This window comes from Pseudomonas putida (genome assembly GCF_001941965.1).
Taxonomy (GTDB): domain Bacteria; phylum Pseudomonadota; class Gammaproteobacteria; order Pseudomonadales; family Pseudomonadaceae; genus Aquipseudomonas; species Aquipseudomonas putida_L.
On sequence record NZ_MKZO01000014.1, the window covers coordinates 57,672 to 114,154 of the forward strand.

The 56,483-nt window shown below is 65.7% G+C and carries 49 protein-coding genes, 1 pseudogene and 2 riboswitches (2 of these 52 cut by a window edge); of the genes and pseudogenes, 27 read left to right on the forward strand and 23 right to left on the reverse strand.

All coding sequences use genetic code 11. From position 1 onward, the window contains the following. The 5 genes in view from PSEMO_RS10210 to PSEMO_RS10230 are tightly spaced (at most 46 nt apart) and all read left to right on the forward strand, a layout consistent with a single transcriptional unit that may run on beyond the window. Window positions 1-1,122, forward strand: partial view of a lipopolysaccharide biosynthesis protein gene (locus PSEMO_RS10210; protein ID WP_075802949.1) — the 3' portion only. Its footprint begins 186 nt before the window's first position; 1,122 of the gene's 1,308 nt are visible here — the last part of the coding sequence; its start codon lies off the left edge, out of view; the stop codon is at window positions 1,120-1,122. Further along, complete coding sequence (locus PSEMO_RS10215; RefSeq protein WP_075802950.1) at window positions 1,119-3,044, forward strand: hypothetical protein; 1,926 nt, start codon at window positions 1,119-1,121, stop codon at window positions 3,042-3,044. Before PSEMO_RS10210 ends, PSEMO_RS10215 begins: the two co-directional genes overlap by 4 nt. 46 nt (window positions 3,045-3,090) lie before the next feature. Continuing rightward, window positions 3,091-3,777 carry an N-acetyltransferase gene (locus PSEMO_RS10220; RefSeq protein ID WP_075802951.1) on the forward strand — a complete coding sequence of 229 codons (687 nt, stop codon included), beginning with the start codon at window positions 3,091-3,093 and terminating at the stop codon, window positions 3,775-3,777. Further along, a complete protein-coding gene (locus PSEMO_RS10225) occupies window positions 3,777-4,931 on the forward strand; it encodes a GNAT family N-acetyltransferase (RefSeq protein WP_075802952.1) in 1,155 nt (384 codons plus the stop codon). Before PSEMO_RS10220 ends, PSEMO_RS10225 begins: the two co-directional genes overlap by 1 nt. Next, a complete protein-coding gene (locus tag PSEMO_RS10230) occupies window positions 4,913-5,722 on the forward strand; it encodes a carbohydrate deacetylase (RefSeq protein ID WP_075802953.1) in 810 nt (269 codons plus the stop codon). Before PSEMO_RS10225 ends, PSEMO_RS10230 begins: the two co-directional genes overlap by 19 nt. Before the next feature lie 144 nt (window positions 5,723-5,866). Here the strand turns inward: PSEMO_RS10230 and PSEMO_RS10235 are convergent, their stop codons facing one another. Beyond that, window positions 5,867-6,058 carry a hypothetical protein gene (locus PSEMO_RS10235; protein ID WP_075802954.1) on the reverse strand — a complete coding sequence of 64 codons (192 nt, stop codon included), beginning with the start codon at window positions 6,056-6,058 and terminating at the stop codon, window positions 5,867-5,869. A gap of 125 nt (window positions 6,059-6,183) precedes the next feature. Here PSEMO_RS10235 and PSEMO_RS10240 point away from each other — a divergent pair, with 125 nt between their 5' ends. After that, complete coding sequence (locus PSEMO_RS10240; RefSeq protein WP_075802955.1) at window positions 6,184-10,248, forward strand: dermonecrotic toxin domain-containing protein; 4,065 nt, start codon at window positions 6,184-6,186, stop codon at window positions 10,246-10,248. A 6-nt stretch (window positions 10,249-10,254) separates the two neighbouring features. Here PSEMO_RS10240 and PSEMO_RS10245 read toward each other — a convergent pair whose 3' ends face one another. Further along, window positions 10,255-12,507, reverse strand: coding sequence for a putative bifunctional diguanylate cyclase/phosphodiesterase (locus PSEMO_RS10245; protein ID WP_075802956.1), 2,253 nt, complete (start codon window positions 12,505-12,507; stop codon window positions 10,255-10,257). Between the two features lie 137 nt (window positions 12,508-12,644). On the opposite strand from PSEMO_RS10245, the gene PSEMO_RS10250 reads away from it, so the two are divergent. The 5 genes from PSEMO_RS10250 (at window position 12,645) to PSEMO_RS10270 (ending at window position 17,037) form a co-directional block, all read left to right on the forward strand. Continuing rightward, window positions 12,645-14,267 (forward strand): NADP-dependent glyceraldehyde-3-phosphate dehydrogenase, encoded by a 1,623-nt coding sequence (locus PSEMO_RS10250; protein WP_075802957.1) that lies wholly within the window; start codon window positions 12,645-12,647, stop codon window positions 14,265-14,267. A 126-nt stretch (window positions 14,268-14,393) separates the two neighbouring features. After that, window positions 14,394-14,855, forward strand: coding sequence for a VOC family protein (locus PSEMO_RS10255; protein ID WP_075802958.1), 462 nt, complete (start codon window positions 14,394-14,396; stop codon window positions 14,853-14,855). Window positions 14,856-15,016: 161 nt separating this feature from the next. Further along, window positions 15,017-16,207 carry a hypothetical protein gene (locus tag PSEMO_RS10260; RefSeq protein WP_075802959.1) on the forward strand — a complete coding sequence of 397 codons (1,191 nt, stop codon included), beginning with the start codon at window positions 15,017-15,019 and terminating at the stop codon, window positions 16,205-16,207. Window positions 16,208-16,312: 105 nt separating this feature from the next. Continuing rightward, complete coding sequence (locus tag PSEMO_RS10265; RefSeq protein WP_075802960.1) at window positions 16,313-16,651, forward strand: hypothetical protein; 339 nt, start codon at window positions 16,313-16,315, stop codon at window positions 16,649-16,651. A gap of 98 nt (window positions 16,652-16,749) precedes the next feature. After that, a complete protein-coding gene (locus PSEMO_RS10270; RefSeq protein WP_075802961.1) occupies window positions 16,750-17,037 on the forward strand; it encodes a hypothetical protein in 288 nt (95 codons plus the stop codon). A 3-nt stretch (window positions 17,038-17,040) separates the two neighbouring features. Here PSEMO_RS10270 and PSEMO_RS10275 read toward each other — a convergent pair whose 3' ends face one another. From PSEMO_RS10275 to PSEMO_RS10290, 4 genes are all read right to left on the reverse strand, one after another. After that, window positions 17,041-17,301, reverse strand: coding sequence for a DUF1652 domain-containing protein (locus PSEMO_RS10275; protein ID WP_075802962.1), 261 nt, complete (start codon window positions 17,299-17,301; stop codon window positions 17,041-17,043). A 209-nt stretch (window positions 17,302-17,510) separates the two neighbouring features. Next, window positions 17,511-18,374, reverse strand: coding sequence for a pirin family protein (locus PSEMO_RS10280; RefSeq protein ID WP_075802963.1), 864 nt, complete (start codon window positions 18,372-18,374; stop codon window positions 17,511-17,513). Between the two features lie 95 nt (window positions 18,375-18,469). Further along, a complete protein-coding gene (locus PSEMO_RS10285; RefSeq protein WP_075802964.1) occupies window positions 18,470-19,372 on the reverse strand; it encodes an alpha/beta fold hydrolase in 903 nt (300 codons plus the stop codon). Between the two features lie 18 nt (window positions 19,373-19,390). Further along, a complete protein-coding gene (locus PSEMO_RS10290; RefSeq protein WP_075802965.1) occupies window positions 19,391-20,023 on the reverse strand; it encodes a LysE family translocator in 633 nt (210 codons plus the stop codon). Window positions 20,024-20,317: 294 nt separating this feature from the next. Between PSEMO_RS10290 and PSEMO_RS10295 the strand changes: the two genes are divergently transcribed. From PSEMO_RS10295 to PSEMO_RS10305, 3 genes are read left to right on the forward strand one after another with little or no spacing between them, the layout of a single operon-like run. Continuing rightward, on the forward strand, window positions 20,318-20,797 hold the full coding sequence (locus PSEMO_RS10295) for a GNAT family N-acetyltransferase (RefSeq protein ID WP_075802966.1): 480 nt from the start codon (window positions 20,318-20,320) through the stop codon (window positions 20,795-20,797). Between the two features lie 24 nt (window positions 20,798-20,821). Continuing rightward, window positions 20,822-22,549, forward strand: coding sequence for a hypothetical protein (locus PSEMO_RS10300; RefSeq protein ID WP_075802967.1), 1,728 nt, complete (start codon window positions 20,822-20,824; stop codon window positions 22,547-22,549). Continuing rightward, on the forward strand, window positions 22,546-23,829 hold the full coding sequence (locus PSEMO_RS10305) for a hypothetical protein (protein WP_075802968.1): 1,284 nt from the start codon (window positions 22,546-22,548) through the stop codon (window positions 23,827-23,829). Before PSEMO_RS10300 ends, PSEMO_RS10305 begins: the two co-directional genes overlap by 4 nt. Window positions 23,830-23,926: 97 nt before the next feature. Here the strand turns inward: PSEMO_RS10305 and PSEMO_RS10310 are convergent, their stop codons facing one another. Continuing rightward, window positions 23,927-24,889, reverse strand: a complete 963-nt coding sequence (locus PSEMO_RS10310; RefSeq protein ID WP_075802969.1) for a bile acid:sodium symporter family protein — start codon at window positions 24,887-24,889, stop codon at window positions 23,927-23,929. A gap of 83 nt (window positions 24,890-24,972) precedes the next feature. Here PSEMO_RS10310 and PSEMO_RS10315 point away from each other — a divergent pair, with 83 nt between their 5' ends. Both PSEMO_RS10315 and PSEMO_RS10320 read left to right on the forward strand, forming a co-directional pair. Next, window positions 24,973-25,773 (forward strand): AraC family transcriptional regulator, encoded by an 801-nt coding sequence (locus PSEMO_RS10315; RefSeq protein ID WP_075802970.1) that lies wholly within the window; start codon window positions 24,973-24,975, stop codon window positions 25,771-25,773. 61 nt (window positions 25,774-25,834) lie between these two features. Then, window positions 25,835-26,305 (forward strand): FAD/FMN-containing dehydrogenase, encoded by a 471-nt coding sequence (locus PSEMO_RS10320; protein ID WP_075802971.1) that lies wholly within the window; start codon window positions 25,835-25,837, stop codon window positions 26,303-26,305. Here the strand turns inward: PSEMO_RS10320 and PSEMO_RS10325 are convergent, their stop codons facing one another. From PSEMO_RS10325 to PSEMO_RS10335, 3 genes are all read right to left on the reverse strand, one after another. Continuing rightward, on the reverse strand, window positions 26,306-27,508 hold the full coding sequence (locus tag PSEMO_RS10325; protein ID WP_075802972.1) for an MFS transporter: 1,203 nt from the start codon (window positions 27,506-27,508) through the stop codon (window positions 26,306-26,308). A gap of 84 nt (window positions 27,509-27,592) precedes the next feature. Beyond that, window positions 27,593-28,039 (reverse strand): SRPBCC family protein, encoded by a 447-nt coding sequence (locus PSEMO_RS10330; RefSeq protein WP_075802973.1) that lies wholly within the window; start codon window positions 28,037-28,039, stop codon window positions 27,593-27,595. A gap of 90 nt (window positions 28,040-28,129) precedes the next feature. After that, window positions 28,130-28,447, reverse strand: coding sequence for a DUF2388 domain-containing protein (locus PSEMO_RS10335; RefSeq protein WP_075802974.1), 318 nt, complete (start codon window positions 28,445-28,447; stop codon window positions 28,130-28,132). A 129-nt stretch (window positions 28,448-28,576) separates the two neighbouring features. Between PSEMO_RS10335 and ampC the strand changes: the two genes are divergently transcribed. Then, complete coding sequence (gene ampC / locus PSEMO_RS10340; protein ID WP_075802975.1) at window positions 28,577-29,713, forward strand: class C beta-lactamase; 1,137 nt, start codon at window positions 28,577-28,579, stop codon at window positions 29,711-29,713. Between the two features lie 116 nt (window positions 29,714-29,829). Here the strand turns inward: ampC and PSEMO_RS10345 are convergent, their stop codons facing one another. Further along, window positions 29,830-30,423, reverse strand: a complete 594-nt coding sequence (locus PSEMO_RS10345) for a 2-hydroxychromene-2-carboxylate isomerase (protein WP_075802976.1) — start codon at window positions 30,421-30,423, stop codon at window positions 29,830-29,832. A gap of 25 nt (window positions 30,424-30,448) precedes the next feature. Then, window positions 30,449-31,180 carry an SDR family oxidoreductase gene (locus PSEMO_RS10350; protein ID WP_075802977.1) on the reverse strand — a complete coding sequence of 244 codons (732 nt, stop codon included), beginning with the start codon at window positions 31,178-31,180 and terminating at the stop codon, window positions 30,449-30,451. Window positions 31,181-31,272: 92 nt separating this feature from the next. On the opposite strand from PSEMO_RS10350, the gene PSEMO_RS10355 reads away from it, so the two are divergent. Then, the gene (locus PSEMO_RS10355; protein ID WP_075802978.1) at window positions 31,273-31,830 is read left to right on the forward strand and encodes a TetR/AcrR family transcriptional regulator; all 558 of its coding nucleotides are present in this window, start codon (window positions 31,273-31,275) and stop codon (window positions 31,828-31,830) included. Window positions 31,831-31,834: 4 nt separating this feature from the next. On the opposite strand, the gene PSEMO_RS10360 is transcribed toward PSEMO_RS10355, so the two are convergent. Continuing rightward, entirely contained in the window at window positions 31,835-32,464 is a 630-nt protein-coding gene (locus PSEMO_RS10360) for a LysE family translocator (RefSeq protein ID WP_075802979.1), read from the reverse strand. A 237-nt stretch (window positions 32,465-32,701) separates the two neighbouring features. Between PSEMO_RS10360 and PSEMO_RS10365 the strand changes: the two genes are divergently transcribed. From PSEMO_RS10365 to PSEMO_RS10375, 3 genes are all read left to right on the forward strand, one after another. After that, entirely contained in the window at window positions 32,702-33,193 is a 492-nt protein-coding gene (locus PSEMO_RS10365) for an eCIS core domain-containing protein (protein ID WP_081430230.1), read from the forward strand. A gap of 286 nt (window positions 33,194-33,479) precedes the next feature. Beyond that, window positions 33,480-34,094, forward strand: coding sequence for a response regulator transcription factor (locus tag PSEMO_RS10370; protein ID WP_075802980.1), 615 nt, complete (start codon window positions 33,480-33,482; stop codon window positions 34,092-34,094). Between the two features lie 7 nt (window positions 34,095-34,101). Then, window positions 34,102-37,347, forward strand: coding sequence for a transporter substrate-binding domain-containing protein (locus PSEMO_RS10375; RefSeq protein WP_075802981.1), 3,246 nt, complete (start codon window positions 34,102-34,104; stop codon window positions 37,345-37,347). A 127-nt stretch (window positions 37,348-37,474) separates the two neighbouring features. On the opposite strand, the gene PSEMO_RS10380 is transcribed toward PSEMO_RS10375, so the two are convergent. Continuing rightward, window positions 37,475-38,215 (reverse strand): PDC sensor domain-containing protein, encoded by a 741-nt coding sequence (locus tag PSEMO_RS10380; protein ID WP_075802982.1) that lies wholly within the window; start codon window positions 38,213-38,215, stop codon window positions 37,475-37,477. A gap of 54 nt (window positions 38,216-38,269) precedes the next feature. Further along, window positions 38,270-39,019, reverse strand: coding sequence for a FadR/GntR family transcriptional regulator (locus PSEMO_RS10385; RefSeq protein ID WP_075802983.1), 750 nt, complete (start codon window positions 39,017-39,019; stop codon window positions 38,270-38,272). Window positions 39,020-39,246: 227 nt separating this feature from the next. On the opposite strand from PSEMO_RS10385, the gene PSEMO_RS10390 reads away from it, so the two are divergent. From PSEMO_RS10390 to PSEMO_RS10410, 5 genes are all read left to right on the forward strand, one after another. Then, window positions 39,247-40,671 (forward strand): gamma-aminobutyraldehyde dehydrogenase, encoded by a 1,425-nt coding sequence (locus tag PSEMO_RS10390; protein ID WP_075802984.1) that lies wholly within the window; start codon window positions 39,247-39,249, stop codon window positions 40,669-40,671. A gap of 82 nt (window positions 40,672-40,753) precedes the next feature. Further along, window positions 40,754-41,359 (forward strand): dimethylamine monooxygenase subunit DmmA family protein, encoded by a 606-nt coding sequence (locus PSEMO_RS10395; RefSeq protein ID WP_075802985.1) that lies wholly within the window; start codon window positions 40,754-40,756, stop codon window positions 41,357-41,359. After that, window positions 41,356-42,324 carry a PDR/VanB family oxidoreductase gene (locus PSEMO_RS10400; protein WP_075802986.1) on the forward strand — a complete coding sequence of 323 codons (969 nt, stop codon included), beginning with the start codon at window positions 41,356-41,358 and terminating at the stop codon, window positions 42,322-42,324. The genes PSEMO_RS10395 and PSEMO_RS10400 overlap by 4 nt, the downstream gene beginning before the upstream one ends. 16 nt (window positions 42,325-42,340) lie before the next feature. Then, window positions 42,341-43,390: a heme-dependent oxidative N-demethylase family protein gene (locus tag PSEMO_RS10405; RefSeq protein WP_075802987.1), complete on the forward strand. Its 1,050-nt coding sequence runs from the start codon at window positions 42,341-42,343 to the stop codon at window positions 43,388-43,390. 61 nt (window positions 43,391-43,451) lie between these two features. After that, on the forward strand, window positions 43,452-44,648 hold the full coding sequence (locus PSEMO_RS10410) for an MFS transporter (protein ID WP_075802988.1): 1,197 nt from the start codon (window positions 43,452-43,454) through the stop codon (window positions 44,646-44,648). A 126-nt stretch (window positions 44,649-44,774) separates the two neighbouring features. On the opposite strand, the gene PSEMO_RS34210 is transcribed toward PSEMO_RS10410, so the two are convergent. The 4 genes and pseudogenes from PSEMO_RS34210 to PSEMO_RS10425 form a co-directional block, all read right to left on the reverse strand. Next, entirely contained in the window at window positions 44,775-45,269 is a 495-nt protein-coding gene (locus PSEMO_RS34210; protein WP_256721081.1) for a methyl-accepting chemotaxis protein, read from the reverse strand. 42 nt (window positions 45,270-45,311) lie between these two features. Beyond that, a pseudogene (locus tag PSEMO_RS34215) lies at window positions 45,312-46,094 on the reverse strand (PAS domain-containing protein); the annotation flags it as partial. A 91-nt stretch (window positions 46,095-46,185) separates the two neighbouring features. Next, a complete protein-coding gene (locus tag PSEMO_RS10420; protein WP_075802990.1) occupies window positions 46,186-47,205 on the reverse strand; it encodes a LacI family DNA-binding transcriptional regulator in 1,020 nt (339 codons plus the stop codon). A 217-nt stretch (window positions 47,206-47,422) separates the two neighbouring features. Beyond that, the gene (locus tag PSEMO_RS10425; RefSeq protein WP_075802991.1) at window positions 47,423-48,751 is read right to left on the reverse strand and encodes a sigma-54 dependent transcriptional regulator; all 1,329 of its coding nucleotides are present in this window, start codon (window positions 48,749-48,751) and stop codon (window positions 47,423-47,425) included. A gap of 324 nt (window positions 48,752-49,075) precedes the next feature. Here PSEMO_RS10425 and PSEMO_RS10430 point away from each other — a divergent pair, with 324 nt between their 5' ends. Next, a complete protein-coding gene (locus PSEMO_RS10430) occupies window positions 49,076-49,342 on the forward strand; it encodes a hypothetical protein (RefSeq protein WP_075802992.1) in 267 nt (88 codons plus the stop codon). Between the two features lie 144 nt (window positions 49,343-49,486). On the opposite strand, the gene PSEMO_RS10435 is transcribed toward PSEMO_RS10430, so the two are convergent. From PSEMO_RS10435 to cobW, 4 genes are read right to left on the reverse strand one after another with little or no spacing between them, the layout of a single operon-like run. Continuing rightward, window positions 49,487-50,149 (reverse strand): vWA domain-containing protein, encoded by a 663-nt coding sequence (locus PSEMO_RS10435; RefSeq protein ID WP_372239110.1) that lies wholly within the window; start codon window positions 50,147-50,149, stop codon window positions 49,487-49,489. Then, on the reverse strand, window positions 50,146-51,144 hold the full coding sequence (locus tag PSEMO_RS10440) for an ATP-binding protein (protein ID WP_075802994.1): 999 nt from the start codon (window positions 51,142-51,144) through the stop codon (window positions 50,146-50,148). Before PSEMO_RS10440 ends, PSEMO_RS10435 begins: the two co-directional genes overlap by 4 nt. A gap of 1 nt (window position 51,145) precedes the next feature. Then, on the reverse strand, window positions 51,146-54,907 hold the full coding sequence (gene cobN / locus PSEMO_RS10445; RefSeq protein WP_075802995.1) for a cobaltochelatase subunit CobN: 3,762 nt from the start codon (window positions 54,905-54,907) through the stop codon (window positions 51,146-51,148). A 3-nt stretch (window positions 54,908-54,910) separates the two neighbouring features. Further along, on the reverse strand, window positions 54,911-55,981 hold the full coding sequence (gene cobW / locus PSEMO_RS10450; protein WP_075802996.1) for a cobalamin biosynthesis protein CobW: 1,071 nt from the start codon (window positions 55,979-55,981) through the stop codon (window positions 54,911-54,913). Between the two features lie 95 nt (window positions 55,982-56,076). Then, a riboswitch (cobalamin riboswitch) is annotated at window positions 56,077-56,273 on the reverse strand. 56 nt (window positions 56,274-56,329) lie between these two features. Then, a riboswitch (cobalamin riboswitch) is annotated at window positions 56,330-56,483 on the forward strand (it continues 63 nt past the right edge of the window).

The window sequence follows — 56,483 nt, forward strand, 5'->3', positions numbered from 1 at the left end:
AGCGCCATCGGCTACCAGGCGGCGCAGCAGCGCAATCTCGGCCTGCTGCTGACCCAGGTGCTGGTCTACGGCTGCCTGCTGGCGGGGTTGCTGACCCTCATCTGCCTGGCCGTGCTGCGCGGCTTCGGTATTGAACTGGAAGTTACCGAGCAACTCGGCCTGCTGGCCTGGCTGCTGTTGCTGGCGGTGCCCCTCAGCGTGCTGAAAAGCGGCCTGCTGACCCTGCACAACGCTACCGGCGGCGTGGGTGCCTTCAATGCCCTGCGCCTGAGCGAATCCCTGGCGCCGTTGCTATTGTTCCTCGCGTTCTACTGGCTGTGGCCCGACGCGGCGCTGTCGGCGGCCCTGGCCAGCTGGCTGCTGGGTCTCGGCCTGGTGGTGGTGCTCGGCCTGCTGTGGCTGCGCCGTGGCCGGCAACTGCACCTGTGCTGGGACCGCAGCGGCCAGCGCGAGCTGCTGGCCTACAGTGCCAAGAGCCATCCGGACCTGTTGTTCCAGCAAGTGATCCTGCGCTCGGACTACCTGTTCATCAGCGCCCTGCTCGGCAGCGCCGCCCTCGGTCACTACGCCATGGCCAGCGCCGCCGCCGAACTGCTGCTGATCGTCCCCGAGGCGGTGACCACGCCCTTGATGAAACGCCTGCTGCAACAGGACGCCGGCATGGAGCGCCTGACCCCGTTGGCCCTGCGCCTGACCGCCACGGTGATGCTCGGCGCCTGCCTCGGTATGGCGCTGATCGGCGAATGGCTGATCGTCACCCTGTTCGGCGCCGCCTACCAGCCGGCCTATCCGGCGCTGCTGGCCCTGCTGCCGGGGCTGTTCGGCCTGTGCTACGCGAGCATCCTGCGCCTTGACCTGCTGGGCAAGAACCGCCCCGGCAGCGTGTCGCTGATGATGGGTGCTGGCGCGGCGCTCAACCTGGTCCTCAATGTGCTGCTGATCCCCCGCTACGGCATCGTCGGTGCCGCGCTGGCTTCGTCCATCGCCTACCTGGCGGTGACCCTGGCCATGCTGGTGCTGTATTGCCGGCTCAGTGGCGTGGCCTGGTGGCGGGTACTGATCGTGCTGCCCGCCGACCTGCTGCCGCTGTGGCGCATGCGGCCCGGGAGGGTTGCCGGATGAAGACCGTCGTCGCGCTGTTCGCGGGTCTGCTGTTCAGCAGCCTGGCCAGTGCCGGGCAACTGCGCTGGCCGGATATTCGCGACGGTGCGCTGTATTTGACGCCAGGACGCAGCGACACCCTGCACCTGGACTGGGTCGGCGCCTGGCAGGCCAGCGCCAATCCCGAGCAGGTGTTCCTCCTCGATGGCCAGGGGCGCCTGGCGGCGCGCCGCGATATCGCCGCCAGCGAGGTGCGCGGGCAGCAGCAATGGCCGTTGCGCGCCGGGCTTGGCAGCTATCGCCTGGAGATTCCCGGCTACAGCTTCCGGCGCTTCCGGCCGGCCTTCAGCGACAGCACCCGGGTGCAGTTCGCCCCGGCGAAAGTGCATTTCAGCCTTCAGGTGGAGGCCGGGACGGCGTTCTACTTCCGCATCGGCCCCGGCGAGCAAGCCGTGCTGGCAGGCAAATACCATGGCGGCGTCAGTGGCCTGCGCGCGGTGCGGCTCGCGGATGGGCAGAGCCTGGACCTGCTGCTGAACCCGCAAGCGGCCTACTGGCAGTTCCAGCAGGTCAGCCTGCCGGTCAGCCAGAAAGCGCAGACCTGGCGGCTGGAGCTGCAAGGCAGCGGCAAGGCGGCGTTCTGGCTCGACGGCACAGCCAACCTGTTCGCACGCCGCATCGAAGACCTGCAACCCTTGCAGGAGCAGCCCGGCAACGTCGATCTGCGCCTGGGCGGCAAGCACCTGGGCCCGACTGCGAAACTGGGGCTGAACCTGCCCTACCTGCTGCCGCCACCCGCCAGCTACGAAGTGCTGGATGCCTTGAAGCCTCGCGCCGCCGGGTTCTACAGCTTCGTCGACGTACTGGCGCGGCAGCCCGGTTACGAAACCGGTTTCCGTCGCCTGTATCGCCAGCGCTTCGGCATCGAGGACGACATCACCCTGCTCGCCGCCAGCGGCCGCCGCGCCGACCTCAGCGATGACAGCACCAGCCGTCGCGGCCTGGACGCCTGGCTGGCAGCCAGTGTCGCCCTGGGTGGCAGCGGCCGGCACTACCTGGCCTTTGCCGACGAGCCCAACCTCAATTACACCCGCTACGAGGACTTCCGCGCCTTCTTCGCCCAGCGCCTGCAACAGGTCGAGGACTACGCCGGGGCTCGCGAGGCCGGGGTGCGCATCGCCCTGCCGGCCAGCTCGCGGCTGTTCAACGGCCCCACCACCGAACGCAGCGACGAGCGTCGTGGCGCCGACTGGGCCCGGCGCTTGCTGGAGGAATTCGGCCCGCGGGTCGATGCCCTGGCCTGGCACGAATGGATGGTCCGCGACCTGCTGGCGACCCGGGCCTATCGCGACCAGGTACGCCAGGCCGCCGGGCTGGTCGGCCTGGACGAGCGCGGCCGGCCACGCAAGGCCCTGCTGCTGGACCAGACCAACCTGTCCAGCGGCTCCAGCCTGAGCCTCTACGAACAGGACGGTCACCTTGGCGCACTGTGGTGGGCCTCGGTGGCGATCAACGCCAGCGCCGACGGCCTGCTGGACATGCTCAACTGGTTCCAGGCGGCCGACGAGCCGGAGTACCCCAAGGGCATGCTGCGGGTCCTCGGGCCGCGCACCTTCGAACTCAAGCCGGTGGGCCTGGCCCAGCAGTTCCTCCAGCAGCACTGGCTGGACGAGGTGCTGCAACTGCACAACGACGCCTTCGAGGTGGACGCCCTGGCCATGGCCCGCGGGCCCCGGCGCAGCCTGCTCGGGGTGAACAAGAGCGAGCGCCTGCAACGCGTGCGCTTCGACAGCGGCGCCCGGCAATGCCCGGCGCAAAGCGTATTGACCTTCTTCGGACCCGATCATCAGCCACGCCAGGCCGACCTGGCCTGCCATGACGGATACATCGGATTCGAATTGCCGGGGCAGACGATCTTTGCCCTGGGCTGGAACGCGTCGTGAACCGCGCGACGTCGATCACCTGTCTTGCCCGCTCCTGGAGGCAATCATGCGTGTACTGAACCAGCTGCATACCCACATCAGGCACAAAGGACTGCGCTCGGCCCTGAACACCGCCTTCCGGCACTATGTGTTCTATCACTGGGAACTGCTCTGGATGGAGCGCGACCTGGTCAGCCCCGTTCCACCGCACAACCTCAAGTCCAGCCCGCCGACCCACAGCGAGCTGATCACCCTGCACAACGTGCATGCCTTCGCCCGCTACTTCGACGACCGCCTGGAGACCATGCGCGAGCTGGTCGCCGAAGGGCATACCGGGATCATCCACCGCGACCCGGAAGGCCATGTGGTGGCCTTTATCTGGGGCTGCCCGAAGGACTACCACGACCATCATTTCTATGGCTGCTGGTTCCCGGTCAAGCCCGGGGAGTTCTTCGAGTTCGGCGGCGAGCTGACCCGCGCCTACTGGGGCACCACCCTGTCGGTGGACCTGCAGCTGGACCTGTGGAAGGCCATGAGCAAGCAAGGCTGCGACAAGGTGGTGGATGTCTGCGAAAGCCACAACATCCCGGCCCTGAAACTGCACATGCGCATGGGCTACCACGAGCAGCACCGGGTGACCCACGTGTACTGCCTGTTCGGGCGCTGGAAGTTCTTCCGGCAAAGCCGCTACGAGGGCTCGCGCCTGGCCGGGCTGCACAAGCCGGCGGCGCCTGCCGCCATGGGAGCGGCCTGATGGGCCTGCGCCTGAGCTGGTTGGGCTCGCTGGCAGAGCCCGGCTTTCCCGAAGCGGACTATGAAACCCTGCGCCAGCGCCTGCCCCAGGCCACGCCGTTCAATGGCCTGGCCTGGTTGCGCGCAGCCGAGGCGGCGGTGCGCCCAGGGCAGAGCGTGCAGGTGCTGCTCGGGCATGACGGCGGGCGCCTGTGCCTGTGCCTGCCCCTGCTGCGCATGCCGTTGCGCGAGGGTTTGCCGGGGTTCGTGGTGCTGCGCCATCTGGGCTGGCCGCTGAGCGATCGGGTCGGGCTGATGGTCGATCTCGACGAGCAGGATGCGCCGCAGGTACTCCGGGCGATTCGCAAGCACCTGCCCCACGCGCTGCTGCAGCTCAACGAGCTGACCGCCGGCGAGCCCTGGTTGCGGCACTGGAGTTGGCACTGTTCGACCTACGAATGCCGACGCGTATGCAACGTGCCGGTACACGGGATCAGCGCCGCGGACAGGCAGGAGGTCAGCGGCGACCCGCGCTACAAGCTGCGCCGCGCGCGCAAGCGGATCACCGCCTGTGGTGCCCGGGTGCATCGGGTACGGGTGGATGCCGGGAATATCGAAGACTGGCTGCAGCGTATCGCGGCGGTCGAGGACGCCAGCTGGAAGGGCGATGACGGGGTCGGCATCTTCAGCTCGCCGTCATCACGGGCATGGATGTTCCAGGCCCTGACCGCCCTCGCCGGCGAAGACCGCGTGCGCCTGGTCGTGCTGGAACTCGATGGCGGGTGTATCAGCTATCGCCTCGGCCTGCTGGAACGCGGCCGCCTGTATGACTACAACCTGGCCTTCCTGCCCGCCCATGCCGAACTGGGCAGTGGCCGGGTGCTGTTGCAGGAATGGATCGACTGGGGGCTGGACGAGGGCTGGCAATGGATCGACGCCTCGCGGGTCAGCCTGGAGAACTCCAGTCACCAGTTGCACGAACGCATGACCGGGCAGATCGAGCATCTGCGCCATGGTTTCTACAGCTGGCGCCCGTCCGGCCTGTGCCTGGGCGTGGCCTTGCGCCTGTGGCGGCGCTGCCAGCCCTGGTTGCGCCCGGGCAAGCCGCGTGCTGCCAGCAAGCCTTCCCCTCGCCCTTCCGTTGCAGGAGCTGCGCAATGTCCCTCCAGGTCATAGTCAATGCCGACGATTTCGGTCTCAACGAGGCCACCAATGCCGTGATCCTGCGGGCCTTCCAGAGCGGCATGATCAGTTCGGCCACGGCCATGGCCAACATGCCGGCGTTCCGCAACGCCTGTGCCCTGGCCAGGCAACAGCCAATGCTGCGCGGGCGGGTCGGGCTGCATTTCAATATCAGTCACGGGCGCCCCTTGAGTGATGCGATTCTCGAGGAACCGCTGTTCTGCAATGGCGCCGGGGAATTCGAGTTCAGCCTGTCGCGCAAGAGCCTGTGGCTGAAGAAGCGCACCCGGCAGGCGGTGGAGCGGGAGCTGGCGGCGCAATGGCAGCATTGCTTGAGCCTGGGCTTGCTGCCCAGCCATCTGGACTCGCACCAGCATGTACACAACGTCTGGCCGATTGGCGAGATCGTCGCCCGCTTCGCGGCACGGGAGGGGGTGCCGGTGCGGCTGGCGCGCAATATCGGCGGCAATATCGGCGCGGGGAAACGGGCGTTCAAAAACCTGTTGAACCGAAGGCTGCGGCAGTTGGCCGGGGCCAGTGCGGACCATGTCTGCACCCCGGTGGACCTGCGCGATGGGCTGGTCCCGCGAAGCGGGTTGCTGGAGGTGGTGGTGCATCCGAGTGCGCTAGGGTATGCGGATTTCGGCGATGCCTATCTGCACAGCGGGGAGTCATTGCTGGATTTGCTCGAGGATCGGCTGCCGGGGGTGAAGCGGGTTGGGTATGGGGTGTTGGCGCGGGGAACCGCCCGGGCGCCGCGTCTCAACACGACGCGCTCGGTGTAGTGGCCGCCTCAAGCATCCCTGACCGATGCAAAACCCTGTGGGAGCTGGCTTGCCAGCGATGAGGCCATCCGGAACAAAGCTGTTGTCAGTTCCGGCCAAATCGCTGGCAAGCCAGCTCCCACGGGGTTTTGCGTCGTTCTTGCTTCACTCCTCGCCAACCTTCGGAAACCGCCGACAACTCTTGCGCTCCATCATCTGCTTGTCCGTCGGCCGTTCATCGACGAAGCGCGCCTGGCCATCGCTGTGGATTTCCAGGAAGCCCCAGCGCAGGTCCTTCTCCGTCTGCCCCGGTTTGGGCGGTTCGAACCACCAGACCTCGCGGCTGATCAGTGCCATGCAAATCCCCTCGGTTGAACACTCTCGTCTCCTGACACTATAGCCAGCGCCCCGCATAACTATGTGCCACCCCACGCCAGGCGGGACGCGGTGTGCTGGCGCTCCTTCAACACGGAGTGCCACCCATGACCGAGAACACCGCCCCCAGCTTCCACGACCTGCACGTCAAGGAGCGCCTGCCACGCTGGCTCGAACACCTGAACCCCGAGCAACTGGCCCGCCTGAAACACCTCGAGGACTATTCCAACTGCACCTGGGCCAACAACGCCTCCCCAGAGCTTCGCGCAGCCCTGGCCCAGGCCCAGCAACGCAACCGCCAGATCACCTTCGCCCTGGCCCGGGCCACCGCCGACCTGCGCAGCATCCCGGAATTCAGCGCGCCGCTGCTGCTGCACCACTTGGGCCTGGACAGCCTGCAACTGCACGACCTGAAGTTCGTGCGCTTCACCCGCGACTGGAACTGGAAAGCCCTGGCCACCGACCTCAACCACAAGGTCGAGCCCCTGCTCCAGGCCGCCCTGCAAAACTTCGAGAAAGACGCGGAAATGCAGCCGGAAAGCGCGGCCATCAGTGGCGAGTTCAAGGTCGGCTCGTTCAACGGCTACGCCCGCTACAGCTTCGATGCCCTGCCCTTCAGCGCCGCCGATTTCGCCGCGCGCTGCCACGAACTGGACCTCGGCCAGCGCTACCAGCAGCACCTGGAAAACGTGCTCAACCGCGAAGAGGTGCGCAACCTCGGCATCCGCGCCCGGCGCGAGGCGCTGCAACTGGAACTGATCGTGGCGCGCATGCGCGGCATGCAGGGCGATCATGCCCAGGTCCAGCGCCTGCTCGACGGCGCCAGCGATGCGCCGCGCTGCCAGCATTTCAGCCTGTTCGGCGTGGATGTCCTCGACGCCCTGCTGATCCGCCCGGCCCAGGGTGAAAGCCTGTTCCTGTACATGCCCGGCATGCCCCAGGCCCTGCTCCATTACCCGAGCCTGGCCGCCTGCCAGGGCGCGCTGCTGCGCCTGCTGTGCGATCCGGCCATGCGCCAGCGCTTCTACACGTTCATCCAGCAGGACAAGCTCGAACACTTCGCCAGCGTGCTGCAGCGCAACCTCACCGGGCAAACCCTGCCCGGCGACCGCGACCGCCTGTGGAGCGCCCCGGCAGACACTGACCTGCACTGGGAGAACAAGAACATCAAGGACGACCTGTTCCCCTTCCTCCAGGACCGCCATTACCGCCGCCTGCGCAACGAAGCCCGGCTGCTCGCCGTGCCCAGCGCCGAAGTCGACGAAGCCGCGCGCCAGCGCCGCCTGCACTATTGGGAGTCGGTCGGGCTCGACGTACTGGGTGTCGCGGCGTTCTTCATCCCAGCCGCCGGCAGCCTGATGATGCTGGTGTTCGCTGCGCAGATCCTCGATGAGGTCTACGAGGGCGTGGAGGCCTGGGAACAAGGCGATATCGACAACGCCCTGGACCATGCCAAGGCGGTAGCCATCGATATCGGCGCCGCCGTGGCCACCGGGGTGGCCCTGCATTACGGCGGCAAGCTGGGCTCGAAACTGCTGGAAGTGATCCGCCCCGATGGCACGCCCCGCTTGTGGAACGGCGATCTCGCGCCCTATCGCGTCGTTGCGCCCGCCACCGCCAGGCGCAACGAACTGGGACTCCTGGAAAGCGGCGGCGAGCACTACCTGCCCCTGGACGACGGCCACTACCGCGTGCAACGCCATGCCGACGGCCAGCGCTGGCAGATCCGCCACCCGGACGACCCCGGGGCCGCGCAACCCCTGCTCGAACATAACGGCGAAGGCGCCTGGCACGGCGCCCACGAGCGGCCACTGGAATGGCCGGAACACACCCTGTTGCGCCGTCTCGGCAGCAAGGTGGCGGACTACAGCGACGACGAACTGGATATCGCCCGGCGCATCAGCGGCACCCGCCGTGATGAACTGCTGGACGTCTATCTCAAGCACCGCCCGACGCCACCCCGGCTGCTGGCGACCCTGCAACGGGTACGCGCCGCCGTGCCGGCCAGCGACCCGCTGGAAGCGGTGCTTGAAGGCCTGTATCACCCGGAGCGCTGCCTGCCGGCCAGCGAACGCCTGACCCTGCTCAGCCTGTCGGAGCAGCCCGGCTGGCCCGCTGACTGCACCCTGGAACTGCGCGCCGGGGATCGCTCCGGACCGCTGCTGGAGCGGGCCGGCGAGCGCTTTGCCGGCGACTTGCGCACGCTCCTCAAGGGCCCGGAGGGCTATCAGGCCAAACCCGGCGGGCCGCGCCACCGTGATCTGTTCGACGCCATCGGCAAGGCCGTGCCCGAGCTGGGCAATGCTTCGCGCAGCCTGAAGAACCGCATCGTCTCCCAGGCCCTGGAACAGCCCGAACGCACCCGCAGCCTGATCTGGTCCGGGCACAGCGGCGGCTGGCGTGACGAAGGCCGCTTGCTCGGCGGCTTCGACACCCCGCCACGGACGTTCCACTACCCGTCGTTCCGCCCTCCCGTCGATCCCCTGCGGGCGCGCTACTGCCGGCTGTATCCCGCCAGCAACGAGGAACAGGCAGGCAACGCCCTGCGCGCCTGGAGCGACGCCGGCAAGCAGCCGCACCTGGAATTGCGCACCCTGGAACAACAACTCGACTACCTGCGCACCGCCCTCGGCCAATGGGCTTCGGTCGCGCCCCGGCGTACGGTGGCGCGGGACACGCTGATCCGCTGCTGGCAGCGCAACCAGCTCAACCCACAGGAACTTAACCTGTCCACCGTCGGCCTGACCGACGAGGACCTCGCCACCCTGCCCCACCTGGCCGACGCCTTCGGCCATGTCGAGGAACTGCACTTGAGCGGCAACCCGCTGCGCTCGATGCCCTACCTGCTGACCGGGCAATTGCCCCGGATGCATACGCTGTTCGCCAGCGCCCTGGAGCTGGAAGAACTGCCCGGCGGCCTGACCCCGGCGCTGAAAAGCCTGGAACTGACCGACAACAACATCGTCTGGAGCCAGCAGTCCCAGGATGCCCTGGCCCGCTACCCGGCGCTGGAACGCCTGAACCTGGCCGGCAACCCGCTCACCGTTCCACCGTACCTGCCCGCCGCGCCGAACCTGATCGAGGCCAACCTGTTCGATTGCTCGCTGTACGAGATGCCGGTGCACCTCGAGCGCCTGCCGAACCTGGAACACCTCGACCTCTCTTCCAACCACATCAGCGCGCTGCCAGCGGGCCTGGAACAGCACCTGTCGGCCGACGCCCGGCGCGCCTTGAGCCTGGAACACAACCCGCTGGACGACGATGCCCTGAACCGGATCGACCTGCACTACCAGACCACCGGCATCGACCTGCTGGTGGCCGAGGATGACTACACCAGCCTGCTGCTGGATGCCGACGACGCGACCCAGGCCTGCTGGGAGCGCCTGGCCCGGCTGATGCCGGTGGAGTACCGCCGCGATCTGCGCGGCATTGCCGACGAGCCGATGTACCACGCCGCACCGGTGACCACCCGGCGACGCTTCTGGTTCATGCTGCACTGGCTGGAGGGCAGCCCGCGGGCACGGGCCTCGGCCAAGCGCATCGATGCCAGCAAGCTGCTGCAGTACGAAATGCTCGCCGACCTGGAGCAACCGGAACCCTTCGCCACGCACCGGCAACGCACCGAGCACTACCTGCGCATCGCCGTGTCCGCCGCGCGCTGCCTGGCCCTGGACGATGCCTTGACTGCCCGGGTCCCCGGCGCCACGCGCGAGCAGATGGAAGCCCTCAGCGCCCTGACCCTGCAACGCCTGGGCAACGACCCGCAACTGCGCCTGCGGATCGCCCCCACGGCACGGGAACCGGTGAACCTTGACGGCGTGCAAGAGCAGGCTCGGCAACTGGATGGGTTGTGGACCAGCGCCCTGCGTCACCAACTGCGGCTGATCGATGGCTCGACCACGGTCGGGCGCGATGCCCTGCTCGCCGAGGAGCCCAATGGCGAGCCGGCCCTGGGGTTCTGGGTCCGGCATCTGCAGCAGCGCTACCACGTGCAGTTCGAGCAGCTGCAGGAACAGGCCAATGCGCAACTGCTGGACGCTGAGAACCTGCTCAGCGAAGGCGAATACCTGGCCGAGGCCAACCACCTGCGCCAGCAACTGGAGCGCGAACGCAAGCGCCTGCTGGACGACCTGACCCGCAGCATCGCCGACGGCAGCCAGACCCACTGGTGACGCGGGTCAGTACGGCACGCTGGTAAAGCGTTCCCCGGCCAGCCAGTGCTCGAAGCGCTCCGCGGGCATTGGCCGGCCGATCAGGTAACCCTGGCCGTGGTCGCAGCCGGCATTGCGCAGGAACTGATGCTGGGCATGGGTCTCGATGCCCTCGGCGGTGATGCGGTAACCCAGGGCGTGGCCCAGGTCGATGATCGCCCGGGTGATCGCCACGTCGTTCTCGCCCTGGGGCAGGTCCTTGATAAAGGCCCGGTCGATCTTCAGATGGTTGATCGGCAGGGCTTTCAGGTACGCCAGGGACGAGTAGCCGGTACCGAAGTCGTCCACCGCCGTGGCCACTCCCAACGCTTGCAGTTGCGCCAGGACCTCGCAGGCATGCTGCTGGCTTTCCATCAGCAGGCTCTCGGTGATTTCCACTTCCAGTAGCTGCGGGCTCAACTCGTAGCGTTGCAGGCAACGGGTCAGGCTCTGCACATAGTCGCTGCGCTCGATCTGCAGGGCAGCGACATTGATGGCGATCGGGCCGGGCAGCAGTTCCCGGTCGCGCCATTCGCGGATCTGCTGGCAGACCATCTCCAGCACCCGCTCGCCGAGGGGAATGATCAGCCCGGTGCGCTCGGCCAGGGGAATGAAATCGCCCGGCGAAATCAGCCCGTGCTGCGGATCACGCCAGCGCAGCAGCGCTTCGGCGCCTTCCACCCGGCCACTGAACAAGTCGATGCGCGGTTGGTACCAGAGCTCGAATTCCTGCTCCTGCAGGGCCCGGCGCAAGGCGCTTTCCATGGCCAGGCGCTGCTGCAGGCGCGCGGTCATATCGGCGTGATACAGGCGCCAGGCGTTGCGCCCCCCCTCCTTGGCCGCATACATCGCGGTGTCGGCATGACGCATCAGGATCTCGGCGGTATGCCCATGCTCCGGGCACCTCGCGATGCCGATGCTGCCGCTGACCAGCGCAGCATTGCCCTTGAGGTCGAAGGGGCGCTGCAAGGCGCGCAACAGGCCGTCCACCACCTTGCCCACGTAGTCCAGGCTGTCGGCGCGGGTCAGGATGAAGGCGAACTCGTCGCCGCCCAGCCGGCACACCGTATCGTCCAGGCCGATCCCGGCACCGAGGCGTTGCGCGGCCTGCTCCAGCAGCAGGTCGCCGAGGTCGTGGCCCAGGCTGTCGTTGACCTGCTTGAAGCCGTCGATATCCAGCAACAGCACGGCCATCTGCACCCGTGGCGCAGCCAGGGCCTGCTCCAGCCGGCGCAGGAACAGCACACGGTTGGGCAGGCCGGTAATGGCGTCGTAATGGGCCAGGCGCTCCAGTTGCGCCTGGGAATGCTTGAGTTCGGCATTGCGCTGGTTGATCAGGCGGTTGCTGCGGTTCAACTGGGCGACGAACACACTGAACAGCCCGGTGGTGCACAGGGCGAACAGGAACAGCGGCGAGGCGAACAGACTGATCGACGACCAGCCGCTGCGCGGCATGGCCGCCAGTTGCCAGGTACCGCCCGGGACATCGACCTTGAGGGTCACCGCGGCATCGTCGAACAGCTTCGCCTCGCCCCAGATCATCGCGCCCTGGGCGCCTTCACCATCGGTGCCGCGCAAGGCCAGGCGGAAGGTCGAGTCCTCGACCACCCCCGCAGCCCGCAGCAGGCTGTCGACATCCGCGACCACCGAAACGTTGCCCCAGTACAGGCGCACGCCCTTGTGGCCCTTGAGGAACACCGGCCGCCGATAGATCAGGCCGCGCCCGCCCTGGTACAGCTCCACCGGTCCGGCGAGCACCACGTCCTGGCGTTCCCGCGCCCGCTGCACCAGTGGGTACTGCCGCGGCAGCGCCCGATAGTCGAGGCCGATGATGCGCTCGTTGTTATTGCTGCCGGCCGGGTAGACATCGGCGATCACATCGTTGGGCGCCACCGAGATATGACGGATATAGGGCACCGATTCCAGGGCCTGGCGCGCCATGTCATGAAAATGTGCAGTGGAAATATCACCATCGGCACTGAGCAGTTGGGCAATGCCCTCGGTCTCACCAAAGGCCGAGCGCATCTGCGCCTCGAGCCCGGCGCGGATACCCGAGAGGCGCACGCTGGCATTGGCGATCAGCTCGCTTTCCTGACGCTGCACATCGAGACGGCCAAGGGCAACGGACAGACCGATGCCGATCAGGGCGAAACCGATGGGTAGCAAGCGATAAGCGGTGGAGCGCACGCGGGTGGGGAGAAGTCGGGAGGTGTTGCCCTGGACCAGTATTCTTGTCGTCATACGCCGGCTGCTTGCGTCCGTTTCCCGGGTTATCGGCGATGGCAAAACAATATTGAGGCGTGCTGGCTTTTTTTTGCGCGCCGGCGTTATTCTCGACTGAAACGTTTCACCCAACATAGAAAAAGAGGTGTCGTGCCATGGATCGTCTGCTGGATTCGCTGTTTCCCACTGTCGAGGAAATTCCCGAGGTGTACCGCCTGGGTCCGCCCCTGGAGCAGCGCGACTACCTGGTCAATGGCGAGCTGCTCCGCTGGGACGGGCCGCTGGCCACGGTGCGCAGCCCGATCTGGCTGAAGCAGGCCGACGGCAGCGAGCAGCAGGTGATCCTCGGCAGCGCGCCGCTGCTGGATGCCGACACCGCCCTCACCGCCCTCGACGCTGCGGTACACGCCTATGACAAGGGCCGCGGTGCCTGGCCGACGATGCGCGTGGCCGAGCGTATCCGCCATGTCGAGGGCTTCCTCGGGCGCATGCGCCAGCAGCGCGAGGCGGTGGTCAAGCTGCTGATGTGGGAAATCGGCAAGAACCTCAAGGATGCCGAGAAGGAATTCGACCGCACCTGCGACTACATCGTCGACACCATCGGCGCCCTCAAGGAACTGGACCGCCGCTCCAGCCGCTTCGAACTGGAACAGGACACCCTCGGCCAGATCCGCCGCGCACCGCTGGGCGTGGCGCTGTGCATGGGCCCCTACAACTACCCGCTGAACGAAACCTTCACCACCCTGATCCCGGCGCTGATCATGGGCAACACCGTGGTGTTCAAGCCGGCCAAGTTCGGCGTGCTGCTGATCCGTCCGCTGCTGGAAGCCTTCCGCGACAGCTTCCCGGCCGGGGTGATCAACGTCATCTATGGCCGTGGCCGCGAGACCGTCAGCGCCCTGATGGCTAGCGGCAAGGTCGATGTGTTCGCCTTCATCGGCACCAACAAGGCCGCCAGCGACCTGAAGAAGCTCCACCCGCGCCCGCACCGCCTGCGCGCGGCCCTCGGCCTGGATGCGAAGAACCCCGGCATCGTCCTGCCCGAAGTGGACCTGGACAACGCGGTCAACGAGGCCCTCACCGGCGCCCTCTCCTTCAACGGCCAGCGCTGCACGGCACTGAAGATCCTCTTCGTGCACGAGCAGGTGGTGGAGGCCTTCCTGGAGAAATTCCAGGTCAAGCTGGCGGCGCTCAAGGCCGGCATGCCGTGGACCCCGGGGGTGGGCCTGACGCCGCTGCCGGAACCGGGCAAGATCGACTACCTCAATGGGCTGGTGGATGACGCCCTGGCCCATGGCGCCAAGGTGCTCAACCCTGGCGGCGGGCAGAGTCGCGGTTCGTTCTTCTACCCGGCGCTGTTGTACCCCGTGAGCCCGGCGATGCGCGCGTACAACGAGGAGCAATTCGGCCCGCTGGTGCCAGTGGTGCCCTATCGCCACCTGGAAACAGTGATCGACTACGTGTTGGATTCCGACTTCGGCCAGCAACTGAGCCTGTTCGGTACCAACCCGGCGGAAATCGGCCGGCTGGTGGACACCTTCGCCAACCAGGTCGGGCGGATCAATATCAACGCGCAATGCCAGCGCGGTCCCGACACCTTCCCGTTCAATGGCCGCAAGAACTCCGCCGAGGGCACCCTGTCGGTGCATGACGCATTGCGCGTGTTCTCCATCCGCACCCTGGTTGCCACCAGGTTCCAGGAGGCCAACAAGGAGCTGATCAGTGACATCATCCGCAACCGCGAGTCGAGCTTCCTGACCACCGATTACATCTTCTGACGACCGTCCGGCGGGCTTCATGCCCGCCGGTTTGCGCTTTTGCCGATCCTGTACAAATATACAGGTCTGCGCCCGGGGTATGTGCTCCGGGCCTGGCCCATTTTGTTACGACAGGAGGAACAGGTAATGGCAGCAAAACCCATCCCCGAGGGTGCACACAGCATCACCCCGTACCTGGGCATCAAGGACGCCCACCAGGCCATCGACTTCTACAAGGCCGCCTTTGGCGCCGTCGAGATGTTCCGTCTCGAAGGCCCGGACGGCCGCATCGGCCATGCCGAACTGAAGATCGGCGACTCCCCGATCATGCTCGCCGAGCCCTGCGACCAGGCCTCGCTGGTCAGCAGCCAGTCGCAGCCGGGGGTTTCCGTCGGCCTGCACCTGTATGTGGAAGATGTCGATGCGCGCTACGCCCAGGCGATCGCGGCCGGGGCCACCCAGGTCAGCGCGGTGCAGGACCAGTTCTACGGTGACCGCAGCGGCACCCTGAAGGACCCGTTCGGCAACCTGTGGTTCATCTCGACCCACAAGGAGGACCTGAGCGTGGAAGAGATCCGTGCCCGTGCGGCGAAGTTGTTTGGTGGTTAATTTCCAGCTGATTTGATTTATCGTGCGGGACCGCTGCGCGGTCCATCGCTGGCAAGCCAGCTCCCACAGGTACTGCATGCATCGACCCTGTGGGAGCTGGCTTGCCAGCGATGAGGCCATCAGCAACAGCATGAATGTGCTGCCTGCCGAAAAGGACCTCCATGCGAATCATCGATAAAAACGCCGCCCTGGTACGCAGCCTCACCCCTGCCGAGGACGACCTGCTGCGCGGCTTCAACCGCGGCACCCTGGAAGGCCCGCGCCTGCTCCAGGCCAACCAGTTGCTGATGAAGATCCGCGGCGCCGGCCACTGGCTGGCCTGCGACTGCAACAGCAAGGCCATGCCGGTGCTCAATGTCACCCTCAACAGCCACACCGGCACCCTGTTCCTGAAGAACAACCCCGGCACCGCCGAGCACACCACCGACTGCCCGTTCATCAAGGACGAACGCGAAGCCGGCGACAGCGACACCCAGGACACCCCGCCCGCCGCCTGGCTGGCCCCGGATGCACCGCTGCGCCTGCTGGGCGATTTCCGCCGCGCCTCTGCTGATGAAGGCACGGGCAGCGGCACCAGTGACAAGCGCGAACAGCACCGCCTGCTCTCCCTGCTGCTGACCTGGATCGAGGCCAGCGGCCTGAACGTCTACGCCACCCACCTGAAAAAGGACCTGACCGCGCAGTTCGCCGAACTGCGCGGGGTCGCGGCGCGCTACCCGCTGATCGAGCGGGTCCCGGCCAGCAACTACCTGGAAACCCGCCTCGACATGAAGCACATGATGATGCTCAAGGCGCGCCTGCGGGAGTCCACGGTATTCGGCAATCACCGCCGCCACGGCCTGCTGCTCGATTGCGTCAACCAGATCAAGGCGCGCAAGGTCTACAACGAGCGCAGCGAGGACGGCTTCGACTTCCAGGGCCATCATCTGCTCTGGGGCGGCAGCCGCACCCCGGGCCCGCTGCTGGCCCTTGGCATCTATTCCCCCGCCAGCGCCGGCAGCCATTTCTACGAACTGATCCATGTCGCCAGCGTTCCGGTGCTGTCCCGCGGCCACCTGTTCCCGGTGTACCGCGATGAAGAGCGCGAACCGCTGAAGATGCTGGTCTCGCTGATCGACTGGATGGCCAGCAAGGGCGTGCGGGTGACCATGCGCCGGCCGGTGATCGGTGGCGAGGTCATGGATGAACTGGTGCTCAGTTCCGACCAGGACCGGGTGCTGTCCATCTCCCTGACCGAAAAGCCCATGGGCCCGGAGCCGGAGGTCGAGCATTTCCGCCGCTATGCCGACTTCAAGGGGCTGGATACCTTCCGCAAGTATGTGGCGGGGTTCTTCATGCGGGGTCGGGAATGAGTCTGTAGCCAAGCACCATTGGTCGGCGCGGGCACGCATGCGGTCGCACCTCCTTTCCCTGGGCTTACCCAATGACAGGTATCCCAGCGAAAAAGGAGTTCGATCATGAAACGTACAGCGTTTGCCGCATTGCTCTTCACTGCCCTGCTTGGTGGCCATGCCATGGCCGACACCGGACCGACCAACCCCAATCCGAGCACACCGGGAATGGGCTCGGGCGTACCACCGGAAATCCCGGCGCCGGGCAGTACCGATCCACGGATGCAAGGCAGTGATCCAGGTCGCCAGGGCGGCGCCAGCACGGACGGGACGGACCGAACCAAGCGTCCGGAAACCATGGATGACCGAGGCACCGAGCGGGGCAACGAGCGTAATGGCTCGGGTGGTGGATCCGGAATGGGTGGATCGGGTACAGGCACCGGCACGGGTTCAGGTCAGCCCTGAAGCCGCAAGATTGCTGAAATCTTTTGAGAGGAAGTCTCCGCGCCATGGTCTAACCTCCATCAGCCAGCATCCGCCCGCTCAAAAGGAGGTGACTACCCATGGCCGCGGCTATCGCCCCTCGCCCTCAGCCACTGGAGATCGCATTCACCCGCGACACGCTTTTTGGTGTCTCTACCCAGAGCGTGGAGTGCCAAGTGCAACTGGAGGCCTTGAACATCGCCGGGAAGCCGGGCGTCCAGCTACAGATCACCCCACCCCTTCCGGCCCGCCTGGATCGCGCGCACACCCTGGTATTCACCTGGCGCGGCCATATGTGTCGAGGCATCGTGCAGTCTTCCCGCCAGTGCCATGACGGCAGCCTGCAACTGCGATTGGAACTCCAGTAACCCTCAGCGCCCGGTCAGCAGGTGCGGTGTTACGGCCTGGTCGCGCTGGCGCCGAACCCGACTGACCAGCTCGGCCAGGGCCCGGCAATTGGGCAGTTCACTCAACTGGATATCCCGCACCGTCAACGCCGCCCGGCTTGCATCGGCAGGAAAATACAAGGTCAGCGACATCCCGTCACCGCAACTGACCTGGCAATGGTCAGGCAGGAACGCCCCCTCGATCAGTTGGCGCAATTCCAGATCGCACACTCCATTCATAGGCATGATCAACCCCTCCGCAGGCAAGGATGGCCGTCCGAGTCAGAACCTGCCGGGGGCCGGCGTCCAATGGAAAAAAGCCATCTGCAAGCGCTTGCTCCATTGAGGCCGGGCATGACCGCATGCCGTCGGATCTCGTACGTCCTGTAAGAGGGAGGGTCCCGCGGCAGCGCCGGTTCAACGGCGTGTCGCGGGGATCGGACGAAAGGTCGGCATCAACCCATGTGGCCGAAACGGCCGGCATGGAAATCGTCGAAGGCCTGGACAATTTCTGCCTGGCTGTTCATGACGAACGGACCGTAGCCGACGATGGGCTCGTCCAGGGGTTCGCCACTGAGCCAGAGCAGCATCGCGTCACTTTCGGCCTCGATCAGCAGCTCATCGCCAGCGCGCTCGAACAGCACCAGTTGCGCGGCGCCTGCGCGGTTCTCGCCATTGATCCGCACCGAACCCCGCAGCACCACCAGCGCGGCGTTGCGCCCTTCACCACCGGCCAGACGCAGCGACTTGCCGGCGCCCAGTTGCACATCCCAGACATCCATCGGCGTGAAGGTCCGGGCCGGGCCCGGGTGCCCCAGGTAGTCACCGGCAATCACCCGCAGGCTGCCCGCGCCGTCGTCCAGGGCGATACGTGGGATATCCGCCGCCAGCAGCGTCTGGTAACCCGCAGGCGCGAACTTGTCGCGGGCCGGCAGGTTGACCCAGAGCTGGACCATTTCCAGCATGCCGCCGCTTTCGGCGAACGATGGCGCATGAAACTCTTCATGGATGATCCCGCCCGCAGCGGTCATCCACTGCACGTCGCCCGGGCCGATAAAGCCGCCGGCACCGGTGGAGTCACGATGCTCCAATTCGCCCTGATAAACGATGGTCACGGTTTCGAAGCCGCGATGCGGGTGCTGGCCGACGCCACGGCGGGCGCCGGTCGGGGCGAAATGCTGCGGTCCGGCATAGTCCAGCAGCAGGAACGGGCTGATATACCGGGCCAGATTGTCGTAGCTGAACAGGCTGCGTACCGGGAAGCCATCACCGACCCAGTGGGCAGGCGGGGCCTGGTAGACACCTTGAATCTTCTTCATGAGAAACCTCCTCGTTGCATGGGGACACCATACCTATGCAGCGAAAGAGGCGGTAGAGGGCAAAAAGCGCTTTCACTGTTCCACTGATGGAACGATCAGGCGGATTTGAACTGAGGCTCGACGGCAGCCTGCAACAGCCAGGCTTCGATCCGGTGCGCACTGTCGTGGGGATCTTCCTGCATGAAGCAATGTCCGCCAGGGACCTTGTGCGGCTGCACGTTCGGATTGAGCCGGGCCCAGCGCGACAACGAGAGCGGGACAAAGGGATAGGTCTGCTCGCCATGCAGCACCAGGGTCGGGGTCTGCACCCGGGACAACGAGGCCCACATGCGTTTCGGGAACGAGCTGAAGATCTCCACCTCGCGACTTGGCCGGCAACGCAACACCACGCCGGCGCCGCACTCGCCGATGGCATGGGCGACATACGCCTGCAAGGCCGCCTCGCTCCAGCCCTTGAAGATGCCCCGGCCCTGCAGCGAGTCATGCGCGGCCTGGCGGTCGGGCCAGTAGCTGCGGCGGGTCGCGGCCTTGCGGGCGAGGCCGTGGCGACGGTGCATGCCGAACCAGCTCGCGACCCCCATCACGCCGATCATCGAGCGGCTGAACACCACCGGGTCGAGGAGCACGGCACGCTGGAACAGCTGCGGTTCGAGTTCCAGCATCAGCCCGGTCAGCACGCCGCCGAAACTGTGGCCCACGGCGAAGCAAGGCACGTCAGCGTACTCGCCGCGGCCTGCCTCGAAGGCCTCAAGGGCCAGCTCGGCGCTACGGTTCCAGCCCACGAAGGGCCCGCCGTGATCGCTGTCGCCATGGCCCTGCACATCGCTCAGCCACAGGTCGAAATGCACCGCCAGCAACTCCAGCAGCGGCTGGTAGGCCAGGCAGCAGAAGCCGTTGCCATGGATGAAATGCAACAGCGGCTTGCCGCTGGCCGGGGAGCGCCAGCCGCGCAGGGTGAAGTGTTCGGCGCAATCATGCGCCCAGGGGATCAGTTCCATCGAGGCTCGCAGCAGGAATCAGGAAAAGCCCGATTCTACAAACAGGAGCGGATACAGAGATAGCACCAGCAGCGCGGCCATCAGCAGGTTAAAGCGCCGAAGCCAGCGGGGATCCTGCAAAAAGCGGCGCAAGGCGCTGCCGAACATGACCCAGACGCACACCGCCGGCAGGTTGACCAGGCAGAACACCAGGGCGATGACAACGACGTTGACCAGGTAGCCCTGGGCTGGGGTGTAGGTGGTGATCGCGCCCACCGCCATCACCCAGGCCTTGGGGTTGACCCACTGGAACGCCGCCGCACCGAGGAAGCTCAGGGGCTTGCTACTCTCCGCCGAGGCCGCCGACATGGGCCCGGAGGTGGCGATCTTCCACGCCAGGTACAGCAGGTAGGCCGCGCCAGCGTAGCGCAGCACCGTGTAGGTGAACGGATAGACCTTGAACACCTCGCCCAGGCCCAGGCCGACCGCCAGCACCATGACCATGAAACCGATGCTCACCCCGAGGCCATGGGGCACGCTGCGGCGCACACCGAAATTGACCCCCGAGGCCATCAGCATGGTGTTGTTCGGGCCGGGGGTGATGGAGGACACGAAAGCGAACAGCACGAAGGCTGAAAGCAGGTTCAGGGAGGTGAGCAGCATGGCGGGTATTCCTGGTGGGAGGTGTTTCGAGTTGTGGGATTTACCCTACCGTGAATGTTTTAGTGATGACCGGTACAGTCACCAAAAAAATTATACAGGCACACAATACTGTTATGGTTGTCGAAGAAACCCGTGGGAGCTGGCTTGCCAGCGATTTGGCCAGATCAGGCACCATCGCTGTCCGTGCCGGCCTCATCGCTGGCAAGCCAGCTCCCACAGGGTTTTACAGGCGTTTCAAGAGCAGTGTCAGGTGCTGGCAATCTGGACTAGGATGTCGCCACCCCTCTCCACCGGAAACCCTTCATGCCCCTGCACATCCGCCCTGCCCGCCTCGACGACGCCGACCAGATCCTTGCCTTCATCACCGAGCTCGCCGACTACGAGCGTGCCCGCCACGAAGTGGTCGCCAGCGTCGAGCACATCCGGCAGAGCCTGTTCGCCGCCGACAGCACCGCCAAGGCCCTGATCTGCGAACGCGACGGCCAGGCGATCGGCTTTGCCGTGTACTTCTTCAGCTACTCCACCTGGCTCGGGCAGAACGGCCTGTACCTCGAAGACCTCTACGTCACCCCACAGGCCCGCGGCACCGGCGCAGGCAAATTGCTCCTGCGGCACCTGGCCCGGCTGGCCTGCGACCATGAGTGCGGCCGCTTCGAGTGGAGCGTGCTGGACTGGAACCAGCCCGCCATCGACTTCTACAAATCCATCGGCGCCGAACCCCAGGACGAATGGGTGCGCTACCGTATGGACGGCGAAACCCTGCGCGCCTTCGCCAGGGGCTGATCGACTCAAGGGACACACCGACACATGGCAGTGAAAGCGAACACCCAGACCTTCACCATCCTCGCCCAGGACCCGGCCATCGAACGCGCGCCCGGACAGCCGCTGTTCGCCCGCGTTGGCGTGCCCCTGGAGCGCCTGGCCGATGGCCCGGTTGGCTACCGGGTCAAGGTGGTGGACTTCGATGCCGACGCCAATCGCCTGTATACGCCGCATCACTACGCGCATGCGCCGGACGACACGGCCATCGACCCGTTCGATCCGCCGGACGCTAGCCTGATCGGCCAGCCCAACTTCCACTGCCAGCAGGTCTACGCAGTGATCATGCGCACCCTGGCGCGCTTTGAACTGGCCTTGGGCCGGCGCGTGGCCTGGGGTTTCGACGGCCATCAACTGCATGTGGTGCCCCATGCCTTCGTCGAGGCCAACGCGTTCTACTCGCGGGAGGACCGTGCCCTGCTCTTCGGGTACTTTCAGGACGAAGCGCAAAACTGGGTCTTCACCTGCCTGTCCCACGATATCGTCGCCCATGAAACCACCCATGCCATCCTCGACGGGCTGCGCGCCGGCTTCATACGCGCCTCAGGTCCCGACCAGGCCGCCTTCCACGAAGGCTTCGCCGATGTCGTCGCGCTGCTGTCGGTGTTTTCCCTGCGCGAGGTAGTCGAGTTCGCCCTGACCTGTGATCGCAGCGTGCCCCTGCACAAGCAGGGCACGACCCGCCTGATCGACGGCGCCGCGCTGAGCATCGATGCCCTGGCGAACACCCTGCTGTTCGGCCTCGGTGAGCAGTTCGGCCAGGCCGTCAGCGGCCTGCGCGCCAACCCGCTGCGCCGTTCCATCGACAAGCGCCCGTCCACCGACTACCTGGACAGCGGCGAGTACGACGAACCGCACACCCGCGGCGAGATCTTCGCCGCCGCCATGCTGCGCTGCATGCTCGAACTGTGGGTGGCGCGCTGCCAGGACCTCGGAACCTTCGGCGACCACCTGTACAACCTCGACGCGGTGATCGACGAAGGCGCCAAGGCCGCCGACCAGTTGCTCACCATCGCCATCCGCGCCCTCGACTATTCGCCGCCGCTGGACCTGGAGTTCGGCGACTACCTGGCGGCCTTGCTCACGGTCGACAGCGAGGTGGCGCCGGACGACTCGCGCTTCAGCTATCGCCAGATCATCCGCGACACGTTCGCCAGCTATGGCATCCGGGTGCCTGCCGCACGCACAGACGCCGACGGTTGCTGGCTGACCTTTGCCGGCAATGACCAGGTGCGCTACCAGAGCAGCCATTTCGATTCGATGCTGCGCGACCCGGAAGAGGTCTTCCGTTTCCTCTGGGAAAACCGCGAAGTGCTGCAGATCGACGAGCGCGCCTATACCGAGGTGGTCTCGGTGCGCCCCAGCCTGCGCTTCGGCCCCGACGGCTTCATCCTGCGCGAGACGGTCTGCGAGTTCACCAGCCGGGTCAACCTGTTCGGCGCCGAGTTCACCTCGGTGTTCAAGGAGCCGCGTCCCGAGTGGCTCACGCCAACCACACCCTTTACCGTCTACGGCGCCGGCACGCTGATCTTTGACCAGTACGGGCGGATCAAGTACTGCATCCAGCGCCCGCTCAACGATGCGCGCTGGCAGGTGCGCCGCCTGGAGTGGCTGTACGGCCCCGGCAGCGACGCAGCAGAGCCCGGCTCCGCCGCCGACCTCACCCGCATCCATCGCGCCCGGGCCATGCAAGCGCCCACGGAGGTTCGCTCATGAGTCCGATACGTCTGCACCTGTTCGCGTACCAGGTCGGTTTCGGCGATTGCTTTCTGCTGCGCTTCGTTTATCCGGACGCCAGTGCCCGGCATGTATTGATCGACTTCGGCACGGTGGGCATGCCCGCCGGGGTCAACAAGGCCACGCAGATGCTGCGCATCGCCAACGACATCAAGGACAAATGCGCCGGCAAGCTGAACGCCCTGGTCGCCACCCACCGGCATGCCGACCATATCAGCGGCTTCGACCCGCTGAAGAAAGGCAACGGCCCTGGCAGTATCATCCGCGCGCTGGAGCCGGACGTGGTGCTGCAACCCTGGACCGAGCAGCCCGACCTGGCCGAGAACGCCACCGCGCCGCTGGCGGCAGCCCATGCCCAGGCGCTGGCCGGCATGAATGAAGTGGCGCAGCGCCTGAAGACGCGCCTGGATGGCAAACCCAAGGGGCTGACGGCGGAGCTGGACCGGCGCCTGGGTTTTCTCGGCGAGAACAACATCGCCAACAAGGGCGCGGTCAACAATCTGATCGCCATGGGCAGCCGCTCCGGAGCCCGGGCGGTGTATGCCCATTTCGGCAGCGACGACCCGCTGGCCGAGGTGTTGCCCGGCATCCGTACCCGGGTGCTCGGCCCGCCGACGGTGGAACAGAGTGCCGAGGTGCGCCGGGAGCGGCGTAGCGACCCGGAATACTGGCTGCGTGCGCCCTTGCTGTTTGCCCGGCCTGGCGCTGCCGGCGGCAGCAGCGCCTCGCCCTTCCCCGGCGCAGCCTACGAGCGCGGCAGCAAGCTGCCCCAGAGCACGCGCTGGGTCGCCGGGCGGGTGCGTGCGGCCCGGGGGGAGCAGTGGTTGTCCATCGTCACCGCGCTGGACAAGGCGATGAACAACACCAGCCTGATCCTGCTGTTCGAGGCGGGAGGCAAGAAACTGCTGTTTCCCGGCGATGCACAGATCGAGAACTGGCGCTATGCCCTGAACCAGCCGGAAATAGCCGAACTGCTGGCTTCGGTGGACCTGTACAAGGTCGGCCATCACGGCAGCTTGAACGCCACGCCCAAGACCCTGTGGAACGGCTTCAGCAAAAAGGGCGAAGCGAAACACCCGGGGCGTTTGACCAGCGTGTTGTCGACCTTGCCCGGGCAGTATGGCGGCAAGAGCGAGGGTGCGGGTACCGAGGTGCCGCGGGTGCCGTTGCTCAATGAGCTGGACAAGGACTCGGACCTGCATGACACCCACCGGCTGGCAGTGGATGTGCTGTATGACGAGGTGATCCTCGAGCTTTAAGCTGGACGCGGTCCCTGTGGGAGCTGGCTTGCCAGCGATAGCTATGGTGAATTCACTACCGCAATCGCTGGCAAGCCAGCTCCCACAGGGCTCGCGTTCACTGCCTTCCCGCGTAACGCTGCGCCAGCACCGCACAGACCATCAACTGGATCTGGTGAAACAACATCAGCGGCAGGATCAACGCCCCCACCGCGCCACCGGCGAACAGCAACTGCGCCATGGGCACCCCGGTGGCCATGCTCTTCTTCGATCCGGCGAACAGGATGGTAATCCGGTCTTCCACGCTGAACCCCAGCCAGCGCCCCAGGCTGCGGGTGCACCACAGCACCAAGGCGAGCAACACGCAGCAGACCAGGGTCAGGCCCAGCAGCTTCGACGGCGGCACCGAACTCCACAGCCCGCTGACCACCGCATCACTGAACGCCGTGTACACCACCAGCAGGATCGAGCCCTGGTCCACCGACTTCAGCCAGCCCGCGTTGCGCGCCACCCAGGCACCGATCCAGCGCCGCGCCAGTTGCCCGGCCACGAACGGCACCAGCAGTTGCAAAACGATCGCCCCCACCGCGTCCAGGTTCGAGCCGCTGTCGCCCTCGACACCCATCAACAGCATCACCAGCAAGGGCGTCAGCACGATCCCCAGCAGGCTCGACGCGGCCGCACTGCAAATCGCCGCCGGCACATTGCCCCGGGCCAGCGAGGTAAAGGCGATCGCCGATTGCACCGTGGCCGGCAAGGCGCACAGGTAGAGCACACCAAGGTACAGGGCATCGCCCACCAGCGGCAGGATCAAGGGTTTCAGCAGCAGCCCGAACAGCGGGAACATGACAAAGGTGCAGGCGAACACCAACAGGTGCAGGCGCCAGTGCCCGGCCCCGGCGATCACCGCCTCGCGGGACAGCTTGGCACCATGCAGGAAGAACAGCAGGCCGATGGCCAGGTGGGTCAGGGTTTCGAAGAATGCCGCAACGCCACCGGAGGCCGGCAGCCAGGTGGCGATGGCGACCACTGCGAGCAGGGCCAGGGTGAAGTTGTCGAAGAGCAACCGCAAGTGTTTCATCGCGCCATTCCGCAAGGTTGTGAGGGGAGTGCCGGAGACGATAAGGTGTCCGCGCACTTCCGGCTAACGCCAGAAACCCGGTAATGTCGTTGAATGGACACTTGACCTTGCACCTCAGTGATCTCGTCGCCCTGCCCCGCCCGCTCTACGGCCAGCGCAACAGCCTGCCGAACATCGCCCTCGATTACCGTCACCGGCATCCCTGGGGCCAGCTTTCCCATGCCCTGCACGGCGTGCTCCAGGTGCGCACCGACAATGCCCGGCTGGTGGTGCCGCCGCACCGTGCGGTCTGGATTCCGCCGGGCCTGATGCACCGGGTCGAAAGCACCCCGGATGCCTGCATCCGCAGCCTGTATATCGACCCTTCACTGGTGCTCTGGGCGGACCCCGGATGCCGGGTAATCGCCGTCGATGCACTGCTGCGCGAGCTGATCCGCGCCTTCGGCGAGGTGCCCGTGGAATACGATTGCGACGGTCCCGACGGGCGCCTGGCCGAGGTCCTGCTGGACCGCCTGCGCCAGGCCGAACAGCTCGACCTGGTCCTGCCCCAGCCCCGCGACCCGCGCCTGCGGGCGCTGTGCCGCCAGGCCACGGCCAGGCCCTGGGCGGAGATCGGCCTGGGCGAGGCCAGCCGCAAGGCCGGGGTCAGCGAAAAGACCTTCAGCCGCCTGTTCCTCAAGGAAACCGGCATGACCTTCCGCACCTGGCGCCAGCGCATGCGCCTGGTCAGCGCGCTGCCGGCACTGGAACGCGGTGAGCGGGTCACCGATGTGGCGCTGGCCTGCGGTTATGAATCGCTGTCGGCGTTCAGTGCGGCGTTCGGCAAGCTGTTCGGCCTGTCGCCTGGCGAACTGGCTCGGGGCGGCAGCATGACGCAGGCCTGAATGAGAAGCGCTTGCTATGCTGGCGCGGCAATTTCCAACCACTAGAAAAAGGATTCGAGCTTTGAAAGCTGCCTGCGTACTGCTCCTGGGCCTGCTGCCGTTCATGGCCAGCGCCGCCGAAGTCGGCGAGAGCCTTAAGCCCTTCACCCTGAACGACCAGCACGATCAGGCCTTCACCCTCGACGCCGGCACCCGTGTACTGCTGGCGGCCAGCGACATGGACGGCGCCAAGCTGGTCAAGGCGGCCCTGGCCGATCAGCCCAAAGGCTGGCTGGAAGCCCGCCACGCGATCTTCGTCGCCGATATCCAGGGCATGCCGTCGTTGATCGGCAAGCTGTTCGCCATTCCGAAAATGCGCGATTACAGCTACCGCGTGGTCCTCGACCGCGACGGCCTGGTGGTGCCGCACTACGCCGTCACCGCCGGCCAGGTGCAGTGGCTGCAACTGGAAGACGGCAAGGTCACGGCCAAGCAATCGTTCAGCGACGCCGAGGCCCTGCGCAAGGCCCTCGCCGAACTGCCACAAGGCTGATCAGGAGGCCAGGCCGCGGTCCACGTACCAGGTCAGCGGCAAGGTCAGCAGCAGGGTCGCCGCCAGCGCCATCAAGGCCAGCGGCACCCCGCTGAGATCCCCCAGGCGCCCGAAGACGATGGGCGCCAGCGCCCCGCCACCGATGGTCCCGGTGTAGAACAGGGCGAACGCCTGCTCGCGCCGCCCCGCCGCAGCCAGCTCCGGAACCACGCCATACAGCACCGACGAAGTGCCGTTCAGCACCAGGCCCAGCAGTGGCAGCATCAGCATCAGCCCGTTCAACGGCAGGTACACCGCAGCGACGATCAGCGCGGCGGTCAGGGACTCACTGAACCACACGGTCTTCAACAGGCCAATCCGCGCCCCCAGGTAGCCGCAGATCAGCTTGCCAAAGGCACCGCCGATGAACAGCAGGGTCAGCGCCAGGCCGATGCCGGCGGTGCCGGCACCCTTGTCGCTGAGCAGAAACGGCAGGAAGGTCAGAAAGCCCATGCGCACCGCGCTGTCGAGCACGCCAGTGGCCAGCAGTGCGCGCAGGCCGCTGGCCGAACCGCTGCCCTCGCCGGCCCCGGGCTTGCCGGAACCCACGGCATGAGGGTCCAGATTGCGCGGAATCAACAGGTACATGGCCAGCGCCGCCAACAGGCCCAACACCCCGGCCAGGGTCACGCTCAGACGCCAGCTCATCACCGTCAGGGATACACCGACCAGGGCGGGAATCAGGGTCTTGCCGATATCGCCGGCGAAGTTGTAGTGGGACAGCGCCTGCTTGACCTGGCGTCCCGGCTCATGGGTATCGGTGACCAGCGACGACGCCAGTGGATGCTGGGTGCTGGCGCCAAGACCGCCGAGCACCAGGGCGGCCATCAAAGCCAGCAGACCACCCGCCTGCCCGGCCAGCAGGTAAGCCACACCGACCAGCGCGGTGCCGCCGATCAGCAGAGTTTGCCGGCCGAAGCGCCGGGCAGCTCGGCTGGCGAGCAACTGGAAACCGGCCATGGTCGCCGAGTAGGCCCCGCGCATCAGGCCGATCTGCGCGTAGCTGAGACCGAACTGGGTCTGCCAGATCGGCAGCAGCACGTAGATCAGGTCGGTCAGACCATCGTTGACGGCGTGGGCGCCGCACGCCGCCAGCAGGGCGCGACGGCGCACGGGGGTGGCTTCAGAAGAGGTGTGAACGCTGGCCGGAGAGGCGTCGGACATGCTCGGAAATCCACGGCTAGGGGATCCGGCCATTAAAACAGTAACAAAACATTAACGCGAGCCGCGTCCCCGCGGCGGGTGCGCTCAGCCCGGAATGTCCGGTTCCACCAGATGGGCCAGTTGGTTGAGCGAATCCTGCCAGCCCAGGTAGCAGCCTTCCAGCGGGATCACGTCCGGCAGGCCGTCCTGGACGATATGCACCTCGGTGCCGCAGGACACGCTTTTGAAGCTGATGGTGGCGGTAATTTCCCCGGGCAGGTTGGGGTCGTCGAAGCGATCGGTGTAGCGGATGCGTTCATTGACCAGCAATTCCTTGTATTCACCGCCAAAGCCGTGGCGCTGGCCATTGGAGAAATTGCTGAAGGACATCTTGTAGGTGCCGCCGACCCGTGGATCCATGTGCTCGACATGGCAGGTGAAACCATGGGGCGGCAACCATTTGGCCATGGCGTCGGCATCGAGGAAGGCGCGGTAGACCCGCTCCACGGGTGCCTTGAAAACGCGGTGCAGGCGGACGCTGTTGTTGCTCATGGAAGAATATCCTTGTTGTTTACTCAGGCAAGGCTATGAGTGAAGCCCAGCCCCGCAACAACGTCCAGCCGCCCACCTGTACCGCGTATGTCAGCGTTCGTCTTCGAAGTGATCGCTGACCAGGATGGCCCGTGCCAGGTCTTCATCGCTGGCCTGCAGGCCCGGGTGTTCCTGACGCACTTTCTGCAGCACGGCCTCCAGGTAAGCGCCACGGATCGCGCCGCCACTGGCAACGAAGCTGGACGCCTCGTCCCGCGCCGGGATGATCCGCTTATCGTCCTTGAAGGTGGAATACAGCGACGCCGAAACACCGGCGGAGGTGGCAACATCACCTGCGTCCACCCGGGCCAGCGCCGAACCGAAAGGCAGGCAAAGCAACAATGAAGATACGAGCAATGTACGCCGCATGAGGGAGTCCTCCGGTCTACCTGAACGGAATTGTCAGGTATTACCCAGTCTAGGATCGTTTTGCCCCGGGCGGAGTTCCGTTGCAGGTTCTGCTAGGGTGAAGACTTTTCCGTCACGGACCTTTTGCCGATGCGTTTCCCCGCCTTGCTCCTGGCATGCGCCAGCCCCCTTCTCGCCTGTGCCGATCCGGCCCTCGACAGCCAGGTTCGCAGCGCTGCGCAGCACGTCATGCGCGACAACGGCATCCCGGGCCTGGCGATCGCCATCACCGATCACGGCAAGCAGTGCTTCTACGAATTCGGCGTGGCCGACAAGGCCAGCGGCCAGGCGGTCAGCCGCGATACCCTGTTCGAGCTGGGCTCGATCAGCAAGACCTTCACCGCCACCCTGGCGGCCCGGGCGCAGATCGAAAGCCGCCTGTCGTTGCAAGCCCGCAGTGCCGACTACCTGCCAGAACTGGCCGGCACGCCGTTCGGCCAACTGAGCCTGGTCAACCTGGCGACCCACAGCAATGGCGGCATGCCCCTGCAGGTACCGGACGGGATTGCCGACCAGGCGCAGTTGTTCGCCTGGCTCAGGCAGTGGAAACCGGAGCATGCGCCGGACACCTGGCGGGCCTATGCCAATCCGAGCATCGGCATGCTTGGGGTGATTACCGCGCGGCGACTGGGCACGCCGTTCGTCAACGCCATGCAGGAGCAACTGCTGCCGGGGCTTGGCCTTGCGCACACGTTCATCCAGGTCCCGGCGCAACAGCAGGCGCTGTACGCCTGGGGTTATGACAGGAACGACGCACCGGTCCGGGTCAATCCCGGAGTGCTGGCCGACGAGGCCTACGGCATGAAAAGCAGCAGCCGCGACATGCTGCGCTATGTCGAGGCCCATCTCGGCCGGGTGCAGCTGGCGGCGCCGCTGAAGCAGGCACTGGAGGATACCCGGCGCGGTTACTACAAGCGCGGTGCGATGACCCAGGACCTGGTCTGGGAGCAGTACGACTATCCGCTGGCCTTGCAGACCCTGCTCGACGGCAATGACAACCGCTATGCCCTGGAGGGTGCCGAGGTCAGTGGGATACGTCCACCCTTGGCGCCGCAGTCGAAGGTCTGGGTGAACAAGACCGGGGCAACCAACGGGTTCGGTGCCTATGTGGCGTTCGTGCCGGAGCAGCAGCGTGGGGTGGTGTTGCTGGCCAACAAGAACTATCCGAATGCCGAGCGGGTGAAGCTGGCGTGGCGGGTGTTCGAGTTGCTGGACGGGCAGAAATAAGGCTCCGGTTTTTTGTTGTTGCTGATGGCCTCATCGCTGGCAAGCCAGCTCCCACAGGGTCCGCATCGCTCAGAACCCTGTGGGAGCTGGCTTGCCAGCGATGAAGCCCTGAAGCCTTAACCTTTCAGCGCCTCCACCACGAACTCCAGCCGGTCCTGCCCAAAGAACATCTCATCCCCGACAAAGCAGCTAGGCGCACCGAATACCCCACGGCTCACCGCCTCGTCGGTAGCCGCTTTCAAGGCTGACTTGACCTCGGGATCGCTGACCAGCGCTGCAAATCCACCCGCCTCGAAACCACCCTCCTCCAGCACCTGCGCCACCACCGCCGGATCCCCGAGGTTGCGCCCCTCGGCCCACATCGCCCGGTACATCGTCTCCAGCCAGGCCTCGAAACGCTGCGGCTGACGCAGTTGCACGCCCACCGCCGCGCGCATCAGGCCCAGGGTATTGATCGGAAAATGCTCGTTGAAGGTCAACGGCACGCCATAGCGCCGGGCATAACGGTGCAGGTCCTTGAAGAAGTAACGGCCCTTGGCCGGAATCATCGCCGGCGAGTTGTTGCCGGTAGCCTGGAACACTCCGCCCAGCAGCATCGGCCGCAATACCAGTTGCGCACCGTGTTCCGCGCAGATCCGCGGCAGTTGGGTCCAGGCCAGGTAGCTGGCCGGGCTGCCCAGGTCGAAGAAGAATTCAACGCGTTTGCTCATGTCTTCAGTCCTTGTGCAGGGGCTATTACCAGCGTTCCATCCACGGACGCAGGTCGAGTTCGAAGGTCCAGGCATCCCGTGGCTGGGCATGCAGATACCAGTAGCTGTCGGCGATATGCTCGGGATCGAGGATGCCGTCCTGGGCCTTCAGCGCATAACGCTCGGGAAAGCTGTCACGGATGAAAGCGGTGTCGATGGCCCCGTCCACCACCACATGGCCAACATGGATGTTCCGCGGCCCGAGCTCGCGCGCCATGCTCTGGGCCAGGGCGCGAATGCCGTGCTTGGCCCCGGCGAAAGCAGCGAAACCGGCAGCGCCGCGCAGGCCCGCAGTCGCACCGGTAAACAGGAGCGTGCCACGCTCACGCACGACCATGCGCCGCGCCACCGCCTGGGCCGTGAGGAACCCGGCAAAACAGGCCATTTCCCAGATCTTGAAGTATTTGCGCGGGGTTTCCTCGAGGATGCTGCACGGCACATTGGCGCCGATATTGAAGACGAAGGCCTCGATCGGGCCGATGCTGCTTTCGATCTGCTCGACCAGCGCCGCCACGTCCTCTTCCTTGCGCGCATCGGAGCCGAAGCCATGCGCCCGGCCACCTTCGGCATGGATCTGGTCCAGCAGCGGCTGCAGCTTGTCGGCGCTGCGCCGGGTCACGCAGGCAATGTAGCCTTCACGGGCAAAACGCCTGGCGATGGCGCCGCCCGTGGCATCGCCGGCACCAATCACCAGTACGACCTTGTTGTTATCGCTCATGGGTCTCGCCTTATTGATGAATGATCGTTTAGTAAACGAACGCTATGCTATGATCCGGACCTTCGTCAAGCGGCCAAGCGAGGATTCCCCGGGTGCGCTACTCCACCGAACACAAGGAACAGACCCGGCAGAAGCTGGTACAGAGCAGCGGCGCCATCGCCAAGCAAGGCGGTTTCTCCGCCACCGGCGTGGCCGGGTTGATGAAAGCCATCGGCCTGACCGGCGGCGCTTTCTACAACCACTTTCCGTCGAAGGACGATCTGTTCAGCGAGATCGTGCGCCAGGAATTGTCCGGCAGCCGCATCAACCTGCGTGCCCAGGAGGGCGATCTGACCCTGGACAGGCTGCAACGCTGCCTCGACCAGTACCTGAGTCTGGCCCATGTGCACAATCCACAAAGCGGCTGCCCGATCCCGACCCTCGGCGGGGAGATCGCCCGGGCCGATATCGGCGTGCGTGAGGAAGCCGAACATTGGCTGGTCACCCTGCACCAGGCCTGGTCGGTGACCCTGAACGATGACGCGCTGGCCTGGGCCATGCTCGCCCAGTGCGTGGGTGCCCTGGTCATTGCGCGGATGCTGGCGGGGGAAGCGACCCAGCTGGCGGTGCTGCAGGCCAGCCGGGCGTTCTTGCAGGAGGCGATGGACTAGCCGGTCAGTGCAGGTCGTTGCGCCGATACAGGCTCAGGCCGACCGCCAGTACCGCGAGCATGCCGGCGCAGCCGCGGTTGATCCACTGCATGACCCGCGCCGAAAACGCCCGGACCGCATGACGCCCGCCCAGGGCGTAGACGATCATCATCAGGCAGTCCAGGGACGCAGTGATCACCGCCAGCACCAGGTACTGCTGCAGCACCGGCTGGTCAGGGCGGATGAATTGCGGCAGGAACGCCGAGAAGAACAGCAGCCCCTTGGGGTTGGACAAACCAACGATCAGGGCGCGGAAAAAGGTCGAGCGGCCACTCACCGCCGCCGGCCCGCCGCTTGCTCCAAGGGCGCGCACCGGCGCACGCCAGAGCACTACCGCCAGATACAGCAGGTATGCCGCCCCGACCCACTTGACCAGGCTGAACAGCTGCTCCGAGGCCTGGAGCAAGGCGCCAAGGCCACAGCCAACGGCGGCGATCAGGATCAGATCGGAGAGCATCGCCCCGGCCATGCCGAAGCCGGCCACGCGCATGCCGTGGCTGGCGCCGTTGTTCAGGGCCAGGAGCATGGCGGGTCCGGGGGTGATCATCACCGCGCTGGCGGCAATGATGTAGAGCAGCAGGGTCGAGGCGTCCATGACGGTTCCAGGCAGAGCAAAGGGCGCAGGATGCCTGCCTGGCCGGCGGCTCTCAAGCCCCGTGAGAATTTTTCCGCAGTGTCCAACCAAAACGCGAAATCCCGGTCAAACTACTCACCCCCCGACCGTACCGGCAGGAGTCCTGTGTTGAGTTCCCCGCTGTACCGCCCCTTGCTGCTGTGCCTGACCCTGGGCCTTGCCGCCCCGTCCCCCGCCGCCGCCACGCTGCAAGGCGAAATGCCTGGCCAGGCTAACGACCTGTTCACCCTGCTCGACAATGTCGCGCGCATGGCCTCCTCCGGACTGGCCAACTGGCTCAGGCTGTCCCGCGACAGCGCCATGGCCGCCGGGGTCGAGCCGATCCCGCTGGATATCCGCGTACAGCTGGAGCCCTGGTATGACTTCCAGGTCCTCGACGCCGCACGCTTCCAGATCGGCAACCCGCAGCAACTGGATGCCGCCAGCGCCTTCCTGCAAAACCCGGACGTCGCCGCGGTGACCCTGGTGGACGTGATCGTCTTCCGCAACGCCGAGGACGCGCGCAGCAACATCGCCCTCTGGGCCCACGAGCTCAAGCACGTGCAGCAATATCAGCAATGGGGCGTGGACGACTTCGCGGCACGCTACACACGCAACTACGAAGCGGTAGAGGCGCCGGCCTACAAGATCCAGGCGGAAGTGGCCAAGGCCCTGCGCCTGGCACCCGGCGATAGCCTGGCCGGCCATTGATCGGAGCTTTTCCCACCTTCGGGGTGCCGCGTCCGTCAGCCCGATAACCTTTGCCCGTCAGGCAATATCCGGCGCCCGACCCCATGTGCGCCGTTTCCTACTGTGGGAGCCTTGGCACTTCTTGTAGGAATTTTCAGCTAACCAGGCTGAATTGTTCCACGCCTCTATACTGCTCGTACTCATCGCACCTGAATCGACGTATCGTGAGCGGCCCGTCTGAACCGGCGGTTTCCCCCTCCTGAGTGACTCGGGAAAAATCCATTCCTGATGCAGGAGTTCCTACGCGATGCACAAGATCCTGATCGTTGACGATCATCCCACCATCCGTTTCGCCGCCCGCCTGCTGCTGGAGCGCGAAGGCTACGAAGTGATCGGCGAAGCCCACGACGGGGTCAGTGCGGTGAGCCTGAGCCAGGAACTGCTGCCCGACGTGGTGATTCTCGACCTCGGCCTGCCAAGGCTCGAAGGGCTCTGCGTGCTGGAGCGCCTGCGCGGCCTCGACCCGGCGCCGCGGATCATGGTGTTCACCGGCCTGCCTCCACGCCTGTTCGCCAAGCGCTGCATCGAGGCCGGTGCTTCGGCCTTCGTGCGCAAGGACGAAGACCTGTCGATTCTCCTCGGTGCCCTCAAGGCAGTGCTCAGTGGCTACTCCTACCTCCCCGATGCGCTGCGCCTGAGCCCGCGGGCACAAACCGAGGACGATCGCCTCGACCGCCTGTCCAACCGCGAATTCGAAGTGATGCGGCAACTGGCCAAGGGCGCCACCAACAACGAGATCGCCGAAGAAATGTTCCTCAGCGCCAAGACCATCAGCACCTACAAGACCCGCATCATGGACAAGCTGCAGGTACGCTCCCTGGCCGAGCTGCTCGACCTGGCCAACCGCCGCGGCATGATCTGAGCGATCGATGAAAGCCCTGCCGCTGCTGGTTCTGGTTCTGGGTCTGGCCCTGGTGCTGCCGGCGCCACTCCCGGCCGGCGAGGTCGCTCCGCGCCAACTGCTCGGGCGCTCCCTGAGCAGCAGCGCCCCGCCGGTGCTTGGCAGCGCCGACCGGCAATGGCTGGAGCGCAAGCAGGTGCTGCGCCTGGGCACCTCGGCGCCGGACTATCCGCCCTTCGACATCAACGTCAGCCAGCGCGACTATGAAGGCCTCACCGCCGACTATGCCGGGCTGCTCGGCGAGCAACTGAAGATCTCCGTGGAAGTCCTCCACTACCCCAGCCGCAGCGCCGCGATCCAGGCCCTGGCGCGGGGCGAGATCGACCTGCTCGGCAGCGCCAACGGCTTCGAGGAAGCCAACACCGAACTGCTGCTCAGCCAGCCCTACGCCGACGACCAGGCAATCATTGCCACACCGCTGGGCAAGCCACGCAACCCCGGCGACGGGCTGGCCGGCGCACGCCTGGCGATGGTCGACCATTACCTGCCGGTGGAGCGCATCCAGCAGGTCTATCCCCAGGCCAGGCTGCAACTCCATGCATCGAGCATGGCAGCCCTGTCAGCCCTCACCCAGGGCGATGCCGATGCCTTCATCGGCGACGCCATCAGCTCCGATTACCTGATCGGCAACCATTACCGCGACAGCGTACAGATCGCCTGGTACGTCAAGCCACTGCGCTCGGCCTTCAGCTTCGCCCTGGAACACGACAACGCCATCCTCCTGCGAGTCATCAACCAGGCCCTGGCCAGCCTGTCCGAGAGCGACCGGATCAATGTCGCCCGGCGCTGGAGCAGTGGCCTCAACAGTCCTTTGCTCAACCGCGGCGCGCTGCAGCTGGAAGCTGGCGAACAGGCGTGGATCAGTCGCCACCCAAGCCTGAAGGTGGTGATCAACAAATACTTCGCGCCGCTGACCTTTCTCGACGACAAGCAGCAGTTCCGCGGCATTACCGCCGACCTGCTGGAACAGATCAGCCTGCGTACCGGCCTGCATTTCCAGATCATCGAAGCCGAAAGCGTGGCGCAAATGATCCAGCTGGTGGAAAGCGGCCAGGCCGACCTGATCGGCGCCCTGCCCTATGGCGGCGAACGGGCCCGGGGCCTGGAATTCACCCGCCCGTACCTGACCACGCCCAGGGTGCTGGTCACCTCCATCCGCGCCGATGCCCCGGATACCACCACGGCCCTGCAAGGCAAGCGCCTGGCCCTGATCCGCGGCACGCCCTTCGCCGACACCCTGCGCCGCGAGCATCCCGGCATCGAACTGATCGAGGTCGCCGACCCGCTGGCCCTGATGGAGTATGTCGCCCAGGGCCGGGCCGATGCGGCCATCGCCTCGCAGATCAATGCCGCCTATTTCATCAGCCGCCTGTTCAAGGACCGCCTGCGTATTGCCGCACTGCTCGATGACAACCCGGCGATTGCCGCCTTCGCCACTGCCCGTGGCGATAACGAGCTGCACAGCATCCTCGACAAGACCCTGCTGAGCATCGAGCCGGACGAAATGACCCTGCTTGCCAACCGCTGGCGCACCAACGCCCTGATCAGCGACAACCCCTGGCGCAACTATCGCGGTCTGGTCCTGCAGATCCTCCTGGTGGCCGGCCTGGCTATCGCTGCGGTCGTCCTGTGGAATCGTTACCTGCGCGGCCTGATCGCCCGGCGCACCGCCGCCGAAGAGGCCTTGCAACAGCAACTGAAGATCAGCGAAGGCCTGCTCGGCGAACTGCGCCTTGCCAAGGAGCAAGCCGACAGTGCCAACCATGCCAAAAGCACCTTCCTCGCCACCATGAGCCATGAAATCCGCACGCCGATGAATGCGGTGATCGGCCTGCTCGAACTGGCCCTGAAGGATGCCGAGCAAGGGCGCATCGACCAGCCGTCGTTGCAGGTCGCCTTCGACTCGGCCAGCGCCTTGCTGGAACTGGTCGGTGATGTCCTGGATATCGCCCGCATCGAATCGGGGCATATGGCCCTGGCGCCCGAGCCGACCGACCTGCCCGCGCTGATCCGTGCCACGGCGCGGATCTTCGAGAGCAGCGCGCGGCTCAAGGGCCTGGAACTGCGCCTCGACCTGCCGCCCACCACCCGGCCGCTGGCCGTGGACCCGCTGCGCCTGCGCCAGGTACTGGCCAACCTGCTGAGCAATGCGATCAAGTTCACCGAACAGGGCCGGGTGCGCATTGGCCTGGTGCTGGAAGCGCAGGATGGCAACGCACGGGTCAACCTGGTCGTGGAAGACAGCGGCATCGGAATCAGCACAACCGACCAGGCCCGCCTGTTCAGCCCCTTTGTCCAGGCGGGTGTGCAACCTGTCGGCCAGGGCACCGGGTTGGGGCTGGTGATCAGCCGCACACTCTGCGAACTGATGGGTGGGGCGCTGAACCTGTCCAGCCAGCCAGGGCAAGGCACCCGCGCCGAGGTGGTCCTGCTGCTGCCCTGGGCAGGCGAGCTGGCAGACAGCGCGCCGGTCATGGACGACAGCCCGGCCAGCACAGCCTCGCTGAGCATCCTGGTGGTGGATGACTACCCGGCCAACCTGATGCTGCTGCACAAGCAACTGGACGTGCTCGGTCACCGGGTCAGCCAGGCGGACAACGGCGCCCTGGCCTTGCAGATGTGGCGCGACGGCGATTTCGACGTATTGATCACCGACTGTAATATGCCGGGCATGGACGGCTATCAGTTGGCCCGGGCAGTACGGACCGAGGAAAATTGCCGCCGCCGCTGCCTGATCCTGGGCCTGACGGCCAATGCCCAGGCGGAAGAACGTGAGCGCTGCCTGGCGTCGGGGATGGACGATTGCCTGTTCAAGCCCATCGGGCTGGGGGCGCTGCGCAGTCACCTGGGCGGGCTGGAGCCGGCGGTGGTCGAGGATGACAGTGGTTTCGACCTGAACGAGCTGCGGCATCTGACCTTGAATGATCCAGAGATGATCCGGCGCCTGGTCGAGCAACTGGCGATGAGCACCGCGCAGGATCTGGCGGCGTTGCGCGCACTGCCACCGGGGGCTCCGGTGACTCGGTTGAAGGCTCTTGCACACCGGGTTCGCGGAGGCATGAAGATGCTCAAGGCGCGGGGGCTGGTGGAGCACTGCGATGCGCTGGAGCGCGGCTGTGCCGAAGGCGTCGGGGACGCGCGGTTGCTGGAGCTGAAGCAGGCGCTGGAAGGAAGCCTGGAGAGGTTGCTGGTGCGGCTGGAAGCGGGTGCCTGACGCGCTGGCCTCATCGCTGGCAAGCCAGCTCCCACAGGTCCGCGTCGAGCACAACTCTTGTGACTGACCCAAAACCCTGTGGGAGCTGGCTTGCCAGCGATGAGGCCCTCAAGGTCACTGCTGAACCTCAGCGCAACCCCGGCAGCCGCACCAGCGACCACCCCGTCTCCGACTCCGACAAGGTCAGCCTGATCTCCCCCAGTTGCATATCGTTGAGCAAGGTCGACACCAGGTCCCCGACCATCCAGTTCGCCGTGTTCGAGGCAATCACCCTGCCCTCTGCCGAAATCAGCACCGCCTCGTGATCCAGGCGCATCAGGCTTTTCACCAGCAATCGTTCGACGTTGTGCAACGACAGGTCCAGCCCCGCCACGCCAATGAACTCGCCCTGCACATGGATCGGCATGGTGAAGGTCAGCACGTACATGTTGGTGCCATAGAGGTCCACATAGGGCCCCTCCACCACACTGCGCCCGGTATCCCTGGGTTTGCTGTACCAGGGCATGGCGTTGTAGTCGTAGTAGTTCTCCCGGCGACGGTCGAAATTGGGGCGCAATGGCAGGGTCTTGCCGCCATCGGCCAGGTACCACCATTCCAGGTGCATCTCGCGGTCGGCCAGGCCGTTGGGGGCGACGATCACTCCGCCACCGCAACCAAAGGCACCGGTGGCGAACAGCTGCTTGTCGATGGCCGGACGCAGCGACGCCAGGTCCCTGGCCACGGGCTGGCGCCCTTCCGCCAGGACCCGCTGCCACAGCGCACGGGTTTCCTCGGCCAATTCGCGGACCTGGCCGAAAATCGTGCCCAGGGTGCTGTCCAACTGCTGGGCGCAGGCCGAGAAGGACGCGTTATCGCTCGGGGCAAACATGGCATTACCTCACACAGGGTTCGGCTGTTCTTGTTATGGATGGGGAAAACGCGATCAGTCCGGGTCTGCCGCCAGCAGTTCAAGGCGCAGGCTGATCAGGCGCTTGATGCCGCGACTGACATGGGCCTCGGCGAGCGCTCCGGCGAGCACCGCGTCACCGGCCACCAGGGCCTGGAGGATCGCCTGGTGCTCCTGCTCTACGAGCGTGATATCGCCACCACCGGCCGCCTCCATCCACAGCAGCTCGCCGACTTCCGATTGCAGGCGCATTTCCGCATGGGTCAGGCGCAGGGACTGGGCCGCCGCCGCCACTTCGATATGAAAACGCGCATCCGCGCGGTGCCGGGCCAGGCGCGAGCCGGCCTGGCGCAGGGTCTCGATATGGTGGGCGATGCGCCCCTGCTGCTCGGGCGAGCTGCGCTTGGCCGCCAGGCGGGCGGCGGTGCCGGAGATCGCGGTCTGCTCGTCGCCGAGGTCACGCAGGTCCGGCCCGCTCATCTCCTGCAGCTTTTGCAGGAGCAACGCCTCCGGCAACTCCACCGGGGCACAGACGAAGCTGCCGCCATTGCGCCCGCGTCGGGTTTCGATCAGGCCACGCTGGCGCAGTACCACCAGGGCTTCGCGCAGGGTGACCGTGGCCACCCCCAGTTGCAGGGCCAGCTCCGACTCGCTGGGCAATTGCTGGCCCTCGGCGAACAGGCCTAGCTCGATGGCCTCCACCAGGCGCCGCGCCACTTCATCGGTGCGCCCCTCCTGGCGCAGGCGGATGAATGCGGTGTTGCGGGCACTATTCAGGGCAGTCATTGCCTCTCCCTTTCGAGCCTTGCACAGGCGCGGTTAAAAATTCGGTTTCGCATCTTATAGCGAAGCACAGTCCGGGTGTTAGCGCCTTATGACCTTCTGCTCATGGCAATTCCACCCACTCGGGCTAGTCAACAAATTTAAGATATGGTTTTATATGTTTAAGCCTTGCACAGGCCACCTGATCCTGTGCGCCTGTATTCACCAATAACTCCAAGCAGGAATACGCAATGCAGACCCGACTCCTGATCAACGGCCAACTGGTCGCTGGCCAAGGCGAACCCTACGCCGTCTACAACCCGTCCGAGGGTGCCGTGCTGGTGAGCATTCCCGAGGCCAGTAGCGCCCAGGTGGACGCGGCCGTGCAGGCCGCCGATCAGGCGTTCGACGGCTGGGCACAGACTCCGCCGAAAGACCGCGCCCACCTCCTGCTCAAGGTAGCCGACCTGATCGAGGCCAATGCCGAACACCTCGCCCGCCTCGAATCGCAGAACTGCGGCAAGCCCTACCAGGCGGCACTGAACGACGAAATCCCGGCCATTGCCGACGTGTTCCGCTACTTCGCCGGGGCCAGCCGCTGCCTGTCGGGATCGGCCGGTGGCGAGTACCTGCCCGGCCACACCTCGATGATCCGCCGCGACCCGCTCGGGGTGATCGCCTCCATCGCGCCGTGGAATTACCCGCTGATGATGGTCGCCTGGAAGCTCGCCCCGGCCCTGGCTGCCGGCAATACCGTCGTACTCAAGCCCTCCGAGCAGACCCCGCTGACCGCCCTGGCCCTGGCCGAGCTGATCGCCGGGCTGTTCCCGGCCGGCGTGGTCAATATTCTCTTCGGCCGCGGCCCGAGCGTGGGCGAGCCGCTGGTCAACCATTCGAAAGTGCGCATGGTCTCCCTGACCGGCTCGGTCGCTACCGGCGCGCGGATCATCGCCAGCACCGCCAGCAGCGTGAAGCGCACCCACATGGAACTGGGCGGCAAGGCCCCGGTGCTGATCTTCGACGATGCCGATATCGATGCGGCCGTCGAGGGCATCCGCGCCTTCGCCTTCTATAACGCCGGCCAGGACTGCACCGCAGCCTGCCGCCTGTATGTGCAGCGCGGCGTCTACGAGCGCTTCGTCAACCAGTTGGGCGAAGCCGTCGCCAGCCTGCGCATGGGCCTGCAGGACGACCCGCAAACCGAACTCGGCCCGCTGATCACCCGCGATCACCTGGAGCGCGTCGAAGGCTTCGTCAACCGCGCCAAGGCCCAGGCGCATATTCGCGTGATCACCGGCGGCAACCGGCTCGATGGCCCGGGTTTCTTCTTCGAGCCCACGGTGCTGGCCGATGCCCGCCAGGACGACGAGATCGTCCAGCGCGAAGTCTTCGGGCCGGTCATCAGCATCACCCCGTTCGACGACGAGGCGCAGGCCCTGGCCTGGGCCAACGATTCCGACTATGGCCTGGCCTCGTCGGCCTGGACCCGCGATATCGGCCGCGCCACCCGCCTCTCGGCGCGCCTGCAATACGGCTGCACCTGGATCAACACCCACTTCATGCTGGTCAGCGAAATGCCCCACGGCGGCATGAAGCAATCCGGCTACGGCAAGGACATGTCGATGTACGGCCTGGAGGACTACACCTGCGTGCGCCACGTGATGTTCAAGCACTGATCAACCGATGAAAAACGCCATTTCCTGGCGGCCGAAACAATACATATAAAACCATAGGCAATATGGCATACGAGGTTTCCCTATGCTTATCACCGGCATCAAGAGCCGCCCGGTCTACGACCGACTGCAACCCATGGCGGGTGGCCTGCGCCACCTGATCGCGGGCCAGGGCAGCGGCGGCGCGGCCATGCTGCGCCTGATCGGCGACATGTCCGCCGAACAGCGCCACGGTAGCACCCTGCTCTACTCCGTCGAGTCCTTCTCCGGGCACAACCACCTGCAAGCCCTGCAGGAGGCTGAAGCGGCCGGGCTAGAAGTGTTCGCCAGCAACCAGGAACTGATCGACGCCCTGCGCGAGCGCCTCGGCGAGGCGCGGATGGGCACACGCTTGTACCTGAGCGGCTCGGAAAGCTTTATCGGCACCGCCATGCAGGCGGCCAACGCGGTCGACCTGAACCGCGACGAAGTGCTGCGCGAACACAGCGGCACCCTGGTCCGCCGGGTCTGGTGCGCGCATTGCGACACCTATACCGAGAACGTCACCCAGCGCGTCTTCGTCTGCCCGGGCTGCCGGTTGAACCTGGTCGTGCGCGATCACTATTCCCGCCGCCTGGCCGCCTTCCAGGGCATCAAGGCCGATGGCGAAGTCCCGGGCGAACTGCCTGCCGCCGAGGAGCTCGACACATGAATACCCATAACGGCACCCTGAGCGTGCGCGTCGCCCGCATCGAGGCCCTGACCCCGGAAATCACCCGCTTCACCCTGGTCGACCCGGACGGCAAGCACCTCCCGGCGTTCTCTGGCGGCAGCCATGTGGTGGTGGTCCTCGAAGATGGCGACAAGACCCACCGCAACGCCTATTCGCTGATGAGCTCGCCCTACGACTCCAGCGCCTACCACATCGCCGTGCGCCGCGTGGCCGACGGCCGTGGCGGTTCGCGCTACCTGCATGACCGGGTCGGCGAAGGCGAGCTGTTGCAGATCCTCCAGCCGGCCAACCTGTTCCCCCTGGCCAAGCACGGCCGCCAGCACCTGTTCATCGCCGGTGGCGTGGGCATCACCCCGGTCTACTCGCAACTGGAAGAGCTGGAACTGAAGAAGGCCAGCTTTGAACTGCACCTGGCGGTGCGCGGACCGGAGCATATCGCCCTGGGCCGTGAACTCCAGGCCCGCTACGGTTCCCGCGTGCACCTGTACGTGCAGGGCGAGGACGCGCGCATGGATATCCCGGGCATCCTCTTCGGCCGCCCGCTGGGCAGCCACGTCTATGTCTGCGGCCCGGACAGCATGATCGACGACACCATCGAGAGCGCCCATAGCCTCGGCTGGACCGACAGCCATATCCACTACGAGCGCTTCGTCGAACAAGGTTCCACCGGTCAACCCTTCAGCGTCACCCTAGCGCGCCAGGGCGTGACCCTCGAGGTACCCGCCGAGCAATCCCTGCTCGAAGCGGCCGAACAGGCCGGCTACAAGGTGCCCTACCTGTGCCGGGGCGGCGCCTGCGGCTACTGCGAAACCGAAGTGCTGGAAGTGGACGGTGAACTGGACCACCGCGACGACTGGCTCAGCGAGGAAGACAAGCTGAGCAAGCGCAAATTCATGCCGTGCGTATCCCGGGCCAGTTGCAGCCGCCTGGTCGTGGACCTCTGAGACAGGACAACAACAAATGACCGTATTCAAGCCGATCGAAAGCTACGCCGACCTCGACGCCAAGGGCTTCACCTACCGCAACAGCCGCGAGGCGGTGTTGCGCCTGCCCTTCCCGTACCCGGAAGACCAGTACATGTACTCGATGAACGTCGAACCCCATGTGCCCTTCGGCGAGGGTGCCCTGCGTGCCCAGTTCGATATCGACGAGCACTACATCTCCGAGTGCCATCACCGCGCGCAGATCCTCGAAACCCAGCCGGGCGTGCACTACGCCGCCCTGCCGCACATGATGGAAGCCCAGTGGGACCTGCTGGAACTGCTGATGGAGTCCTATTCCCGGGACTTCCCCGAGCACTTCAGCCTGGAGAAGAACGGCACGCAATGGCGCTGGATCAACCGCCCGCTGGGCCTGGACAATACCTTCACCTTCGGTGATGCCAGCACCCTGCCGATGGACCCGATGGAATACATCACCCGCCAGGCCCAGGGCGAGTTCATCCTCCTCGAAGAGCGCGACGACACCCTGGTGATGGGCGCCGGCATGGCCACCCAGCGCGCCGACTACTCGCTGCGCTTCAACCTCGGCATGAGCTTCATGGAGTTCCATGGCCCGGTGCCGAAGCTGCACGAGATGGGCATTCTCCAGCGTGCGCTGAAGTTCCTCCTGCGCCTGCGCCCGGGGCACCCGGTGCGTCGGACCAACTGGTCGATCACCGTCAATCCGCGCCTGGAAACCTCTGCCGAGACGCTGCCGGACTGGGCCCCGGACCGCACCACGGTGACCGCGGAAAACGCCGGCGAGCTGGTCAACCTGCGCATCGAGCTGCAACCGCTGCACCGTTTGCCGCGCAGCAACGCCGTACTGTTCCCGGTACGCACCTACCTGGTCAGCCTGCAACAGTTGGCCGACTTCGCCCCGCAATGGGCCAAGCGCATGCACCGGGTGATCCGCGACCTGGACCAGGAACTGGTGGACTACAAGGGCTTCACCCGTTATCGGGACGCCATGGTGGCCTGGCTGGCGCAATACGACGACGGCACGCCAGTCGACGAAAGTCAGCAATGAAAAAACCACAAGCGCGCCGATAATGGCGCGCTTTTTTGCGTGCAAATCCGGGAAAACCATAATGAAAACAATACGCAACTTCCTGCCTGAAAGCTGGAGCCTGGTGTTCTCCGCAGCCGCCTCGGCCTACGGGGTCGGCTTGCTCGGCCTGTGGGCCTTGCCGTTCCTGATCAGCGCGATCATCCACGACCTGCAACTCAACGAGGCCCAGGCCGGGCTGCTGATGTCGGCGGAGTTTGGCTTCACAATGCTCGCGTCCTTGCTGGTGGCGCCGTTCATGGGGCGTGCACCGCGGCGGACCCTGGCGATCGGCGGCACCTTGCTGGCGATCGCCGCCAACCTGGTCAGCGCCAATGTCGCCGATCTCTATCTGCTCGCCGCCGTGCGCTGCGTCGCCGGGGTTGGCGCCGGGCTGGCCCTGGCCTGCGGCAATGCCGCGGTGTCCAGCGCGAAGCAGCCGGACCGTATCGCCGGGCATATGAACGTGCTGTCGGTACTGCTGATGATCGTGGTGATGCTGGGTTACGCCAAGGTCATGGCGGCGTTCGGCCTGCCCGGGTTGTACTACGCGATGGCCGCGACCATGGCGGTGATGTTGCTGGCGATCCCGGCCATGGTCCAGCGCGCGCCGGCGGTGGAGACCGTGGTGGTTGCCAGTGGCGGCAAGGGCAATGTCCTGCTCAGCCTGCCGGCAGTGTGCATGATGCTGGCGATGTTCGTGTTCCAGGCGCGGGACACCATGGGCTGGGCCTTCGTCGAGCGGATCGGGACCATGGTCGGCTATAGCGGTGACGAGCTGGGCGTGCTGCTCTCGGTGCAATCGGTGGTCGGCCTGATCGGCCCGCTGCTGGCGGCGATGATCGGCAAGCGCTTCGGTATGAGCACCCCGGTGATCCTTGCCGTGCTGCTGACTGGCGCGACCAGCCTGAGCTATGTACTGGGCGAGCATTCCAAGAGCATGTACACGGCCGGGGTGATGACCATCTGCATCACCTACTTCTACGCCCTGAGCTACCTCACCGGGCTGGCGGCGGAGCTGGATCGCGAGGGTCGCGTGGTGGCGGCAGCGGGGAGTTTCCTGAGCCTCGGCCTGGCGGTGGGGCCGGCGATTTCCGGTGGGTTGATTTCGCTGGGCGGCTTTACCCTGGCGGCCTGGGGGATTGCGGTGACGGTGGTGCTGACCCTGGCGCTGGTGAGTGTGCCGTTGGCGAGGATTCGCAAGGAGCATGTGGTGGCGCAACTGGCGGCTGCGGTCTGAAAATCATGTTGTGGGGCTGAGGGCCTCATCGCTGGCAAGCCAGCTCCCACAGGGATCGCGTGCACCGCTGAACCTGTGGGAGCTGGCTTGTCGGACCGCCGCACCGCAGCGATGAGGCCCGAAAGCCTAGTGCAGTTGCAAGGTCGAATTGATCTGGCTGATCGCATCCACCACATGCCGCGAGCCCTGCTGGATTTCCAGGATCACCTCGCCGGCCTCGTTGGCCAGGTCCACTCCCTGCCCCGTCCGGTTCAGGCTGGATTGCATGCTGGCCACCGCCTTCAGCGACAGGTCATGGTTCTGCCTGACCACCTCGACGATCTCCACCGTGGCCTTGCTGGTTCGCGCCGCAAGATTGCGCACTTCCTCGGCAACCACGGCAAAGCCGCGCCCATGTTCCCCGGCCCGCGCCGCCTCGATCGCCGCATTCAACGCCAGCAGGTTGGTCTGGTCGGCAATCCCGCGAATGGTCAGGACAATCTGCCCGATCAGCTCCGACTGCCGGTTCACCGCGTCAATACTGCGTGCCGCCTCGTTGAGGTCATGGGAAATCTCTTCGATCACGTGCACCGTCTGCTGCACCACTTCCGAGCCCTTGCGCGCGCAGGCGTCGTTCTGCACTGACGTCGCATGGGCGGCTTCGGCAGCGGACTGCTGGGTGCAGACCTGATGGGTGATATCGCTGGCGAACTTGACCACTTTGTACAGCCGGCCCTTGGTGTCGAAGATCGGGTTGTACGAGGCTTCCAGATAGACCATCTGCCCCAGCTTGTTGACCCGCTCGAAGCGGTGCGAGTGGTATTCACCGCGGTTGAGGGAAGCCCAGAAGGCCCTGTAGTCCGCCGACTCGCTTTCGCTCTTGTGGCAGAACAGGCTGTGATGCTGCCCGACCACCTCGTCGAGGCGGTAGTGCATGGTATGCAGGAAGTTGTCGTTGGCCGTGATTACCCGGCCTTCGGGGGTGAACTCGATCACCGCCATGGAGCGGCCGATGGCTTCGAGCAGGCAGTCCGCCTCGTGCTCGTGCACCACCCGCGCGGTGATGTCGCTGGCCACCTTGATGATGCTGGTGACCACGCCATTGTTGCCGAAGACCGGCATGTAGCTGGCTTCCAGCCACAGCTCCTTGCGCTGGCGATCCAGGCGCAGGAAGGTCCCGCTGCGTGCCTGGCCCTGGGCCAGGTCGCGCCACAGCTGGCGGTATTCCTCGGTCTTGGTGTAGGCCTCCTCGCAGAAAATCCGGTGATGCTGACCGCGGATTTCCTCGAGTTTGTAGTCCATGGCTTTGCAAAAATGCTCGTTTGCGTCGAGTACTACTCCATCGGGACTGAACTCGATCATGGCCATGGAACGGCTGATCGCTGCCAGTTTTGCGTTGGCTTCAGCCAACGCCCGATTACACCGCTCGATTTCTGCCAGGTCCGATTTGCGATGGGAGTCGAACATGTCACGCACACTCCATTGGCGGAATTGTGCTCAGCATAGATGGGCGAAGACGCCCTGCAAGCGCTCCACTACCACCATTTATCGGCTGTTTTCAGCTGCTTTCGCGGATCATCAGGGCAAAACCAAGGTCCTGGGCAGGATTTTTCCCGCGCTTGCCGTCGAGCAGATCGAGCAGCGCCTGCGCCGCGTGCCGGCCGATGGCGGCCAGTGGCGTGCGGATCGAGGTCAGGCGCGGGACCATATGGGCCGAGGCCGGCAGGTCATTGAAACCGACCATCGCCACCTGCTGCGGGACCCGGATGCCCTGGCGCTGGGCCTGGAAGATCGCACCATGGGCGAGGTCGTCGTTGCAGAAGAAGATCCCGTCGAGATCGCCATGGCGGGCCAGCAACTGGCTGAACAGCTCGCCGCCCAGGCCGATGGACGATGGCTGCGGGACCAGGCGTTCCAGCGCCGGATCGTACAGCCCCGCTTCGCGCAGTGCCTGGCGGAAACCCTCGGCGCGTTGCAGGACCCGGGCGTCCAGTTGCGCAGCGATAAAGCCGAGGCGTCGTCGCCCACGCTCGATCAGATGGCGGGCGACCGCGCGACCGGCCTCATGCTGGGAAAAGCCCACCGAGACCACACCCTCCTGGTCGCCCAGCTCCATCATATGCACGCAGGGCACGCGGCTGGCGGCGAGCATCCGCCGTGACGCTTCGCTGCGCTCGAAGCCGGTCAGTAACAGGCCGCGGGGTTGATGGGCGAGGTAACTGCGCAGCAGGTTTTCCTCTACGCTGGCGTCGTAGTGGAAGTTGCCAATCATCACTTCCAGGCCGCGCGGGCGCAGGACATCGTGGATCGCGTCGAGGGTCTCGACGAACAGCTGGTTGGACAGCGACGGGATCAGCACCGCCACCGACTGGCTCTGCGCCGAGGCCAGGGCGCGGGCCGCGGGGTTGGCGACATAGCCGAGCTGGGCCGCAGCGGCCTGGACCTTCTCCACCAACTCCGGCGCCACCGTGGCCACCCCGCGCAGGGCCCGGGACACGGTGATCGGCGAAACCCCGGAAAGCCGGGCGACTTCGGCCAGGGTGGGACGGCCTGTGGTACGGGAGGTGCTGCGGGACATGGCGGCTCGGGGAGTTGCGGGGAAAGCCGGCAAGGTTAGTGGTGCACGGGTTGGCTGGCAAGGCAATGCACCTGGGTTGGTGCTGAGGGCCTCATCGCTGGCAAGCCAGCTCATTCTGCAGCGACTCGGACCCTGTGGGAGCTGGCTTGCCAGCGATTGCGGTGGTGAACCCCCTATCGGTCCGATGAACGCACAAGGTCCGCGGAGGGTTCCTGATTTACCGTATCTGATGCTTGTGCAACAACCGGTAAAACGTCGGCCGTGACACCCCGAGGACCTTGGCTGCGACACTCAGGTTGTCGCTGTGCCGATCCAGCACATCGCATAGCGCCTGACGTTCGGCCTGGTGCTTGTAGTCTTCCAGCGTGCCCATGGGCGCCGCTACGTGGTTGAGCTGCTCATGCAGGCCCAGGTCGCGCGGTTCGATCTGCCGCCCTTCCGCCAGCACCAGCCCGCGCCTTACCCGGTTGGCCAGTTCACGCACATTACCCGGCCAGTCATGCTTGCCCATGGCGCTCAGGGCGTCCTCGCTGAAAGTGCGCGGGCGCCGCCCGGTTTCCTGGCTGTAGAAGCGGGAAAAGTGGCTGGCCAGCATCGACAGGTCACCATGCCGGTCACGCAGCGGCGCAGTGATCACCTGCAGGACATTCAGGCGGTAATACAGGTCTTCGCGAAAACGCCCGCTGACGATGGCGCTCTCCAGATCCACATGGGTCGCCGCCAGCACCCGCACATCCACGGCGATCGGCTGGCTGCCGCCCACCCGCTCGATATGCTTTTCCTGCAGAAAGCGCAGCAGATTGGCCTGCAGCTCCAGGGGCAGATCACCGATTTCGTCGAGGAACAGCGTGCCCCCGTGGGCCGCCTCGATCCGTCCGACCTTGCGCTGGTGCGCCCCGGTAAAGGCGCCTTTCTCATGGCCGAACAGCTCCGACTGGATCAGGTGCTCAGGAATCGCCCCGCAGTTGATCGCCACGAACGGCTTGTCGTTGCGCAAGGATTCACGGTGCAGGGTACGCGCCACCAGCTCCTTGCCGGTGCCGCTTTCGCCACGGATCAGCACCGGCGACTCGGTCGGCGCCAGCTTGCTCAGCAGCTTGCGCAGCTCGCGGATGGCCCGGCTGTCGCCCAGCAGTTCGTGCGCCGGCTCCTCGGTGCGCGCCGCCCCCTTGCCGCGCAGGCGCCCCATGCCAAAGGCCCGCCCCAGGGTCACCTGGACCCGCGACACATCGAACGGCAGGGTATGGAAATCGAAAAACCACTCGCAGACGAAATCCCCGACCTTCTGCGCCCGCAGTTCCTGGGGGCTCAACACCGCGATCCATTCGGCGCCGCTGCGGCTGATCAGGTCCTTGACCGCTTCGGGGCGCTGCAAGTGACTGGCCTGCAGGCGCAGCAGGCCGACATCACAGGAATGCTCCAGCGCCGTGGCCAGGGTACAGCTGTGGACATCCCAGCCAATGCTGCGCAAACCGGGGAGTAGACGGTGGCAGTCATCGCAGGGATCGACCACCAGCAAACGACGGTGCGGGGCAGGCTCGAGCATGATCTTTCCTTGACGTCAATTTTTGGAAAATCGAGTAGAAACAGCATCTTGGCAAACCTGTGGGTAACGGTAGCAACGAACGCCAGTTCGCCCATGACCGTCTGTCCGCTGAAAAATTCCATTACATTTACGTCACGGAACATTTGCCTGAATTCAACGTCACAAGCGCCAGAAATAATTGAATGTCCGAAGCGTGAACAAAAAATTTTTCAATGCAGTGTGACTTCACCTGTTACTTCGGACATCAGTACAAGTAACCTGCCGCCGCGCATGACGCCCCGGCAACTTTCCTTTGCTGTTTGGGACCATAGAGAGACCGAACCCATGAACGCTCCGCTGCGTGTCAACGAAGCACTGCTGATTGCCGACCACGCCTTCGAACCCTTCCAGTGCGTTGCCTGGGATGCGCCAAACGGCACTGGCGAGCTAAGCCTTGCAGTGATTGACCGGACCAGCACCCGGATTGGCAGCAAGCAGGTGCCGAGCAGCACCTACTCGGACCCGGCACAATGGGCACACCTGATCGAGGAAGTGCGTGCCGAGCTGAGCCAGAAAGGTTACGACCTGCAGCCCTGGACCATGCCTTCCTGATCCAGCTACAAGCTTCAAGCTTTAAGCGGCAAGTAAGAGCAACGCGCGTTTGATCTGCTTTTTCTTGCAACTTGCAGCTTGAAGCTTGCGCCGAAAGTCATCCAGAAACTTGAGGCTTATTGTCGCTGCGACACTTCACCGCCGTCAGCCTTCGCGCAACTCGTCGATATGCCGGTATTGTGCCTGCAAACTTTCCGCAAGCTGCCGGGCCCGTCCCAGACGGATCGGTGCACTTTCCATATCGAGCAATAAAGTGCAGCAGGGCAGCGCTTGAAGTTGTCTATCAATCGTCAACCGTCCGTCGGTGAGCAGCAGGCATCGCTGCATTTCGCCGGGAAATTGCCGTTGCCGGCGCAACAGCCACTGTCGCGCTTCCTCCAGCGCCGCCAGCAACGGCGTACCACCTCCCGCCCCCAGCTCCGCCAGCCACGGCTGTAAAGCCGCCGAGGCTTTCAGGCCATGACGCTGCCAGCGCGGCGTGTTGCCGCTGGCCGTCAGCAAGGCCAGGCGTGCCCGGGCGCGGTAAGCCTGATCGAAGAAATGCGCCAGCACGCCCTTGGCCTTGCTCAATGCCTGGTAACGCCGGGTCGAGGCCGAAGCGTCGACAATCACCAGCCACAGTTCGGGATGCGCGGCATTGCGCTGGATCCAGCGCAGGTCGCCGCGTTGCCGTGGCCGGCCGTTAAGCAGGGTCGCCGGCCAGTCGACCTTGCCCTGCCCCGCGCTGCGCCCGCGACCACGCGGGCCCTGGTCGAGCCTGCCGGCCTTGGGCCTGGCATCCGCGCTGGCGCGGGCACGGATGCTCAGGGCTTTTTTGGCCAGGTCGGGACCTCGCGCCGGGCCCCGGTGGCCACTGGCTGGGCCGGCATTTCACCCCACTGCCCGGCTTGCGCTGGCGGCGATGGCTGCGCCTGGCCGTTCGCTGGTGCCGGTGGCTGGCTGCCAGCGGACGGTTCCTGGCGACGATGACGCAGGGCGAACTCGGCCACCGCCTCGATATCCGCGTCCTCGATCCGCTCGCCACCCCGCCAGGCCGCATGGGCCCGGGCGGCACGCCACCAAACCAGGTCGGCGCGCAGACCATCCACGCCGGCAGCGAAGCAACGTTCGGTGATCAGGGCGAGGGAGCGATCGTCCAGTTCGATGCTTGCCAGGCGCTGGCGAGCGTTCTGGCAGCGCTGGCGCAGCGCGGCCTGGGCCGGCGCCCAGTCGGCAAGGAAGCCGGCGGGATCGCTGTCGAAGGCCAGGCGCCGACGCAGGATCTGCCCCCGGGCCTCGGGCAGCGGCTGTCCGTGCAGGGCCACATTGAGACCGAAACGGTCGAGCAACTGCGGACGCAGCTCACCTTCTTCCGGGTTCATCGTGCCGATCAGCACGAAACGCGCACTGTGCCGATGGGACACACCATCACGCTCGATCCGGTTGGTACCACTGGCAGCCACATCCAGCAGCAGGTCCACCAGGTGATCGGCCAGTAGGTTGACCTCGTCGACATACAGCACGCCGCCATCGGCCTTGGCCAGCACGCCCGGGGAGAACTGCGCCCGGCCCTGGCCCAGCGCGGCATCCAGGTCGAGGGTGCCGACCAGGCGCTCCTCGGTAGCGCCCAAGGGCAAGGTCACGAACGGCCCCTCGCCGAGCAGGTCCGCCAGGCCACGGGCCAGCGTACTCTTGGCCATGCCCCGTGGCCCCTCGATCAGCACGCCGCCGATCTTCGGGTCGATGGCGGTCAGGCACAAGGCCAGTTTCAGGTCCTCGGCGCCGACCACCGCCGCCAGGGGAAAGTGCACGGGTTCAGTCATTTCAAGCCTCTTCCTCACCGTCCAGCAGTTGCTCTTCCAGGGCTTCACGATAATCCCCCGGTTCCTGCCAGAGGCCGCGCTGCTGGGCCTCGATCAGGCGCTCGGTGATATCGCGCAAGGCCTCGGGGTTGTGCTGGCGGATGAATTCGCGGGTCGCCGGGTCGAGCACATAGGCATCGGCCAGCGACTGGTAATGATGGTCATCGATCAAATGGGTGGTGGCGTCGAAGGCGAACAGGTTGTCCACCGTCGCCGCCAGCTCGAAGGCGCCCTTGTAGCCATGGCGCTTGACCCCGTCGATCCACTTGGGATTCAGGGCGCGGGCACGGATCACCCGGTTCAGTTCTTCCTTCAGGGTGCGGATGCGTGGGCGCTCCGGCTGACTGTGGTCGCCGTGGTAGCTGGCGACGCCCTGCCCGCCCAGGGTTTCCACCGCCGCGAGCATGCCGCCCTGGAACTGGTAATAGTCATTGGAATCGAGCAGGTCGTGCTCGTGGTTGTCCTGGTTCTGCAGCACGGCCTGCATCCGGCCCAGGCGCCTGGCGAAATGCCCGCGGGCCTCGGTGCCGTCGTCGGCGCCGCCATAGGCATAGCCGCCATGGTTGAGATAGACCTCGGCCAGGTCCTCGCGGCTGTGCCACAGGCGCCCGTCGATAGCATTCTGCACCCCTGCACCATAGGCGCCCGGCTTGGAGCCGAACACCCGCCAGCCGGCCTGACGCCGCGCCTGGTCTTCATCCAGGCCGCTGGCCAGCAGTTCGGCGCGCTCGCTGCGCACCCGGGCGGCCAGGGGGTTCATGTCGTCCGGCTCGTCCAGCGCCGCCACCGCCTGCACCGCCGCATCGAACAGCTTGATCAGGTTGCCGAAGGCGTCACGGAAGAACCCGGAGACGCGCAGGGTCACATCGACCCGTGGCCGGTCCAGCAGGCTCAGGGGCAGGATCTCGAAGTCGTCGACCCGATGGCTGCCCGCCGCCCACACCGGGCGCACGCCCATGAGGGCCATGGCCTGGGCGATATCGTCGCCGCCGGTGCGCATCGTCGCCGTACCCCAGACCGACAGGCCAAGCTGGCGCAAATGGTCGCCGTGGTCCTGCAAGTGACGTTCGAGAATCAGGCTGGCCGAGGTGAACCCCAGGCGCCAGGCAGTGGCCGTGGGCAGGTTGCGCACATCGACGGTGTAGAAGTTGCGTCCGGTAGGCAGCACATCGAGTCGCCCGCGACTCGGCGCGCCACTGGGGCCAGCCGGGACGAAACAGCCTTCGAGGACGGACAGCACGCCGTGCATTTCCGCTGCGCCGCAACTGTCCAGCTGTGGTGCGACGCGCTCGGCCAGGGCTTCGAGCACGGCGCGCACGTCATCCCACTGTGGCGCGTCCGGCAAGACCGAATCACCGGCCAGGGTCTGCTCGATCAACTGCACCGAAAGGACTTCCAGGCGTTCGCGGGTATCCCCGGCGGTGCGCCACGGGCCGCATTCGAGGTCCGCCAGCAATGCCGGTCGCGGCCCCTGCCAGGGTTCGCCCAATTCGCAATCCAGCGGATCGAAGCCCAGCAGCATGGCCCGGGCCAGCGCCCGTGGCAGGCTGGCATTGGCGCCACGGCCATCGCCGCGAGCCACACGCAACAACGCCGCCAGCGTATCGAGGCGCAGGCGCCCCGTGGGCGACTCGCCGAACACATGCAGGCCATCGCGGATCTGCGATTCCTTGAGGTCGCACAGGTAGGTGTCCAGACGCGGCAGCCACACCGCCGCATCGTCCAGCGCGCCGTCCAGTTGCAGCTCGCGGTCGATATGGTTGTCGCGCACCAGTTGCAGGATTTCTTTCTGCAATTCCACGGCGCGGCGCGGGTCCAGCAGTTGCGCCTCGTAGTATTCGTCGGCCAGGCGCTCCAGGTTGCGCAGCGGGCCGTAGGTCTCGGCGCGGGTCAGCGGTGGCATCAGGTGGTCGATGATCACCGCCTGGGTGCGGCGCTTGGCCTGGGCGCCCTCGCCCGGGTCGTTGACGATAAAGGGGTAGATATTCGGCAGCGGCCCGATCAGCGCATCCGGCCAGCACTGCGCCGACAGCCCGACGCCCTTGCCCGGCAGCCATTCCAGGTTGCCGTGCTTGCCGACATGAATCAGCGCATCGGCGGCAAAGCCATGGCGCAGCCAGAAATAGAAAGCCAGGTAGCCATGGGGCGGGACCAGGTCGGGGTCGTGGTACACCGCGCTCTGGTCGAGCTGGTAGCCACGGGCCGGCTGGATGCCGACGAAGGTCAGGCCCAGGCGCAGGCCGGCAATCATCATCCGTCCGCCACGGAACATCGGGTCCTGCGCCGGCTCGCCCCAGCGCTCGCGCACTGCCTGCTGGTTGGCCTCGGGCAATTGCGCGAAGGCCGCCAGGTAGTCGTCCAGGGCCATGCTTTGCATGCACGGGCGCTGGTCGAGGCTGTCGAGGTCGTTGCTGACGCCGCCGAGCAGGTCGTGGATCAACCGGGTGCCGCTGTCCGGCAGGTCGCCCACCGGGTAATCCTGTAGTTTCAAGGCCCGCAGGATATTCAGTGCCGCCGCCGGGGTGTCGAGGCCGACGCCGTTGCCGATGCGGCCATCCCGGGTCGGGTAGTTGGCCAGCACCAGGGCCACGCGCTTCTGCTGATTCGGCAGGCGTGCCAGCTCGCACCAGCGCCGCGCCAGTTCGGCGACGAAGTCCATGCGCTCGGGCTGCGGCCGGTAGCAGACCACATCGGACTGGCTGCGCTCGCTGCGCCAAGCCAGGTCCTTGAAGCTGATCGGCCGGGTGATGATGCGTCCGTCCAGTTCCGGCAAGGCGATATGCATGGCCAGGTCGCGGGCACCGAGGCCCTGCTCGCTGGCCTGCCAGCCGGGTTCGTTGTCCTGGGCGCAGATCGCCTGCAGCACCGGGATATCCCGGCGGAACGGGCGCAGGTGCGGCTGTTCCGGGCTGGACTGGGCGAAACCGGTGGTATTGATGATCAGCGCGGCAGCGGTTTCGTCCAGCCAGTCCTCGACCTGGGCCAGGCAGCCGGCCTCCTTGAGGCTGGCCACGGCGATCGGCAGCGGATTCAGCCCGGCGCCTTGCAGCCGCTCGCAGAACACATCGATAAAGCCAGTGTTCGCCGCCTGCAGATGGGAGCGGTAGAACAGGATCGGCACCACAGGTCGCCCAACATGCCAATCAGCGCGCCAGTGGCCCATTCCGGCCTCGGCATGGCGCGGGTGGTACAGGCTGGTACGCGGCAGTTGCCGTGGCTCGTCCCAGCGGTAATCGCGCCCCAGCCAGGTATTGGCGAGGCAATTGAACAGGTTCAGGGCATTGGCCTTGCCGCCCTGGCGCAGGAAGTGCCAGAGGCGCTCGGCCTGCTCGGCAGCGACGTTGCCCAGGCTGCTCAGCTCCGGGTCCGGGCGGTCGTCACCCGGCACCAGGATCAGCTTCACGCCACGGGCCGCCAGCTCGACCAGCTGCTCGACGCCATAGCGCCAATAGCCGATGCCGCCATGCAGCGACACCAGGATCACCTTGGCATGGCGCAGCACCTCGTCGACATACAGGTCGACCGAGGCGTGGTTCTGCACCTGCATGGGGTTGGCCAGGCGCAGGCTGGGGTAATCCTCCGGCAGCTCGCGGGCAGTTTCCGCCAGCAGCGCCAGGTGCGAATCACCGCTGCAGAGAATCACCAGCTCGGCCGGGGTCTGGCCGAGGTCGGCAATGCTGTCGTCGGGCACGAAGCCGCCGGGCTGGGTCCGCAGCAGGTGCATGGATCAGGCGCCCAGGGCAGCGCGCAGGCGTGCTTCCAGAGCAGCGGCATCCAGGTCCTGGCCGATCAGCACCAGGCGGGTGATGCGCGCTTCGTCGCTGCGCCAGGCGCGGTCGAAGTGCTTGTCGAAACGGGTACCCACGCCCTGGATCAGCAGGCGCATCGGTTTGCCTGGGATGGCCGCGAAACCCTTGACCCGCAGGATGCCGGTGTCGGTGACCAGTTGGGTCAGGGCATCCAGCAACAGGCTTTCGTCGGCTTCCGGCAGGTCGAGGGAGATGGAGTCGAAGGCGTCGTGGTCGTGATCGTCGTGGTCATCGTCGCCGTCATGGTGCGAATCGTGGTGGGTGCGGCGGCCGTCGATATGGGCCTCCGACTCGGCACCCAGGCCCAGCAGCACTTCCAGCGGCAGCACACCCTTGCTGGCTTCGACCACCTTGACCGCTGGCGGCAGTTCTTCCTCGACCTCGGCGCGCACGGCGGCCAGGGCTTCAGGGGCGATCTGGTCGCACTTGTTGAGGATCACCAGGTCGGCGCTGGCCAGTTGGTCAGCGAACAGTTCGTGCAACGGCGATTCGTGGTCCAGGTTCGGGTCCAGCTTGCGCTGGGCGTCGACCTGCTCCGGGAAGGCGGCGAAGGTGCCGGCGGCCACGGCCGGGCTGTCGACCACGGTGATCACCGCGTCGACGGTGCAGGCGTTGCGGATTTCCGGCCATTGGAAGGCCTGGACCAGGGGCTTGGGCAGGGCCAGGCCGCTGGTTTCGATAAGGATCTGGTCCAGATCGCCGCGGCGCGCCACCAGCTCGCGCATCACCGGGAAGAACTCTTCCTGCACGGTACAGCACAGGCAACCGTTGGCCAGCTCGTAGACGCGGCCGTTGGCCTCTTCCTCGGTGCAGCCGATGCTGCATTGCTTGAGGATCTCGCCATCGATGCCCAGCTCGCCGAATTCGTTGACGATCACCGCGATGCGGCGGCCATTGGCGTTGTCCAGCATATGGCGCAGCAGGGTGGTTTTGCCCGAGCCGAGAAAGCCGGTGACGATGGTAACGGGGAGTTTGGCCAGTGTTTTCATGTCGGATGCCCTTGGCAGCATGGCGGGCATGGGGGACGGAGGCCAGGAACCGTGCGGTCTGGACGCGTTCGCCACCGGATCACCCCGCCCGGTTAATGTGGAAGCTGGTCGAGGCAGGTCTCCTGGCTTGCGCCGTGTCCTCGGGACGCCATCGACGCCTTCCCGCCCTTTATGCTCGGCAGTGGCACTGGTCGATGGACTCGGCACTTACAGTTGCGGGGGCAGCCGCGGCTTGCCGCGTTCCCGTCTTAGCTCCGACCCGCGTCGGAGAACCTCGAACCGGCAAGGCTACGCAGTGCCCGGAAGCCGGTCAACCGCTGTATTGACGGATGTCAACGCGCGTGATTACCTAGCGCGATTCGTTTGGGTGCCTTTTTTATTACAAAAGGTGAAACGGGAAACCGGTGCGCTGTGACCGTCAGGTCCAGTCATTCCGGTGCTGCCCCCGCAACGGTAAGCAAGGAAAGCGTCTGATCCACTGTGCCAGCAGTCCGGCATGGGA

Bases quoted from the DNA above. Each gene is read 5' to 3' on its own strand.
- ampC (WP_075802975.1), top strand. From the start codon at position 28,577: ATGCGTTTCCCCGCCTTGCTCCTGGCATGCGCCAGCCCCCTTCTCGCC.
- PSEMO_RS10300 (WP_075802967.1), top strand. From the start codon at position 20,822: ATGGCAGTGAAAGCGAACACCCAGACCTTCACCATCCTCGCCCAGGAC.
- PSEMO_RS10390 (WP_075802984.1), top strand. From the start codon at position 39,247: ATGCAGACCCGACTCCTGATCAACGGCCAACTGGTCGCTGGCCAAGGC.
- PSEMO_RS10405 (WP_075802987.1), top strand. From the start codon at position 42,341: ATGACCGTATTCAAGCCGATCGAAAGCTACGCCGACCTCGACGCCAAG.
- PSEMO_RS10285 (WP_075802964.1), bottom strand. From the start codon at position 19,372: ATGGAACTGATCCCCTGGGCGCATGATTGCGCCGAACACTTCACCCTG.
- PSEMO_RS10430 (WP_075802992.1), top strand. From the start codon at position 49,076: ATGAACGCTCCGCTGCGTGTCAACGAAGCACTGCTGATTGCCGACCAC.
- PSEMO_RS10230 (WP_075802953.1), top strand. From the start codon at position 4,913: ATGTCCCTCCAGGTCATAGTCAATGCCGACGATTTCGGTCTCAACGAG.
- PSEMO_RS10280 (WP_075802963.1), bottom strand. From the start codon at position 18,374: ATGAAGAAGATTCAAGGTGTCTACCAGGCCCCGCCTGCCCACTGGGTC.
- PSEMO_RS10365 (WP_081430230.1), top strand. From the start codon at position 32,702: ATGCCTGGCCAGGCTAACGACCTGTTCACCCTGCTCGACAATGTCGCG.
- PSEMO_RS10410 (WP_075802988.1), top strand. From the start codon at position 43,452: ATGAAAACAATACGCAACTTCCTGCCTGAAAGCTGGAGCCTGGTGTTC.
- PSEMO_RS10335 (WP_075802974.1), bottom strand. From the start codon at position 28,447: ATGCGGCGTACATTGCTCGTATCTTCATTGTTGCTTTGCCTGCCTTTC.
- PSEMO_RS10270 (WP_075802961.1), top strand. From the start codon at position 16,750: ATGGCCGCGGCTATCGCCCCTCGCCCTCAGCCACTGGAGATCGCATTC.
- PSEMO_RS10265 (WP_075802960.1), top strand. From the start codon at position 16,313: ATGAAACGTACAGCGTTTGCCGCATTGCTCTTCACTGCCCTGCTTGGT.
- PSEMO_RS10220 (WP_075802951.1), top strand. From the start codon at position 3,091: ATGCGTGTACTGAACCAGCTGCATACCCACATCAGGCACAAAGGACTG.
- PSEMO_RS10275 (WP_075802962.1), bottom strand. From the start codon at position 17,301: ATGCCTATGAATGGAGTGTGCGATCTGGAATTGCGCCAACTGATCGAG.
- PSEMO_RS10385 (WP_075802983.1), bottom strand. From the start codon at position 39,019: ATGACTGCCCTGAATAGTGCCCGCAACACCGCATTCATCCGCCTGCGC.
- PSEMO_RS10425 (WP_075802991.1), bottom strand. From the start codon at position 48,751: ATGCTCGAGCCTGCCCCGCACCGTCGTTTGCTGGTGGTCGATCCCTGC.
- PSEMO_RS10350 (WP_075802977.1), bottom strand. From the start codon at position 31,180: ATGAGCGATAACAACAAGGTCGTACTGGTGATTGGTGCCGGCGATGCC.
- PSEMO_RS10255 (WP_075802958.1), top strand. From the start codon at position 14,394: ATGGCAGCAAAACCCATCCCCGAGGGTGCACACAGCATCACCCCGTAC.
- PSEMO_RS10260 (WP_075802959.1), top strand. From the start codon at position 15,017: ATGCGAATCATCGATAAAAACGCCGCCCTGGTACGCAGCCTCACCCCT.
- PSEMO_RS10370 (WP_075802980.1), top strand. From the start codon at position 33,480: ATGCACAAGATCCTGATCGTTGACGATCATCCCACCATCCGTTTCGCC.
- PSEMO_RS10245 (WP_075802956.1), bottom strand. From the start codon at position 12,507: ATGACGACAAGAATACTGGTCCAGGGCAACACCTCCCGACTTCTCCCC.
- PSEMO_RS10420 (WP_075802990.1), bottom strand. From the start codon at position 47,205: ATGTCCCGCAGCACCTCCCGTACCACAGGCCGTCCCACCCTGGCCGAA.
- PSEMO_RS10325 (WP_075802972.1), bottom strand. From the start codon at position 27,508: ATGTCCGACGCCTCTCCGGCCAGCGTTCACACCTCTTCTGAAGCCACC.
- PSEMO_RS10295 (WP_075802966.1), top strand. From the start codon at position 20,318: ATGCCCCTGCACATCCGCCCTGCCCGCCTCGACGACGCCGACCAGATC.
- PSEMO_RS10310 (WP_075802969.1), bottom strand. From the start codon at position 24,889: ATGAAACACTTGCGGTTGCTCTTCGACAACTTCACCCTGGCCCTGCTC.
- PSEMO_RS10440 (WP_075802994.1), bottom strand. From the start codon at position 51,144: ATGACTGAACCCGTGCACTTTCCCCTGGCGGCGGTGGTCGGCGCCGAG.
- cobW (WP_075802996.1), bottom strand. From the start codon at position 55,981: ATGAAAACACTGGCCAAACTCCCCGTTACCATCGTCACCGGCTTTCTC.
- PSEMO_RS10240 (WP_075802955.1), top strand. From the start codon at position 6,184: ATGACCGAGAACACCGCCCCCAGCTTCCACGACCTGCACGTCAAGGAG.
- PSEMO_RS10315 (WP_075802970.1), top strand. From the start codon at position 24,973: ATGTCGTTGAATGGACACTTGACCTTGCACCTCAGTGATCTCGTCGCC.
- PSEMO_RS10345 (WP_075802976.1), bottom strand. From the start codon at position 30,423: ATGAGCAAACGCGTTGAATTCTTCTTCGACCTGGGCAGCCCGGCCAGC.
- cobN (WP_075802995.1), bottom strand. From the start codon at position 54,907: ATGCACCTGCTGCGGACCCAGCCCGGCGGCTTCGTGCCCGACGACAGC.
- PSEMO_RS10250 (WP_075802957.1), top strand. From the start codon at position 12,645: ATGGATCGTCTGCTGGATTCGCTGTTTCCCACTGTCGAGGAAATTCCC.
- PSEMO_RS10235 (WP_075802954.1), bottom strand. From the start codon at position 6,058: ATGGCACTGATCAGCCGCGAGGTCTGGTGGTTCGAACCGCCCAAACCG.
- PSEMO_RS10225 (WP_075802952.1), top strand. From the start codon at position 3,777: ATGGGCCTGCGCCTGAGCTGGTTGGGCTCGCTGGCAGAGCCCGGCTTT.
- PSEMO_RS10330 (WP_075802973.1), bottom strand. From the start codon at position 28,039: ATGAGCAACAACAGCGTCCGCCTGCACCGCGTTTTCAAGGCACCCGTG.
- PSEMO_RS10400 (WP_075802986.1), top strand. From the start codon at position 41,356: ATGAATACCCATAACGGCACCCTGAGCGTGCGCGTCGCCCGCATCGAG.
- PSEMO_RS10395 (WP_075802985.1), top strand. From the start codon at position 40,754: ATGCTTATCACCGGCATCAAGAGCCGCCCGGTCTACGACCGACTGCAA.
- PSEMO_RS10305 (WP_075802968.1), top strand. From the start codon at position 22,546: ATGAGTCCGATACGTCTGCACCTGTTCGCGTACCAGGTCGGTTTCGGC.
- PSEMO_RS10215 (WP_075802950.1), top strand. From the start codon at position 1,119: ATGAAGACCGTCGTCGCGCTGTTCGCGGGTCTGCTGTTCAGCAGCCTG.
- PSEMO_RS10380 (WP_075802982.1), bottom strand. From the start codon at position 38,215: ATGTTTGCCCCGAGCGATAACGCGTCCTTCTCGGCCTGCGCCCAGCAG.
- PSEMO_RS10360 (WP_075802979.1), bottom strand. From the start codon at position 32,464: ATGGACGCCTCGACCCTGCTGCTCTACATCATTGCCGCCAGCGCGGTG.
- PSEMO_RS10375 (WP_075802981.1), top strand. From the start codon at position 34,102: ATGAAAGCCCTGCCGCTGCTGGTTCTGGTTCTGGGTCTGGCCCTGGTG.